This is a genomic window from Burkholderia aenigmatica (assembly GCF_902499175.1).
Classification (GTDB): Bacteria; Pseudomonadota; Gammaproteobacteria; order Burkholderiales; family Burkholderiaceae; genus Burkholderia; species Burkholderia aenigmatica.
On sequence record NZ_CABVQC010000046.1, the window covers coordinates 1 to 56,752 of the forward strand.

Sequence of the window (56,752 nt, forward strand, 5' to 3'; positions counted from 1 at the left end):
TCGCTTTCAATGCGTGCAACAATTACCCGGTGAAACTTATCTCGCAAAACGAGCCGCTTTTATCGCGGCGCGCTTCAACGTACTGACCGCGCCACCGGTGCCTGACTGGCCGGGCCCGCACGCGCCCTACCCGTTCCCGGACAGCATTCCGCATCGCACCGAATGAATGCGCGGGACGCCGCGCGCCGCCTCGCCCGCTCGCTCTCTCAGGCCATCAACGCCCGCACGAAGTCGAGAAACACGCGCACCTTCGCCGAAACGAGATTGGACGCGTGGTGATACGCGTAGAGCGGAAACGTCTCGTCCGCCCACGCCGGCAACAGCAGCACCAGCCGCCCGTCGGCAAGGATGTCGCGCGCATAGAGTTCCAGCAGCTGCGCGATCCCAGCGCCGCCCAGGCACGCGCCGAGCAGCATCCCCGTATCGTTGACCATCAGCCGGCCGGCCGCATCGAACGGCACCACCTCCTCGCCGCGATGGAATTCCCATTCGAACGGCCGCCCCGTCACCGGATCGCGGATCAGCACGCAACGATGCCCATCCGCGAGATCCCGCGGGTGCCGCGGCTCGCCATGACGCGCGACATAGGCCGCCGACGCGCAGGTGAGCACGCGCGTTTCCAGCAGCAACCGCGCACGGTATGAGGACGGTTCCGGAATGCCGAACCGCACCGCCACGTCGAACCCGTCGGCGACGAGGTCGCCCATCCGGTCGCGCACGCTGATCTCGACGGACAGGTCGGGAAAGCGGTCGAGAAACTCCGCCATCTTCGGCGCCAGCACGTAGTGGCCGAAAGTCGCGTCGACATTGACGCGCAACCGCCCCCTGACACGCGCCTTCGACTGGCCGGCGTCGATCGCCGCCTCCTCGATGCCGGCCAGCAGCGGCGCGACCGCCTCATAGAAGCGCCGCCCTTCGTCGGTCAGCGTGATCGCGCGCGCCGTGCGGTTGAAGATCCGGATGCCGACGCGCTCTTCCAGCCGGGCAACGGCGCGGCTCACCGCCGGCTGCGTCAACCCCATCGCCTCGCCGGCGCGCGCGAAGGTGCCGGCCTCGATCACCGCCGAGAGCACGCCGATGCCGCTCAAAAGTCTGCTGTCGAATGCCATGAGACATACTTTCAGTCATTCTTGATCTGATCATTATTCATTATTTTTATTGAACGAGGGCGCCTACATTAGTCCTGTCGCCGGATCGCACGGCACTCACGAACCAAGGAGCAGGACATGAGCACATCGGAACAGGTCGCCCTCGTCACGGGCTCGTCGCGCGGCATCGGTGCGGAAATCGCCCGTCGTCTCGCCCACGACGGTTTCAGGGTCGTCGTGAACTACGCCGGTGGCGCCGGCCCCGCGCAGGAAGTGGTCGACGCGATCGTCGCCGGTGGCGGCACGGCCGTCGCGGTGCAGGCGGACGTCGCCGATCCGGCGGCCGTGGCCGCCCTGTTCGACGCGGCCGAGCAGGCATTCGGCCGGATCGACGTGGTCGTCAACAGCGCGGGCGTGATGAAGCTCGCCCCCCTTGCCGAGTTCGACGACGCAGCGTTCGACCAGACCGTCGCGATCAACCTGAAGGGGGCGTTCAACGTCAGCCGAGAGGCGGCGAAGCGCGTGCGCGACGGCGGCCGCATCGTCAACCTGACATCGAGCGTGATCGGCATGCGCCTGCCGACCTACGGCGTGTACATCGCGACCAAGGCCGCCGTCGAGGGCATGACGCAGGTGCTCGCACAGGAGATGCGCGGCCGCTGCATCAGCGTGAACGCGGTCGCGCCGGGGCCGGTCGCGACCGAGTTGTTCCTGCACGGCAAGAGCGCCGAACTCGTCGACCGGATGGCGAAGATGAACCCGCTGGAGCGGCTCGGCCAGCCCGCAGACATCGCCAGCGTCGTCGCGTTCCTCGCCGGCCCCGACGGCGCATGGGTCAACGGCCAGATCCTGCGCGCGAACGGCGGCATGTGCTGACCGGCCGCCTGCCGCGCCTGCCTCTTACCGGAGATCGATCATGAACGAAGTCATCCTCGTCACGGGCGCGTCCAGCGGCTTCGGCCTGCTGACCGCCCAGGCACTCGCCCGCGCCGGCCATACCGTGTACGCGTCGATGCGCGAAAGCACCGGCCGCAACGCGCCACGCGTCGCCGCCGTCGCCGCCTACGCGCAGGAGCACGGCGTCGACCTGCGCACCGTCGAGCTCGATGTCGGTGACGACGCGTCCGTCGGTGCCGCCATCGATCGTGTGATCGCGGACACCAGCCGCCTCGACGTCATCGTCCACAATGCCGGCCACATGGTGTTCGGCCCGGCCGAAGCGTTCACGCCCGAGCAGATCGCCCAGCTCTACGACATCAACGTCGTGTCGACCCAGCGCGTCAACCGCGCGGCGCTGCCGCACCTGCGCCGCCAGGGCCGCGGCCTGCTCGTCTGGGTGTCGTCGTCGTCCGCGCGCGGCGGTACGCCGCCGTTCCTCGCCCCCTACTTCGCCGCGAAAGCCGCGATGGATTCGCTCGCGGTGTCCTATGCGGCCGAACTCGCCCGCTGGGGCATCGAGACGTCGATCGTCGTGCCGGGCGCCTTCACCCAGGGCACGAATCACTTCGCCCACGCAGGCAAGCCAGCCGACGCAGCCGTTCAGGCCGCCTACGTCGACGGCCCCTACGCGGGCGTCGCCGAGCAGGCACTGCAGGGCCTCGCCGCGCTCGAACCGACGGACGCCGATGCCGGCACCGTCGCAACCGCGATTGCCGACATCGTCGCCGCGCCAGCCGGCAAGCGCCCGTACCGCGTGTTCGTCGATCCGTCGCAGGATGGCGCGGAGGAAGTGTTCCGCGTCGGCGACCGCGTCCGCCGCGAGATGTTCAGGAGCATCGGCCTCGCCGACCTGCTCGCGGCCCGCGTCGCCGGCTGATCCGCTGCGCGCCGGACACGCCGGCGCGCATCAAGCTTGCTCGCAGAACCCGAGGATCGCGTCGGCGACCGCCGCCGGCGCCTCACGCTGCGGAAAGTGGCCGACGCCGTCCAGCACCTGCCGGGCGTAGCGCCCCGCAAAGCATCGCTCGCGTCCGGCCGAACTGTCCGGATGATTGCAGGTGTCCGCGCCGCCATGCAGCACGAGCGTCGGCACCGCCAGCACCGGCGCGGGATTCAGACGCGCATCGTCGTCGGCATAGGCCGGCGTGCCCGGTGCGAATCCCCAACGATGCCGGTACGAATGCAGGACGACGTCGATCCAGTCGGGCCCGTCGAATGCAGCGGCGGCCGCGTCGAAGTCGCTGTCGAGATACCAGCCCGGCGGCGACCAGGTGTCCCACATCAAGCGGGCAAACGCGCGGCGATCGTCGCGCAACGCCTGCTCGCCGCGCGGCGTCGCCATGAACCAGTGATACCAGTAGTTGCGCGCCTGCTGCAGCGACAGCGGCTGTCCCGGATCGTTGGTGCCGTACCCGACCGACAGCATCACGAGATGCGATGCGGCGGCGTCGCGCAGCCCGCACGCGTTCGCGGCCGCCCGCGCGCCCCAGTCGTGCCCGACCAGCACGGGCCGCTCGATGCCAAGCACATCGACGAAGTCGAGCAGGTCGCGTCCGAGCGCCGCGAGCTGGCCGCTGCGCGGTACGGATGCGTCGCGAAAGCGGGTCGGCGCAAAACCGCGCAGTGCGGGCGCGAGCACGCGATAGCCGCGCGCGGCGAGCGCCGCCGCCACCGCGTCCCAGCCGACCGGGCTGTCCGGCCAGCCATGCAGCAGCACGGCCACGCGCTCGCCGTGCGGGTTCCATTCGAGATAGGCAATGTCGAGCGACGCGGTCGTCGCATGCGCATAGGTCGTCATCGTGTACTCCGTTGGGTCGATCCGAGTGCACGATGGTAGGCAATTCTTTCATCACGATTCGCGGAGTATCATCGTTTATTCTTCGAGTATCACGTTGAATTGATCCATGGAGCCGCTGACTGATCCCGCGTCGACCTCGCTCGACATCACGCTGCTGCGCACCTTCCTCGAAGTCGTCGACAGCCGCGGCTTCGCGCCGGCCGCGGAACGGCTCGCGCTGACGCCGTCCGCCGTCAGCGGCCACATCAAGCGGCTCGAGCAGGCGGCCGGCACGGTGCTGCTCGCGCGCACGACCCGCCGCATCGCGCTCACACCGGCCGGCGACACGCTGTACGCATACGCGCGCAACATCGTCGACATGGAGCGCGAAGTGCGCGCGAGGCTGCGCGGCGCGCCGGCGCACGGGCCGCTGCGAGTCGGCGCGTCCGAAGATTTCGCGGGCGCGTGGCTGCCGCATGTGCTGCGCACGTTTCGCGACCGCCACCCGCGCACGTCGATCGAGCTGAAGGTCGGCATCACCGCATCGTTGCTGCGCGAGCAGACGCTTGGCCGGCTCGACGTCGTGTTCGGCAAGCAGTGCCGGCAGGTCGACACGCCGGGTGAACTGCTTTGGGAAGAACCCCTCGTGTGGGCGTTCGCGTCGGATTGCACGCTCGACGCAGGCGGCGACGTGCCGCTCGCACTGTTTCCGCAGCCGTGCGTCTATCGGGAAGCCGCCGTCGCGGCACTCGCCGCCGCGCTGCGGCCGTTCCGCGTGCTGTTCGAAAGCAGCAGCATGGCCGGCTGCGTGTCGGCCGCGCTCGCGGGCTTCGCGGTCACCGCGCTGGCGCGCAGCCAGCTGCGCGACGGCCTGCGTGAATGCGGGCCGCAGGACGGTCTGCCGGCACTACCGGCTGCGCGCTTCTACGCGTTCGCGGCGAAACCGGATGGCGCCGGCGCGGCATTGATCGACGTGGTGCGGGAAACCGGGCGCAGCCGGCAGTTCGCGGCGCCGCCCGGCTGAAACAGGTGCGACGGCGCGTGACGCTAACCGGCCGCGCCGGTCAGTCGCCCTCCCCGCCCTTCGTCAGCGCGCTCGCCATCAGTTCTCCGAACCACTCGATGAACGCATTGAGCCGCCTCGACCGGTGCCGGCGATGCGGATAGACGGCCGACACATCCATCGGCGCAGCGCGGTGGCCGGGCATCACGTCGACGAGTGCGCCGCTGTCGAGCAGATGCGCGACGTCGAAGCGCGGAATCTGGATCAGCCCCATCCCCGCGATGCAGCTGGCGATATAGGTTTCGGCGTTGTTGACGATCACGCGGCTCGGCAGCGCGAGTGTGTGCCGCTGGCCATCCGCGCAGTATTCCCAGTCGAGCTCGCGCCCGGTCGTCGGCGACGCATAACCGATCGCCCAGTGTCCGTGCGCGAGCGCATCCGGATGCTCGGGCACGCCGCATTCGCGCAGATAGTCGGGGCTCGCGCAGTTGATCAGCGTGAACTGTCCGAGCGGCCGCACGACGAGGCTGCTGTCCGCGAGCCGCCCGACGCGGATCGCGCAGTCGACGCCCTCCTGGACCAGATCGATTGAACGATCCGTCGAGCCGAGCGCCAGTTGCAGCTTCGGGTAGCGGCGAAACAGCGACGGCAGCGCGGGCGCCACCATGCGGCGCGCAATCCGGCTCGGCACGTCGACGTTCAGCCGGCCGATCACGTCGCGGTCGCGGCGGCGGAACAGGCGGTCGAGTTCGTCGGCCTCCGCGAGCAGGCGCCGGCCGCGTTCGAGCAGCAGCGCACCGTCGGCAGTCAGCTGCACCTGGCGCGTCGTGCGATGCAGGAGGCGCGTGCCGAGCCCCGTCTCGAGCTGCTGGACGGCCGCCGACACGGTCGCGCGCGGCACGTCGAGCGCATGCGCGGCCTTGATGAAGCTGCCCATCTCGGCAACCTGCAGGAAGATTCTGACCTGATCCAGCTTGTCCATCGGCGGGGAACGTAAGTTCGGACGATCGTCGCCGCCGGCCGTCGCACGTCGCGGCAAGGTCCGGCGGTACAGAAAAAACGGGCGCGCAGCCGCGAGGCCGCGCACCCGTCCATTGTCCACGCAAACGCGCCATTGCGGTGCGCTGCGCGGCCCGTTGCCGGGTCGGTTACTTGGTCGTATAGCCGCCGTTGATCAGGATCGTCTGACCCGTGATCCACCAGCCGTCGGTGACGAGATGGCGGATGAACGGCACGACGTCCTCGATGTCGGTGAGGCCCGTCTTGCTGAACGGCGACAGCGCGGCCGCCGTCTTGTGATACGCGACCGCATCGGCGCCCTCGGCCGGGTAGAAGAACGGCGTGTCCATCGGGCCCGGCCCGACGGCCGTCACCGAGATCCCGCGCGCCCCGTATTCCTTCGACGCCGCGCGCGTGAAATGCTCGACCGGCGCCTTCGACCCTTCGTACGCCGCATAGAACGGCGTGAATGCGCCGAGCAGCGACGTCACGAGCGTGACGAGCTTGCCGTGATCCTCGAGGTGCCGCCCCGCTTCCTTGATGAAGAAGAACGCCGACTTGCTGTTGACCGCGAACATCTCGTCGTACTCGGCCTCGCTGATCTCGGTGAACGGCTTCTTCAGCACCTTGCCGACCGTGTTGATCGCGATGTCGATCTTGCCGAAGCGCTGCTTCGCGTCGTCGAACAGCTTCTCGACCGCGGCGGCCGTCGTCAGGTCGCCCTGGAACGTGGCGGCTTCCGCGCCGGCCGCGCGCACCGCGGCGGCCGTCTCTTCGGCCTGCGCCTGCGATGCGGCGCTGTTGTAATGAATCGCCACCGCCTTCGCGCCGTGGCTCGCCAGATCCCGCGCGATCAAGCCACCGAGATTCTTTGCGCCGCCTGCGATCAGGACGACCTTGCCTGCGAGCGTATGAGTTGCCACGGTTGACTCCTTTTCTCGTTGAACGAAGCTTGGAGTGTAGGCACGCGCGACGCGCCGGTCAGCCGGCCGCGGCTGGATGGATTATCCAGAAAAGCGATCCAATCGCATCGACACAGTGCAGCCTGCCGCACCGACAACCGCGCCGGAATCCGGGCTCGATTCCGCGCAAGCCGGCCGGCTCAGCGCGCGTACAGCGCCGCGTCGATCTTGCCGAGCAGCCACTGCATGCCGGCCAGATGCTGCTGATCGTGGCTGCACAGGTAGTGGACGAGCCCGCGCACGGTCAGCGAACCGTAGCCGTCGAACTCCCCGGTGCGCGCGAGCTGTTCCGGCGTGAGGCGCGACACGAGGTCCAGCGTCTCGCGCCGTGCTTCGCGGATCGCCGCGAGCACGTCGGACGCATACGCGTCGTTGTAGCGGCGCTCGATCGCGAGCGCGTCGCCATCGATCGACACGAGCAGCGGCCGATCCTCGTCGAGCATCCGCCGCAGCCGCACGTGATAGCCGTCGATCTCGATGTCACGCACGTGGCAGAGCTGCCCGAGCGGCGAAAAGTGCTCGCTCGGGATCCCGGCCCAGTCGTCGGGCGTCCAGCGCGCATAGCCGTCGGGGACGGCCGCGAAATGGGCTTCGAGCAGACGGGGGAAATCGGCGAGTGCATCGAGCGTCGTCGGATTCATGCGGGACTCCCAGTCGGATAGAGGCGGCGGCAGCCCTGGCACGGGCCTGCGGCCGCCGTTGCGTCACTTCACGCTGAAGCCGTACGCGCCCTGCGTGCGGTGTCCGTCGGTCGCGACGGCCACCCATTTCACCGTATAGGTGCCGGTGCCGATCGCCGTGAGCGGCACCGTCATCCGCTTGCGGTTCGACGCGTCGATACGCGCACGGCCGTCCGACACCGTCTTGCCGTCGTCGGCGACGACGACGATCGAGCTGAACGCCGGCTCCAGCGGCTCGGTGAAGTCGATCGTGACGGCGGCCGGTGTGGCATCCACCGTCGCGCCCGCCGCCGGGTCGCTCTTCGCGAGGTGGGCGTGCGCGAACGCGGCCGACGAAACGGTCGCGGCGAGGATGAAGGCAGCAGCCTTGCGGCCGAACGGGTACGAAGCGAAAGGCATGGACTTTCCGTGAAGAATGAACGGGCGCCGCGCCCCGCGCGGCGTACCGGCAGCTTACCAGCGCATGCGCGTTCCTGCCGGTCGCGCGCCGCCGCTTGATAGAATGCGCGCGCTATGGATCTCGAAAGCATTCTCTACACTCAGGGCTTCGGCTCGCGCCGCCAGTGCCGCGGCCTGATCGAAGCGGGCCGCGTCACCGTGGCGGGCGCCAGCGCGACCGATCCCGACGCCGCGTTCGATACCGACGGCCTCGTGTTCTCGGTCGACGATACTGCGTGGCCGTTCCACGCGCACGCGTATCTCGCGCTCAACAAGCCGGCCGGCTACGAGTGTTCGCGCGATCCGCAACACCACGCGAGCGTGTTCAGCCTGCTGCCCGCGCCGCTCATCGCGCGCGGCGTGCAGTGCGTCGGACGCCTCGACCAGGACACGACGGGCCTGCTGCTGCTGTCCGACGACGGCCAGTTCGTGCACGCGTACACGTCGCCGAAGCGCAAGGTGCCGAAGACCTACGTGGCGACCGTGCGCCACCCGCTCGACGACACGCAGTTGAACACGCTGCGCACCGGTGTGCTGCTTCACGGCGAGCCGAAGCCGATCGCGGCGGTCGCAGCCGACGCGCGCGACACGCACGCACTCGCGCTGACCGTCCTCGAAGGCAAGTATCACCAGGTCAAGCGCATGGTCGCGGCGGCGAGCAATCGCGTCGAAGCGCTGCATCGCGAAAGCATCGGCGGTTTCGCGCTGCCGGACGATCTCGCACCGGGTGCGTGGCGCTGGCTCAATGACGCCGACCTTTCAGCATTACGCAATCCGGTCAAAACCCTGTAAGGGAAAATCCGCACGACCGTTCGACGCCCGGCCGCATCTCGGCCGCATGTTCCCCCGCTATACTGAAATCACAAGCTGTAAGAGAACAGCGATGCAGGGGGAGACATCATGAACAGCCATAGTTTCGAACTGTCGTATGTGATGATCGCGTTCGCGGTCGTCGGTGTCATCGTGATCGGCGGGCTGCTGGCCGCGATGCGCATGAAGCACAAATATCATCCGAACCTGATTGGCGCGCTGATCGGCGCGCTGCTGTGCTTCCTGCTGATCGAGGCGTTACCGGCGCTCACCTGACGCGCTGCCCGGCGCAAGCGTTTGAAGGAAATCGTCTACGGTCGGATAGCGCAACGTCACGCACAATTCGGCCTTGAGCCGTGCGTTGGACAGGCGCCGCGACTCGCGCATGAACGACAGCAGCGTCGGTTCGAGCTGACGCTCGGCATCCGCGCGGCTGACGCGTGGCGGCTTCGGCAAGCCGAGCACCTGCGCGACCCGGTCGAAATACTCCCCCATCCGCAGTTCGCTGTCGTCCGACGCATGCACGGCGCGCGCCGGCTTGCCGCGTTCGGCCGCACGGCGCAGGATCGCCGCGAGATCGTCCGCGTGGATGTGGTTCGTGTAGACGTCGTCGGCCGGCTCGAGCGCCGGCGTGCCGCGCTCGAGCCGCGCGACCGGCAGACGGTTCGCCGCGTAGATGCCCGGAATGCGCACGATGCGCGCGGACAGCACGCCGCGCACCGTCGCCGCGCGCAGTTGCCGCTCGGCCGACACGCGCCGGAATGCCCGCGGATTCGCGGGGCGCAGCGGATGCGTTTCGTCGATGCGTGCGCCGCCGCAGTCGCCGTAAACGCCCGTCGTACTGGCGTAGACGAGCCTCGGCGCACGAAGACCGTCGGGTACAATACGCGCTGCCCGAACGGGCGCACCGGCCTGTCGGGCAGCGGTGCGCAGCGTTCGGAGCCGGCCGACCGCCGATGCCGACGGCACCGGTGGCCGTCGCGCAGGCACGGTCGTTGCGGCGATCAGCGCACGTGTGCGCCGATCGTCGCGGCCGTCGGACTGCGGCGGCGCGAGATGCAGGATCGTGCGGGCCAGACCCGCGAGGCGGCCGAGCGTCGCGCGGCGATCGAGGTCGCCGACGATCGGCGTCGCGCCCGCAGCGCGCAGTTCGTCGCGGCGGGCCGGGTGGCTCGTCAGCGCGAAGATCCGCAGGTTGCGGTGCGTGTCGCGCCATTGCGCGACGCAGCGCATGCCGACGTCGCCGCAGCCGACGATCAGTGCGCGCGGCCGGCGCAGGATTCGAGTCGCGATCATGTTGGTTGCGAAATCAGTAGCCACCGTTGCGCGACGCGCAACGGGCTTGCATTGTAGCTGCCGTGCGCGATATGCACGGTCCCCACATTTTGTTCTAGTTTGGTTCTATGGCATTCAACGTCACTCTCAAGCAAAGCGGCCGGCAATTCCAGGTCGAGTCGGATGAAACCGTGCTGGCGGCTGCGCTGCGCCAGAACGTCCATCTGCCGTACGGCTGCAAGAACGGCGCGTGCGGCTCCTGCAAGGGCCAGATCGTGTCGGGCCAGATCGAACAGGGCCCGCACGCCGCGTCGGCACTGTCCAACGACGAGCGCACGCGCGGTCTCGCGCTGCTGTGCTGCTCGAAGGCGCAGTGCGATCTCGAGATCGACGTGCGCGAAATCGCCGGCGTCGACGGCGTGCAGGTCAAGAAGCTGCCGTGCCGGATCGCCGCGCTCGAACGCAAGGCCGACGACGTGATGGTCGTGAAGCTGCAGTTGCCCGCCAACGAACGCCTGCAGTATCTCGCCGGCCAGTACGTCGAGTTCATCCTGAAGGACGGCTCGCGCCGCAGCTACTCGATGGCGAACGCACCGCACGAGGAAGGCCCGATCGAGCTGCACATCCGTCACATGCCGGGCGGCAAGTTCACCGACCACGTGTTCGGCGCAATGAAGGAGCGCGACATCCTGCGCTTCGAAGGCCCGCTCGGCACGTTCTTCCTGCGTGAAGATTCCGACAAGCCGATCGTGCTGCTCGCATCGGGCACGGGCTTCGCGCCGATCAAGGCGATCATCGAGCACGTGAAGCACACGGGCATCACGCGCCCGATGACGCTCTACTGGGGCGCGCGCCGCAAGAAGGACATCTATCTCGACGAGCTGGCCGAGCAGTGGGCACGCGAAATCCCGAACTTCAAGTACGTGCCGGTGCTCTCCGAGCCGGACGCCGGCGATCAGTGGACGGGCCGCACGGGCTTCGTCCATCGCGCGGTGATCGAGGACCTGCCCGATCTGTCGGCCCACCAGGTGTACGCGTGCGGCGCGCCGGTGATGGTCGAATCCGCGCAGCGCGACTTCACGCAGCACCACGCGCTGCCGGCCGACGAGTTCTATGCGGACTCGTTCACGAGCGCCGCCGATCTCGCGCATCCGGTCTAAGACCCGCGCACCCGCTTACGGCACTGCGCGCCGCGATGTCACATCCGTGGCATCGCGGCGGTTTACAGTGAGGCGCGGGATGCCTTATGCTTGCGCACATGAACTGCTTCCTGTCCGCCCTTCGACGTCGCCGCTCGCCGCTCCGCCCGGATGCCGCAGGCTCGTCACGGACTCGCGCGTAACCCCCGCACTGCTTCACCGGTTACGCACAAGCTGTTCGACCCACCAGCCACGGCCTTCCGTGGCTTTTTTATTGCCTGTTTCCCTTTCAACGTCCGCTGGAGTCTGCTGCCATGCCCCTGAACGATTATCCGATCGACTCGCTGATGTACATCACGAACCGCCCCGACATCGTGTTTACGCACGGCAAGGGTTCGTGGCTCTACGATCACACCGGCAAGCGCTATCTGGACTTCATCCAGGGCTGGGCCGTCAACAGCCTCGGCCACTGCAACGACGGCATCGTCGAAGCACTCAAGACGCAGGCGGAAAAGCTGCTGAACCCGTCGCCCGCGTTCTACAACGAACCGATGGCGAAGCTCGCGGGCCTGCTCACGCAGCACAGCGTGTTCGACAAGGTGTTCTTCACGAACAGCGGCGCGGAAGCGAACGAAGGCGCGATCAAGCTCGCACGCAAGTGGGGCCGCAAGTTCAAGAACGGCGCGTACGAGATCATCACGTTCGACCACAGCTTCCACGGCCGCACGCTCGCGACGATGTCGGCCAGCGGCAAGCCGGGCTGGGACACGATCTACGCGCCGCAGGTGCCGGGCTTCCCGAAGGCCGAACTGAACGACATCAACTCGGTCGAGAAGCTGATCACCGACAAGACCGTCGCGGTGATGCTCGAGCCGATCCAGGGCGAAGGCGGCGTGATTCCGGCGACGCGTGAATTCATGCAGGCGCTGCGCGCACTGACGAAGCAGCACAACCTGCTGCTGATCGTCGACGAAGTGCAAAGCGGCTGCGGCCGTGCAGGCACGCTGTTCGCGTACGAACTGTCCGGCATCGAGCCGGATGTCATGACGCTCGCGAAAGGCATCGGCGGCGGCGCTCCGCTCGGCGCGCTGCTGTCGAAGGCCGAGTTTGCGGTGTTCGAGGCCGGCGACCAGGGCGGCACGTACAACGGCAACCCGCTGATGACGGCGGTCGGCTACTCGGTGATCTCGCAGCTCGTCGCGCCGGGCTTCCTCGAAGGCGTGCGTGAGCGCAGCGAATACCTGAAGCGCAAGCTGCTCGAGCTGTCGGAAGAGCGCGGCTTCGAAGGCGAACGCGGCGAAGGCCTGCTGCGCGCGCTGCTGCTCGGCAAGGACATCGGCCCGCAGATCGTCGAGAAGGCGCGCGACATGCAGCCCGACGGCCTGCTGTTGAACGCCGCGCGGCCGAACCTGCTGCGCTTCATGCCCGCACTGAACGTGACGACCGACGAAATCGACCAGATGATGGCGATGCTGCGGTCGATTCTCGACACGCTCTAAGGAGACCGCCGCGATGGATGCCGCCGCCGATGCTGTCGCAATCCGCCCGTTCGAACGCGCCGACACCGATGCCGTGCTCGCGGTATGGCGCGACGCGTTCCCGCAGTACGAAGACGCGGACGCGCCGCCGCACCGCGATCCGCTGCGATCGATCGCGCTGAAGCTCGCGACGCAGCCGGAACTGTTCTTCGTCGCGACCTGCGGCGCGCGCGTGGTCGGCACGCTGATGGCAGGTTTCGACGGACATCGCGGCTGGCTCTACTCGTTCGGCGTATCGAACGACGCGCGGCGGCTCGGCATCGGCCGCGCACTGATCGCGCATGCGGAACGCGCGCTCGCCGCGCGCGGCTGCCTGAAGATCAACCTGCAGGTGCTGCCCGGCAACGACGACGCGTGCCGCTTCTATGCGGCACTCGGCTATCGCGTCGAGGAACGCATCTCGTTCGGCAAGACGCTGCCGGCCGCATGAAGCCAAGGCCGGCAGCCGGCCCGCTCAGCGCGTGATCGGCCCCGCGCCCGGCAGCGGATTGCCGAGCGCGTCGGTCGGCACGGCCTGCTGCTCGAACGCGGCGAAATACGCGGCCCACTGCGTGTCGCTCACGCGCACGATCAGCGCACCGTCCTGCCAGATGTCGTTGTGGTCGTTGTGGTCGTCGCCCGCACGGTGCAGGTAGTTCGAGCCGGTCGAACCCTGGTTCATGTGCGTGTCGTGAATACCGTTGCCTTCCGAATACGAGCGGCCGAACACGACGACGTCGAGCCCCTGCGACTGCGCTGCGTTCACGAGCCGCAGCAGCGACGGAATCGGCTCCTGATTCTCGGTACCGTCCATCACGGCGCTCGGGCGCCACGCCCCCGTTTCGTTCAGGATGTCGCTGCGCATGTAGTCGAGCGCGGGCAACGCGGCCTGCCCCGTCAGGTCCGTATAGCCTTCGGCCGCGGCTGCGAGCGTCTGCGTGATCGGGTGGTGGAAATCGTAGACGAGCTTGTAGTTCAGCAGGTCGTCCGCGTCGCTGGTGCCGACGTTGATCGCGACGTCCCAGTTGCCGCCCGGCAACGCGAGCGTCAGGTGGATGTGATACTGGATCTCGCTGCCGTGCGGAGAGCCCTTCAGCTTCGCCACCGATGTCACCTTCGCCTTTACGAAACCGTAGTCCAGACTCATGCGTGCTCTCCGTGTCCCGATGGGCCGTCGATGCTACCCGGCCCGTGTGTCGGTTTGCGGGCGACCGGCTGCCGGCGGCCACCCCATCGTTCCCGCGCCGCGGGTGCGGCGCAACAGTCGAATGGAGTCGCGTCCGCCCGCACAAGTTCGACCCGAATCGCGTGACACGAAAAAAAAGGCTGTCACGGCATTCCGTGACAGCCTTTCGAAAGCCCGTGTGAGACGCGCCCGGCATCTGCCGTCACGCGCCACCGGGCCCGCTCATTCACTCACTCATTCACCCAGGTACGCGGCACGCACCTTCGGATCGTCGAGCATCTGCTTCGCGTCGCCTTCCATCGTGACCGTGCCCGAATCCATCACATAGCCGCGGTCGGCTGCCTGCAGCGCGAGGCGTGCGTTCTGCTCGACCAGCAGCACCGTGATGCCCTCCTTCGAGATTTCGCGCACCACTTCGAAGATCTTCTCGACCATGATCGGCGACAGGCCCATCGACGGCTCGTCGAGCAGCAGCAGCTTCGGCTTCGACAGGATCGCGCGCGACATCGCCAGCATCTGCTGCTCGCCGCCCGACAGCGTGCCCGCGAGCTGCGTTGCACGCTCCTTCAGGCGCGGGAAGAAGCCGAACATCCGGTCGACGTCCTTCTTGATCTGCTCGGTGTCGTTGCGCAGGTATGCGCCCATCTGCATGTTCTCGACGATCGACATCCGCGCGAAGATCCCGCGGCCTTCCGGCACCATCGCGAGGCCGCGCTTGAGCAACTCGTGCGTCGGAATGCCCTTGATCGACTTGCCGTCGTACTCGATGTCGCCCGCCGAATACGCCTTGAGACCCGTGATCGCCTTCATCGTCGTGGTCTTGCCGGCACCGTTCGCGCCGATCAGCGTCACGAGCTCGCCCTGACGGACTTCCATGTCAACGCCCTTGACGGCCTGGATGCCGCCGTAGTTGACCTGCAAGCCCTTGATTTTCAACATTGCCGCTGCCATCAGTGCACCCCTGCGCCGAGATATGCCTCAATCACCTTCGGATTCTTCTGCACGTCCTGCGGCAGACCCTCGGCGATCACCTTGCCGTAATCGAGCACCGTCATCCGGTTGCACAGCCCCATCACGAGCTTCACGTCGTGCTCGATCAGGAGAATCGTGCGGCCGTCCGAGCGGATCTTGTCGAGCAGGCGCGTGAGTTCGACCTTCTCGGTCGCGTTCATCCCGGCCGCCGGCTCGTCGAGCGCGAGCAGCTTCGGGTCGGTGGCCAGTGCGCGCGCGATCTCGAGACGGCGCTGGTGGCCGTACGACAGGTTGCGCGACGTGTAGTCGGCGTACTGCAGCACGCCGACGTATTCGAGCAGCTCGATCGCGCGTTCCTTGATCTCGCGCTCTTCCTGGCGTTCGGCCGGCGTCTGGAACACCGCGCCCAGCAGCCCGTGCTTGGTGCGCACGTGGCGGCCCACCATCACGTTCTCGAGGGCCGTCATCCCGCCGAACAGGCGGATGTTCTGGAACGTACGTGCGATGCCCGTCTTCGCGACCTGATGCACCGCGGTCGGCTTGTATTCCGTGCCGTCGAGCTTGAACTCGCCGGAGTCCGGCGTGTAAAGGCCCGTGATCACGTTGAAGAACGTCGTCTTGCCGGCGCCGTTCGGGCCGATCAGCCCGTAGATCTCGCCTTCCTTGATCTGGAGGCCGACGTCGGACAGTGCCTGCAGGCCACCGAAGCGCTTGTTCACGCCTTTGACGGACAGTCGGATTTGTTTGTCGCTCATGTGTGTATCCCCAGTGTCCGTAGGTTAAGCGCGCACCGGCTTCTTGCTGGCGCGCTTCGCCAGTTTCGCGATTTTGTCCTCATGCTTCGGCGCGGGCCACAGGCCTTCCGAGCGATACAGCATGATGACCACCATCGCGAGGCCGTACAGCGCCTGGCGGATCACTTCCGTATCGACGATGTCATGACCGAACAGCGCGTGCTGCAGCGGGCTCATCGTCGAGCGCAGGAATTCCGGGAAGATCGCGAGCAGCACCGCGCCCAGGATCACGCCCGGGATGTGGCCCATGCCGCCGAGCACCACGCAGGCGAGCACGACGATCGATTCCCAGAACGTGAACGATTCCGGCGACACGAAGCCTTGGAACGAACCGAACATCGCACCCGACAGGCCGCCGAACGACGCGCCCATCGCGAATGCGAGCAGCTTCACGTTGCGGGTGTTGATGCCCATCGCCTTCGCCGCGATTTCGTCTTCGCGGATCGCCGCCCATGCACGGCCGATACGCGAGTGCTGCAGGCGCGTACACACCCAGATCACCAGCAGCGAGCACAGCACGAACAGGTAGTAGTACATGTAGACCGACGGCAGCTGGATCCCGAACAGCGAGTGCGTCTGCGCGAGGCTGAAGTCGCCGACGTGCACCGGGTCGATCCCCGTGATCCCCTTCGGGCCGTTGGTGATGTTCACCGGACGGTCGAGGTTGTTCATGAAGATCCGGACGATTTCACCGAAGCCGAGCGTCACGATCGCCAGGTAGTCGCCGCGCAGGCGCAGCGTCGGCGCGCCGAGCAGGATCCCGAAGGTCGCCGCGAGCGCCATCGCGATCGGCACGATGATGAAGAACGGAATGTGCAATCCGTTCGGTGCCAGCGCCGCGATCCACTCGAACTGCGAGGTCAGGTGCGGCGAGCTCAACAAGGCCGCGGTGTACGCGCCCACCGCGTAGAACGCGATATAGCCCAGGTCGAGCAGGCCGGCAAAGCCGACCACCACGTTCAGACCCAGCGCGAGCATCACGTACAGCATCGCGAAGTCGAGCACGCGGACCCAGTAGTTGCCGCCGGCCGAGCCGATGATGATCGGCGCGGCGATCACGAAGACCGCGGTCAGGATGCCGATGATGACGGTCTTGGCGGTGTTGCGCTCTTCGACGAGCGACGTCGAGGATTCGATCGGTTGAATGGATGTCATGTTGTTTGCTCCCTTCCGTTACGCGCGATCCGCGACACGTTCGCCCAGCAGGCCGGACGGACGGAACACCAGTACGATGATCAGCACGATGAAGGCGAACACGTCCTGGTAGTTACTGCCGAATACGCCACCCGTGAGGTTGCCGATGTAACCGGCCCCGAGCTGCTCGATCAGGCCGAGCAGCACGCCGCCGACCATCGCGCCGCCGAGGTTGCCGATCCCGCCCAGCACCGCGGCCGTGAATGCCTTCATGCCGGGGATGAAGCCCATGTAGAAGTGCACGTTGCCGTACTCGGACGCGATCATCACGCCGGCCAGCGCGGCGAGCGCGGAGCCGATCATGAACGTCGCGGAGATCACGAAGTTCGGGTTCACGCCCATCAGGCTCGCGGTGTTCGGGCTTTCGGCGATCGCGCGCATCGCGCGGCCGAGCTTGGTCTTGTGCACGAGCAGCAGCAGGCCACCCATCACGATGAACGCCACCGCGATGATCACGATTTCAGTGACCGAGATCACGGCGCCGGGCGTCGTGTCAGTCGCCTTGATCACGTTGATCGGATCGGTCGGCAGCAATTGCGGGAACGGCAGCGGGTTGCGCGACCAGATGATCATCGCGGCGGTCTGCAGCAGGATCGACACGCCGATCGCGGTGATCAGCGGGGCGAGGCGCGGTGCGCGACGCAGCGGCCGGTATGCGACCCGTTCGATCGTGAAGCCGACGAACGCACAGACGACTGCGGCGATACCCAGGCCGATCGTCAGCGTCGCAACGTTGCCGAGTCCGGGGAAGTGGTTCTGCAGCACGGTGATGGCCGACAGGGCGACCATCGCGCCGATCATCAGCACGTCGCCATGCGCGAAGTTGATGATGCCGAGAATGCCGTACACCATCGTGTAGCCCAACGCGATGATGGCGTAGACACTGCCGAGCACCAGCCCGTTGAGAACCTGCTGGACGAAAATATCCATTTAAAGCTCCTTGGCCCGTGCTGCCGGAGGACGTTGCGCCCCGCGGGTAAGCGAGGAATCGCGCCTTCTCGGCGACACTGCGGGTACTAGTCGATACCGGTAAGGGTGGATCGTCCCGGCGCGCGCCGCCCGGCCTGTACGGCCGGACCTGCCGCCGGAGCGGATACAAAAACGGCACCGCACTGTTCCGGTGCCGTCATGAGTCCCGTCGCTAAATCGTCACGACATCGAGGACGGTGTTCGTGGCCTCCTTGAAGTCGTAGGGCAGCATGCCGAGACGGCCATCGTCCGGTTGCCCGGCATCCGTGCCTTTTTCCGTCCGGTGCGAGGCAAGCCCCGCACCCGGGCAGATCGGATTCCGTGCCGCGCCGCCTCGCAAGGCACCGCGAACGCCGTGCCCGACATTCGTCAGGACTGCGTCGGAATCCATCGTACGAACCAGACCGCGCGTCGCGACATCATTGCTCGCGGCAACGCGCTGTTTCGTCGAATCGAATTGAAAGGGGACCGGCGACATCGGCACGCTGCCCGCATTGCCGGGCACCATGGCCGGCCTGCGTCGATCGGCGCGCACGGTCGCTGTCACGCCACGACCGGCGGCTTGCGGTGTTGCAACCTGCGTGCCCGCTGCCTGGCCGTTCGCCAGGCCAAGCGCGTTGATTTCCTCGATCGCCAAACGTGCCCCGTTTTCCTTGTCCTTGCCCAATTGCGCGCTGCGGCACGCGAACGATGCCGCACGACCGGTTCCGGCGACGCGCACGCCGCAGGCCGGCGGTGCCGCGAACACCGCAGCCTCCCTGCCCGCCCCGTCGTCGCTCTTTTTGCTGCAGCCGGCAAGCATTGCAACCGGTGCGGCGACGGACACGGCGTAAGCCAACTTCACGTGCATTGAATGGTCTCCCGCGCCTTGCCAAAACCCGATTTCAAAGCCATTCAGGCCTGAAAACGGGCGCATTGTAACTCCATTTATAGGACGCCAATAATCCTGATTCGATGGGGTTTTCCTGCATTGCAACCAAATTTGAGAGACGCTTGGAAGCGCGAAGAGCAACCTAGTTGCACCATTAGTCCGAATAATGGTTGCGATTGGAATTTCGACAGGCAAAAAAAAGCGCGCCGGGAGGCGCGCTTCGGTGTTCCGCAGATGCGATGCGGCAATCAGGCGGCGGGCGGCAGGTTCAACCCGCGCGGCAGCGGAAACGACACGTTTTCCTCAATGCCGTCGAGCGCGCGAACGTTGCGCACGCCGAGTTCGCGCAGCCGCGCGATCACGGCCTGGGCGAGCACTTCGGGCGCCGACGCGCCGGCCGTCACGCCGATGCGGCGCTTGCCTGCGACCCATGCCGGATCGATCTGGTCGGGCGCATCGACCATGTATGCATCCACACCGCGCTTCTCGGCCACTTCGCGCAGACGGCTCGAATTCGAACTGTTCGGGCTGCCGACGACGATCACGACATCGCACTGCGGCGCCATGAACTTCACCGCATCCTGGCGGTTCTGCGTCGCGTAGCAGATGTCCTGCTTCTTCGGCTCGCGGATCTTCGGATACTTGGCCTTCAGCGCCCCGATGATCTCGGCTGCGTCGTCGACCGACAGCGTCGTCTGCGTGACGAGCGCGATGCGCTCGGGATCGGCGAGTTCGAGCTTCTGCACGTCCTCGACGCTCTCGACGAGATGCATGCCGCGCTCGACCTGCCCCATCGTGCCCTCGACTTCCGGATGCCCCTTGTGCCCGATCATGACGATGTCGACGCCGTCCTGGCGCATCTTCGCCACCTCGACGTGCACCTTCGTGACGAGCGGGCAGGTTGCGTCGTAAATGCGCAACCCGCGCACGTCCGCCTCGTCGCGCACGGCCTTCGATACACCGTGCGCGCTGAAGATCACGGTATTGCCGGCCGGCACTTCCTCGAGTTCCTCGACGAAGATCGCGCCTTTCTTCTTCAGATCCTCGACCACGTATTTGTTGTGGACGATCTCGTGACGAACGTAGATCGGCGCACCGTGCATCGCGATGGCGCGTTCGACGATCTCGATCGCGCGATCGACACCCGCGCAGAAACCGCGCGGCTGGGCCAGCAGGATTTCGGCATCGGCTGCGACGGTCTGCCCGGACAGCGTATCGGTGGTGCTCATGATTACAGGATTCCGATGATTTTCACTTCGAACGTGAGCGCTTGGCCCGCGAGCGGATGATTGAAGTCGAACAGTGCCGAGGTCTCGCTGACTTCCTTCAGCACCCCCGCATAGCGGCCGCCGTCCGGCGCGTTGAACTCGATCAGTTCGCCCGGCGTGAAATCGTCGCCGACCATCCCGTTCTCGCGCAGCGTCGACAGCGTGACGCGCTGGAGCATGTCGGGATTGCGGGGACCGAACCCCTGTTCGGGCGTTAGCTGAAAAGTCGAGTGGTCGCCGACCCTGAGCCCGATCAGAATCTGTTCAAGCGACGGCGCCAGTTGCCCCGCGCCGAGCAGCAGCGTGGCCGGCTTGTCGGTGAAGGTGTTGACGATGTCGGCGCCGTCGGCCAGTGCCAGCCGGTAATGCAACGTGACGTGGGAACCGGGCTTCACTTCGGATAGATCGATGAGGCTCATGAATTACTCGTTCAGTCGGCGCCCGCTACGGCCGAAAGGCCCGGCGCAAAGCCAATATTGTAAGTCACCTGAGCGCGCAAGGCGGAAAGTGCGACGACGTCGCGCACACTGCCCGCCGCCAATGGAGTTTCAAGCATGCTGTCACCCTGCCCAGCCCTGCCTTTGCCCCTGCCGCCCGTCGAATGCCGCGACACCGCCGATCTGCCCGCCGCGCCACCCGGCCGCGCGCTGCCGATCCGCCGGCGCAAGCGCCGCCCGGGCAACTGGCGGCCCGAGCGGCCGCGCGAGCGACTGCTGGAGCGCGGGCCGGCCGCGCTGACCAACGACGAACTGATCGCACTGCTGCTCGGCACGGGCAAGCCCGGGCACGATGTATTCGCGACCGCCCGCGCACTGATCGCGCAGTTCAAGACGTTGCGCGGGCTGCTCGAGGCAACCGCCGACGATTTCGAGGCGCACCCCGGCATCGGCCCTGCGCGCTCCGCCCGGCTGGTTGCGGTCATCGAGATCGCGCGGCGCGTGCTGAAGGAGAAAGCGCACGAGAAGAAGCAGATCGATTCGCCCGGCGCGGTCGAGGATTATCTGCGGCTGAAGATCGGCGCGCGTCCGCACGAAGTGTTCGCCGCGGTCTTCCTCGACGCGCGCCACGGTCTGATCGAAACGGAGGAAATCACGCGCGGCTCGCTGACGCGCATGGCCGTCTACCCGCGCGAAATCGTGCGCCGCGCGATGGTGCACAACGCCGCGGCGCTGATCGTCGCGCACAACCATCCGTCGGGCGCGGTGCAGCCGAGCGCGGAAGATCGCCGCCTGACACGCGTGCTGCACGACGCGCTCGCGCTCGTCGACGTGAAGCTGCTCGATCACGTCGTCATCGGCACCAGCGATACTTTTTCGTTCGCAAGGGCCGGTTGGCTGTAGACTGTGCGGTTGCGGCCCGCCCAACGGCGCCGCAACGGCGATGCGAAATTAGGTTTGATTTTTCTGAACTTTTTCTGCTAGAATCGCCGTCTGTCTTTTTTCCAACCAGTTCTAGCCATCGAAGGGCCTTGTCTGTAAGGGCTTCGGCGTTCTGAGTGCAGCCATGGATCACGTGGCGGTGCGATGGAACCTTCATCGGCGATCGAACCCCGAATTTAGCGTATTAGGAGTGCTCTCATGGCACGCGTATGCCAAGTAACTGGGAAAGCGCCGATGAGCGGCAACAACGTTTCCCACGCCAACAACAAGACCAAGCGTCGTTTCCTGCCGAACCTGCAAAACCGCCGGTTCTGGGTAGAGAGCGAAAACCGCTGGGTGCGCCTGCGCGTCTCGAACGCCGGCCTGCGCCTGATCGACAAGAACGGCATCGATTCCGTGCTCGCTGACCTGCGCGCACGCGGCGAAGCCTAAGCCCAAGGAGCACAATCATGGCAAAAGGCGCACGCGACAAGATCAAGCTCGAGTCGACCGCTGGTACGGGTCACTTCTACACGACCACGAAGAACAAGCGCAACATGCCGGAAAAGATGGCGATCAAGAAGTTCGATCCCGTCGTCCGCAAGCACGTTGAGTACAAAGAAACCAAGATCAAGTAATCTCCGGTTTCTGCCAGCCTGACGGCGACCGAAAAGCCCCGCACCTGCGGGGCTTTTTGTTTTGCGCGCACGCTCTGGCGCGACGCGGTATGCTCTCCTCTTTCCGCGGCCACGGCCGCCGGAATGCACAAGATCAAAAGCGTAACGATGGAGATGCAGCATGAAATTCGACGTGGCGATCGTCGGCAGCGGCCTGGCAGGGCTGTCGGTCGCACTCAATCTGGCCAGCACGCGACGTGTCGCGCTGATCGCGAAGCGGTCGATGATGGAGGGCGCGAGCGATAACGCGCAAGGCGGCATCGCGGCTGTCCTCGATTCGGCGGACAGCATCGAGAACCACGTCGACGACACGCTGGTCGCCGGCGGCGGCCTGTGCGACGAAGGCGCGACGCGCTACATCGTCGAGCACGGCCGCGAAGCGATCGAATGGCTGATCTCGCAGGGCGTGCCGTTCACGAAGGACGATGCAGCCGAACTCGGTTTCCACCTGACGCGCGAAGGCGGCCACAGTCACCGCCGCATTATCCACGCGGCCGACGCGACCGGCCATGCCGTGCTCGCGACATTGTCCGACCGCGCGCGCCAGCATCCGAACATCACCTTCTTCGAAAACCACCACGCGATCGACCTGATCACGTCGGACCGGCTCGGCCTGCCCGGCCGCCGCTGTCACGGCCTGTATGTGCTCGACGTCGACAACGACCGCACGATCACGATCGAAGCGCCGCATACGGTGCTCGCAACGGGTGGCGCCGGCAAGGTCTACCTGTACACGACAAACCCCGACACCGCGACCGGCGACGGCATCGCGATGGCATGGCGTGCGGGTTGCCGCGTGTCGAACATGGAATTCATCCAGTTCCACCCGACCTGCCTGTTCCATCCGTATGCGAAGTCGTTCCTGATTTCGGAAGCCGTGCGCGGCGAAGGCGGCCTGTTGAAGCTGCCCGACGGCACACGCTTCATGCCCGCACACGATCCGCGCGCCGAGCTTGCGCCGCGCGACATCGTCGCGCGCGCGATCGACTTCGAGATCAAGAAGCGCGGCATCGATTGCGTGTATCTCGACATCAGCCACCAGCCGGAAGCGTTCCTGCGCGAACACTTCCCGACAATCCACGCGCGCTGCCTCGAATTCGGCATCGACATCGCAAAAGAGCCGATTCCCGTCGTGCCGGCCGCGCACTACACGTGCGGCGGCGTCGTCACCGACCTCGCCGGGCGCACCGATCTCACCGGCCTGTATGCGGTCGGCGAAACGTCGTACACGGGGCTCCACGGCGCGAACCGGCTCGCGAGCAACTCACTGCTCGAATGTCTCGTGATCGGCCGCGCGGCGGCCGAGGCGATCGAAGCGGCCGGCTTCGACGCCGAAACGCCGGCCACGCTGCCCGCGTGGGACGAAAGCCGCGTATCGGATGCGGACGAGGAAGTCGTCGTGGCACACAACTGGGACGAGCTGCGCCGCCTGATGTGGAACTACGTCGGCATCGTGCGCACCGACAAGCGCCTCGAACGCGCGAAGCACCGGTTGTCGCTGCTGCGCGACGAGATCCAGGAGTACTACGCGAACTTCCGCGTGACGCGCGACCTGCTCGAACTGCGCAACCTCGTCGACGTGGCGACCCTGATCGTGAAGAGCGCGCACTCGCGCCGCGAAAGCCGCGGGCTGCACTACAGCCGCGACTGGCCGAACACGCTGCCGAAGGCACTGCCGAGCGTGCTTACGCCGCGCGCGCGTCGCTGAGCGGCCCTCCCCGGCTGCAGCCGGGGGTGCACAAGAAAAAAGCCGTTGGCGTTTGCGCGCCAACGGCTTTTTTGTCTGACTGGACGAGGTTCGGTCAGTCGACGATCCGCATCGAATAGTCGGTCGCGCGCACGTCCTTCGTCAGCGCGCCGATCGAGATGCGATCGACGCCCGTTTCCGCGAACGCGCGCACTGTGTCGAAATTGACGCCGCCGGACACTTCGAGCACGGCCTTGCCGTTCGCCACGCGCACCGCTTCGCGCATCATGTCGAGCGTGAAGTTGTCGAGCAGCACCGACTGCGCGCGATGCGCGAGCGCCGTGTCGAGCTGCGCGAGCGTCTCGACTTCGACCTGCACGGGCACGCCCGACTCCAGCGCGAACGCCGCATCGAGCGCTTCGCCGACACCACCTGCCGCCGCAATGTGGTTCTCCTTGATCAGGATGCCGTCGTACAGCGCGAGACGCTGGTTCTCGCCACCGCCGACGCGTACCGCATACTTCTGCGCGAGCCGCAGGCCCGGCAGCGTCTTGCGCGTATCGAGGATCTTCGTGCGCGTGCCTTCGACGCGATCGACGTAGCGGCGCGTCGCGGTCGCGACGCCCGACAGCAACTGCAGGAAATTCAGCCCGTTGCGCTCGGCCGTCAGCAGCGCGCGCGCCGGCCCGTCGAGTTCGCAGACGGTCGAATCGGGCGTCATGCGGTCACCTTCGCGATAGCGCCATTGCACGGTGATCGACGGATCGATCCGCGCGATCACGGCCTCGAACCACGGCACACCGCACAGCACGGCTTCCTCGCGCACGATGATGCGTGCACGGCGACGCCCGCCGGCCGGCACGAGCCGCCCGGTCTGGTCGCCGGTACCGACGTCTTCCGCGATCGCATCGGTCACGTTGCGCGCGATCGCATCGTCGAATGCCGCGCCGTATTGCTCGCGGACGATGTCGAACAGCGGGGATACAGCCTGACTCATGCAGCCCCCACGTTCGCAAACAGTTGCTGGTCGTGCTGCAGATCGCCGCTCGCCTGCACGCGCTTCTTGTGCGCCGCTGCGAAGTCGAGCATCCGGTCGATCGGCAGGCGTGCGCGCTCACCGATCGCGGGATCGACGAAGATCTCGTTGTGGCCGCGTTCGAGCACGTCGGCGAGGTTCGCGAGGCCGTTCATCGCCATCCACGGGCAGTGCGCGCAGCTCTTGCAAGTTGCGCTATTACCGGCCGTCGGCGCCGCGATGAAGGTCTTGCCGGGCGCGGCCAGCTGCATCTTGTGCAGGATGCCGAGATCGGTCGCGACGATGAAGTGTGTTGCGTCGAGCTTGACGGCCGCGTCGATCAGTTGCGTGGTCGACCCGACCACATCGGCCTGCGCGACGACGTTTTCCGGCGATTCGGGGTGGACGAGTACCTTCGCGTCCGGATACTCGGCGCGCAGCAGGTCGAGTTCGATACCCTTGAACTCGTCGTGAACGAGGCACGAGCCTTGCCACAGCAGCATGTCCGCGCCAGTTTTCTTCTGGATGTAGCTGCCGAGATGGCGATCCGGCGCCCAGATGATCTTCTCGCCGCGTGCGTGCAGGTCGGCCACGATCTCGAGGCCGATCGACGACGTGACCATCCAGTCCGCGCGCGCCTTCACGGCCGCACTGGTATTCGCGTAGACGACGACGGTGCGGTCGGGATGCGCGTCGCAGAATGCCGAGAATTCGTCGACCGGGCAGCCGAGATCGAGCGAGCAGGTCGCGTCGAGGTCGGGCATCAGGATCCGCTTGTTCGGGCTCAGGATCTTCGCGGTTTCGCCCATGAAGCGCACGCCGGCGACGACCAGCGTCTGCGCGTCGTGATCGCGGCCGAAGCGGGCCATTTCGAGTGAATCGGCGACGCAACCGCCGGTTTCGTCGGCGAGTTCCTGCAACTCGGCATCGACGTAGTAATGCGCGACCAGCACGGCCCTTTCACGCACGAGCAATGCCTTGATGCGCTCCTTCAGCGCGACCCGCTCTTCGGCGGACGGTGCGTCGGGCACTTTGGCCCACGCCTGTCCCACGCCGCACACGGTCCCGGCTGCAACGGGCCGATCGTATTCGACGGGTTTGATCGTCGACTGCATCTCCATATCTCCTGTCGGTGGGAGTTAGTGCTTTAGCACTTACTCCCACCCCATGCTTCGCGGTCGATCGGAATTAGCGCTTCAACACTTACTCCGATCCCATCCCCTGCGTTCGCCCCGGAACAACGCTTCCACGCTGCCCCAAGCCTCATACGAATCCGGCCCTGCCGATCACCGTTCAAAAACCGGCGGACCAAATAAAAAACCCCGCCAACGCGGGGTTTTTGACGTCCTTAGATTCTAATCGATTTCGAATCAGGCGTAGCGGCGCAGGCGCGTCGCGAATTCCTGCAGCGCCTTGATGCCGCTTTGTTCTGCGCGATGGCACCAATCCTGCAATTGCGCGAGCAGCTGTTCGCGCGATGCGGTCGAGCGATCCCAGATCGCGGCGAGATCCTGGCGCAGCTGGAAGTACGTTTGCAGCTTCTGGCTGTTCGCGAAGATTTCCGGCAGCAGCTTCTTCTGCGGCTCGTCGAGGCCGTCGGCATCCTTGTGGAACCACTTGCGCGCGCCGCGCATCATCTGGTACTTCTCGCCGCCGATTTCCTTCAGGTGCGCGAGCTCCTGACGGTACGCACGCTTCACGGCCTTGCCGTAGCGCGCCATCACTTCGTAGCGGTTCGACAGCACGGCCTGCAGCGTTTCCTGGTCGAGCACCGTCTTCGGCTTGTTCAGGCGCGGCGTCGGCGCAACCTTCTTCACCTTCGCGAGACCGAACGCCGACATGATGCGGATGTACATCCAGCCGATGTCGAACTCGTACCACTTGTTCGACAGCTTCGCCGACGTCGCGAACGTGTGGTGGTTGTTGTGCAGTTCTTCGCCGCCGATCACGATGCCCCACGGGAACAGGTTCGTGCTCGCGTCGGCCGAGTTGAAGTTGCGATAACCCCAGAAGTGACCGAAGCCGTTGACGACGCCAGCCGCCCAGAACGGAATCCAGACCATCTGCACGGCCCACACGGTCAGGCCGATCACGCCGAACAGCGCGACGTCGATCACCATCATCAGGCTGATGCCGAGAATCGGGTACTTCGAATAGACATTGCGCTCGACCCAGTCGTTCGGCGTGCCGTGGCCGAACTTGCGCATCGTCTCTTCATTCTTCGCTTCCGCGCGATACAGCTCGGCGCCCTCAAGGAACACCTTCCAGATGCCGCGCGTCTGCGGGCTGTGCGGATCTTCCTCGGTCTCGCACTTCGCATGGTGCTTGCGGTGAATCGCGGCCCACTGGCCGGTCAGCATGCCGGTCGTCATCCACAGCCAGAGGCGGAAGAAGTGGCTCGCGATCGGATGCAGCTCAAGCGCGCGGTGCGCCTGGCAACGGTGCAGGTAGACCGTCACGCCGATGATCGTGACGTGCGTGACGGCGAGCGCGAACAGCGCGACCTGCCACCACGAAAAATGCAGGAGCCCGTGGGAAAGAAAATCGAGCAGGGAATTCAACAAGGCAGTTACCTGTGATGAGAGCGACGCCGGCCCGCGCCAAGCGTCAGAAAAATGAAAGCATACCGCGTGTAGACCAGAATTTTACTTCAACCGTTCCAAGTCTTTGTAAAAAATGAACATTTTCTTGCCCTGACGCAACAAGCGCAGTCCATGGGCGGACTTGGAAAGGCCCGCGATCCGGTTCCGACCGCAGGGTCGATACGATTGACGGCCAGCGTGCGCTACGCAGCCGGTGCGCGCCCGTCCACCGCGCCGTTGCCGGGCGCCGGATCGAGCCCGGCCGCGGCAGGAAAACCGTCAGGCAACCCGACGACACGCACTTCGCGCTGCGGGAACGGAATCGAAATCCCGTGCTCGCTGAACAGGCGCCAGATGTTGCGGTTCACGCTCGAACGCACACCGGACGTGCCTTTCGCCGAATCTTCGATCCAGAAACCGAGCTCCAGGTCGATCCCGTCCGCCCCGAAACTCACCAGATACGGGGTCGGAGCGGGCTCCGCCAGCACGCGCGGCACGCCCTTCGCAGCATCGGCGAGCAGCGTGAGCGCATGCTCGACGTCGCTCGTGTACGCGACCTGCACCGCGACCTTCGCGTAGCCGCGCGTCAGGTACGACGACTGGTTCTGCACGACGTCGGTGATCAGCTTCTCGTTCGGGATCAGCGTCTCGTTGCCGTCGAGGCCGCGCACGACCGTATAGCGCGTGCGGATCTGCGTGACGATGCCCTGCAGCCCGCCGACGCTGATCGCGTCGCCGAGCCGCAGCGAGCGGTCGAGCAGGATGATGAAGCCCGACACGTAGTTGCTGGCGATCTTCTGCAGCCCGAAGCCGAGGCCGACACCCACCGCGCCGCCGAATACGCCGAGCACCGTCACGTCGATGCCGACCAGCGACAGCCCGATCAGGATCGCCGCGAACACGAGCAACGCGCGGCCGACCCGCGACAGCACGACCTTCAGGTTCGCATCGAGCGTGCTCGCGCGCGTGAGGCGATCCTCGAGCACCGAACCGAGCCACATCGCGACCATCAGCGTCACGCAGACCCACAGCGCGCCCGAGATCACCGACAGCAGCGTGAGATGCGCATTGGCGACACGGAACTGCACGCTGTCGAGCCAGCCAAGCACGTCGCGCTGGATGCCGAGCACGGTCAGCACCATCGCGGCCCACACGACGGTCGACACGATCTTCTCGACGATCGACAGCCACGCATGCGTGTGGCCGTCGCGCGCGAACACGCGCCGCGCGAAGAAGAACAGCACGTAGATCGACCCGATGCCGAACAGCGGCACGAGCGCGAGCGACAGCAGCGACGTCGACATGAACGGGTCGAACGCGAGCTGCGCGGCGCCGACGAACACGCTGCCGAACAGCGGGAACAACGCGCGCTTCAGGCTATGCGCGCCCGCGCCGGGCGCGCGGCCAGCCGCGCGGCGACGCGCATCGATGCGGCCGTGCACGAAGCGCGCGGTCACCCATGCGAAGCACAGCGCGCCGACGAGAATCGCCGCCTGCCAGATCATCACCGGCTGGTGGAAGTCACGAATGACCGACGCCAGCCGGTGCGACAGCAGGCGGCTCTGCAGATTTTCCATCGTCCGTCCGGGCAGTCGTTACTGCGCGGCGCGCCGTTCGAGCACCGCGGCGAAGAAGCCGTCGGTCGCGTGACGATGCGGCCACAGCGACAGGTAGTCGCCCGTCTCCAGCTCGATGCGCTGGTCGGCCAGCACCTGCTGCGCCGGCACCAGCACGAAATCGGGATGATCGGCCAGGAACTGTTCGACGATGCGTTCGTTCTCGGCGTCGAGCACGCTGCAGGTCGCGTAGACGAGCCGGCCGCCCTTCTTCACGAGACGCGCGGCGCTCGCGAGGATCGACGCCTGCTTCGGCGTCAGCTCGTCGATCGCCGAGCGCGTCTGGCGCCACTTCAGGTCCGGGTTGCGGCGCAGCGTGCCGAGGCCGCTGCACGGTGCATCGACCAGCACGCGGTCGATCTTGCCGGCGAGCCGCTTGATCTTCGCGTCGTGCTCACTGTCGATCAGCACGGGGTTCACGTTCGACAGCCCGCTGCGCGCGAGGCGCGGCTTCAGCTTCGCCAGGCGCTTTTCCGACACGTCGAACGCATAGAGACGCCCGGTCGAGCGCATCATCGCGCCCAGCGCGAGCGTCTTGCCGCCCGCACCCGCGCAGAAATCGACAACCATCTCGCCGCGGCGCGGCGCGACCAGCGAGCACAGCAACTGGCTGCCTTCGTCCTGCACCTCGATCGCGCCTTCCTCGAACAGCCTCAGGCGCGTCAGCGCCGGCTTGCCGACCACGCGCACGCCGAACGGTGAAAACGGCGTCGCGCCCGCATCGATGCCTTCCGCGCGCAACCCGTCGATTACCTGATCACGGCTGGCCTTCTGCGCGTTGGCACGCAGGTCGAGCGGCGCCGGGTAGTTCAGCGCGGCGGCGAGCTGTGCAAGCTCCTCGCCATCGAAACGGGCCGACAGTGCCTGGTGGATCCAGTCGGGCAGGTTCGAGCGAATGCGCACCGGCAGGCTCGCCGGATCGATCTTCGACACGTGCTCGAGCCATGCGGACTCGGTGTCGGACAGGAACGGCCTCAGCGCATTGCGGCCGACCGTCTGCATCAGGCCGAGCAGCGTGAGGCGCCGCGCGGGCGTACCCGTGCCGCTCTCGGCGAGATGCGAAAACTCCATCTTCCGGCGCAGCACCGCGAACACTGCTTCGGCGATCACGCCGCGCTCGGCATGCCCGAGCTTCGGGTGCGCGCGGAAGAACCGGCTCGTCGTCGCGTCGGCGGGGCCGGCGAACTTCAGCACCTCGGCCAGCAAAGTTTCGGTCTGGCCAATCAGGAATCCGTGCAGCTTCATACGCCCTCACTCGTTTCGGTATGCGGTTGATCCGCGAAAATCCAGCGCGCCTCTTCCGGCGCCACCACTGCACGGCCGTTCTCGAGGCGCAGACGCCCCTCGACGAACCAGCGCACCGCGCGCGGATACAGCACATGCTCGACCGTCAGCACGCGCTGCGCGAGCGCGGCCGCGTCGTCGCCCGCGCGCACGGGCACCGCGCCCTGCGCGACGATCGCGCCGCTGTCGAGCTCGGGAATCACGAAATGCACGCTCGCGCCGTGCAGCGCGACACCCGCGTCGAGCGCCTGCTGGTGCGTGTGGATGCCCTTGAAGCTCGGCAGCAGCGACGGATGGATGTTCAGCAGCCGGCCTTCGTATCGTCTGACGAATGCGGGCGTGAGGATGCGCATGAAGCCGGCGAGGACCACGAGATCGGGCGCGAATCGGTCGATCTCGGCGGCCAGCGCCGCGTCGAAGCTGTCGCGGCCATCGAACGACCGGTGGTCGACCACCGCCGTCGCCACCCCGTGCGACGCGGCAAATGCCAGGCCGGCCGCGTCGGGCCGGTTGGCGATCACGGCGGCAACCTCGGCCGGCCAGCGTTCCTGCGCGCACGCGCGGACGATGGCCTCCATGTTGCTGCCGCGACCGGAAATCAGGATCACGAGTTTTTTCATTCGCGAATTTTACCATTCGCCCCCGCGTTTCCCCCCTTCTCGGCCGCCGGCCCGCCCGAACGTTTATAATCTTCTGCTTTGCGGCATCCCACCGCCCATTCCCCGACGCTGCATCCGCTATCGTGAAAGTCTTCCGCGGCCTGCCCAACGCCGAGAGCCGCGCCCCGTGCGCGCTGACGATCGGCAACTTCGACGGTGTCCATCGCGGCCACCAGGCCCTGCTCGCGCGCGTGCGCGCGGCAGCGGACGCGCGCGGCCTGCCCGTGTGCGTGATGACGTTCGAGCCGCACCCGCGCGAATTCTTCAACCCGGCCGGCGCGCCGCCGCGCATCGCGATGCTGCGCGACAAGCTCGAGGCGCTGCGCGATCACGGCGTCGACCGCGTGGTCGTCGAGCACTTCAATCACACGTTCGCGAGCCAGTCGCCGCAAACGTTCGTCGAACGCACGCTGGTGAACGGGCTGCACACGCGCTGGATGATGGTCGGCGACGATTTCTGCTACGGTGCGAAACGCGCGGGCACCTTCGACACGCTGAAGGCAGCCGGCGCGCAGTACGGTTTCGAGGTCGAGCAGATGGGTACGGTGGCCGGCAGCGACGGCACGCGCATCTCGAGTTCGGGCGTGCGCGCCGCGCTCGCGGCCGGCGATCTCGACGCGGCCGCGCAAGCGCTCGGCCACGGCTATGCGATCAGCGGCCACGTCGCGCACGGGCTGAAGCTCGGCCGCGACCTCGGCTTCCCGACGCTGAACATACCGATCGCCCACAAGCGGCCGGCGCTCGCGGGTATCTTCGTCGTGCAGGTGCACGGCCTCGGCCCGGCCCCGCTGCCGGGCGTCGCGAGCCTCGGCCTGCGCCCGACCGTCGACGATTCGGGCCGCGTGCTGCTCGAAGTCCACCTGCTCGACTGGCACGGCGATGCGTACGGCAAGCTCATCCGCGTCGAATTCCTGAAGAAGCTGCGCGACGAGGCGAAATTCGACGATCTCGAGGCGCTGTCGCGCGCGATTGCGCTGGACGTCGCGAATGCGCGCGCGTACTTCATCGAGCGCGACCGTGCGCCGGGCAGCCGCGCCACGGGCTTCTCGACGTCGGCCACCGACCGAATTAGCTGATCCGGACGGCGGCGCCCCGCGCCGCACCCTCGCGCCGCTCACTCGCGCGCACTCCCGATTCACGACGCTCGCGCGTCCCCCGAGATTTAGATAGCGATCCCATCATGAGCAACAAGAAAGCCGATTCGAAACCGCAGGCCAAGTATCCGGTCAACCTGCTCGACACGCCGTTCCCGATGCGCGGCGACCTGCCCAAGCGCGAGCCGCAGTGGGTCAAGGAATGGGAAGAGCGCGGCCTCTACGAGAAGATCCGCGCGGCCAGCGCCGGCCGACCGAAGTTCATCCTGCACGACGGCCCGCCGTATGCGAACGGCGACATCCACCTCGGTCACGCCGTCAACAAGATCCTGAAGGACATCGTCGTCAAGTCGCGCAACATGGCCGGCTTCGATGCGCCGTACGTGCCGGGCTGGGACTGCCACGGGATGCCGATCGAGATCCAGATCGAGAAGCAGTTCGGCAAGTCGCTGCCGGCGGCCGAAGTGATGAGCAAGGCGCGCGCGTACGCGACCGAGCAGATCGAAAAGCAGAAGGTCGGCTTCAAGCGCCTGGGCGTGCTCGGCGACTGGGCCAATCCGTACAAGACGATGAACTTCCTCAACGAGGCGGAAGAGATCCGCGCGCTCGGCAAGATCATCGAGAAGGGTTATGTGTATCGCGGGCTGAAGCCGGTGAACTGGTGCTTCGACTGCGGCTCGGCGCTTGCCGAAGCGGAAGTCGAGTACAAGGACCGCACCGATCCGACGATCGACGTGATGTTCGCGTTCGCGGAACCGGAAAAGACCGCTCAGGCGTTCGGCCTGCCGGCCCTGCCGCGCGCCGAAGGCGGCATCGTGATCTGGACCACCACGCCGTGGACGATCCCGGCGAACCAGGCGCTGAACCTCCATCCGGAAATCGTCTACGCGCTGGTCGACACCGAGCGCGGGCTGCTGATCATCGCGGAAGAGCGCGTCGAAGCATGCATGACCGACTTCAAGCTGACCGGCCGCGTCATCGCGACGACGCCGGGCGTGAAGCTCGCGAACCTGCGCTTCCACCACCCGCTCGCGTCGGCCCACCCCGGCTACAAGCGCACCTCGCCCGCCTACCTCGGCGACTACGTGACGACCGACACGGGTACCGGCGTCGTGCACTCGTCGCCCGCGTACGGCATCGAGGACTTCGTGTCCTGCAAGGCGCACGGGATGACCGATGCGGACTTCATCAACCCGGTGATGGGCGACGGCCGCTATATCGAATCGCTGCCGCTGTTCGGCGGCCTGTCGATCTGGGACGCGAACCCGAAGATCATCGAGGCGTTGAATGCGGCCGGCTCGCTGCTGCGCAGCGAGAAGTACACGCACAGCTACATGCACTGCTGGCGCCACAAGACGCCGATCATCTACCGCGCGACGTCGCAGTGGTTCGCCGGCATGGACGTGACGCCGCGCGACGGCGGCAAGACGCTGCGCGAAACGGCGCTCGAAGGCGTCGACGCGACCGCGTTCTACCCGTCGTGGGGCAAGCAGCGTCTGTTCAGCATGATCGCGAACCGTCCCGACTGGACGCTGTCGCGCCAGCGCCAATGGGGCGTGCCGATGGCGTTCTTCGTGCACAAGGAAACCGGCGAGCTGCACCCGCGCACGCTCGAGCTGCTCGAGGAAGTCGCGAAGCGCGTCGAGCAGTCGGGCATCGAGGCGTGGCAGACGCTCGACCCGCGCGAGCTGATCGGCGACGACGCGAACCTGTACGAAAAGAACCGCGACACGCTCGACGTGTGGTTCGACTCGGGCACGACGCACTGGCACGTGCTGCGCGGCTCGCACAAGGATCAGCTGCAGTTCCCGGCCGATCTCTACCTCGAAGGCTCGGACCAGCACCGCGGCTGGTTCCACTCGTCGCTGCTCACGGCGTCGATGATCGACGGCCGTGCGCCGTACAAGGGCCTGCTCACGCACGGCTTCACGGTCGACGGCGAAGGCCGCAAGATGAGCAAGTCGCTCGGCAACGGCATCGACCCGCATGAAGTCGCGAACCGCCTCGGTGCGGAAATCATCCGCCTGTGGATCGCGTCGACCGACTATTCGGGCGAGCTCGCGATCTCCGAGGAAATCCTGAAGCGCGTGACCGAAGGCTATCGCCGCATCCGCAACACGCTGCGCTTCCTGCTCGCGAACCTGTCGGACTTCGACTTCGCACAGCACGCGGTACCGGTCGAGGAATGGCTGGAAATCGACCGCTATGCGGTCGCGTTCTCGCAGCAACTGCAGACGGAGCTGCTCGGCCACTACGAGAAGTACGAATTCCACCCGGTCGTCGCGAAGCTGCAGACGTACTGCTCGGAAGATCTCGGTGGCTTCTACCTCGACGTGCTGAAGGACCGCCTGTACACGAGCGCGGCCGATTCGCGCGCCCGCCGCTCCGCGCAAACGGCGCTGTACCACCTGACGCACGGCCTGCTGCGCGTGCTTGCACCGTTCCTGTCGTTCACGGCGGAAGAAGCGTGGAAGGTGTTCCAGCCGGCCAGCGACACGATCTTCACGGAAACCTACTACGCGTATCCGGAAGTCGCCGGCTCCGCCGCGCTGATCGAGAAGTGGGCGCTGCTGCGCGATGTGCGCGGCAACGTGACGAAGGCGCTCGAGGAAGCGCGCACCGCGAACCGCATCGGTTCGTCGCTGCAGGCCGAAGTTGCGGTGCACGCGAGCGGCGCACGCTACGACGCGCTCACGAGCCTCGGCGACGATCTCAAGTTCGTGCTGATCACGTCGGCTGCGACGGTCGTCAAGGTCGACGACGAAGCGCAGGAAAGCGTCGACGTGGCCGCGTCGAAGTACCAGAAGTGCGAGCGCTGCTGGCACTACCGCGAAGATGTCGGCGCGCACGCCGATCATCCGACACTGTGCGGCCGCTGCTTCTCCAACCTGTTTGAAAACGGCGAAATCCGGAGCGCTGCTTAACTATGGCGAAAACCCTGTCGAAACCGGCCAGCGGCGCGCTTGCGCCCTGGCTCGGCATTTCGCTGATCGTGATCCTGTTCGACCAGCTGTCGAAGATCTCGATCCTGAAAACGTTCGCGTACGGCGCGCAGCACGAACTGACGTCGTTCTTCAACCTCGTGCTGGTGTACAACCGCGGCGCCGCGTTCGGCTTCCTGTCGACCGCGGGCGGCTGGCAGCGCTGGGCGTTCACCGCGCTCGGCATCGCCGCGACGCTCGTGATCTGCTTCCTGTTGAAGCGTCACGGCCAGCAGCGTATGTTCAGCCTGTCGCTCGCCCTGATCCTCGGCGGCGCACTCGGCAACGTGATCGACCGGCTCGTCTACGGCCACGTGATCGACTTCCTCGATTTCCATCTCGGCGCCTGGCACTTCCCGGCGTTCAACCTCGCCGATTCCGCGATTACGATCGGCGCGGTGCTGCTGATCTACGACGAACTGCGTCGCGTGCGCGGCTCACGCTAAGCGCGCATACTCGGCGTCGACGGCCGGCTTCGCGCCGGCCGTTCCGTTCGACCCTTGGAGGCCTGAGTTGGCACACGCAGAACTCGCTGGAAAACACCTTGTTCTCGGCCTGACGGGCGGCATCGCCTGCTACAAGATCGCCGAGCTCACCCGGCTGCTCACGAAGGCCGGCGCGACCGTCCAGGTCGCGATGACCGAAGCCGCGACCCAGTTCATCACGCCCGTCACGATGCAGGCGCTATCGGGCCGGCCCGTCTACACGAGCCAGTGGGACGCGCGCATCGACAACAACATGGCGCACATCGACCTGTCGCGCGAAGCCGACGCGATCGTGATCGCACCCGCGTCGACGGATTTCCTCGCGAAGCTCGCGCACGGGTTCGCGGACGATCTGCTGTCCACGCTGTGCGTCGCGCGCGACTGTCCGTTGCTCGTTGTCCCCGCAATGAACCGCCAGATGTGGCAGAACCCGGCCACGCAGCGCAACGCCGCGCAACTGCGCGCGGATGGCGTGTCGGTGCTCGGCCCGGATTCGGGTGCGCAGGCGTGCGGCGAAGTCGGTGACGGCCGTATGCTCGAGCCCGAGGCGATCTATGAAGCGATCGTCGCGCACTTCGCGCCGAAGGTGCTCGCACACCGGCGCGTGCTGATCACGGCCGGCCCGACGTTCGAGCCGCTCGACCCGGTGCGCGGCCTCACGAACCGCTCGAGCGGCAAGATGGGCTTCGCGCTCGCGCGCGCCGCGCAGCAGGCTGGCGCCGAAGTGCATCTCGTCGCGGGGCCGGTGGCGCTCGACACGCCGTGGGGCGTCTACCGCCAGGACGTGCAGACGGCCCAGCAGATGTACGACGCGGTCATGCATGCCGTCGCCGATGCCGACATCTTCATCGCGGTGGCCGCGGTCGCCGACTGGCGCGTTGCGCAGCCGGCCGAGCACAAGATGAAGAAGACGGCCGACCACAAGGTGCCCGCGCTCGCGTTCGTCGAGAACCCCGACATCCTCGCGTCGGTCGCGGCGCTGCCCGATCCGCCGTTCTGCGTCGGGTTCGCGGCGGAAAGCGGCGACCTCGACGTGCACGGCGACGAGAAGCGCAAGCGCAAGAACGTGCCGCTGCTCGTCGGCAACCTCGGCCCGCTGACGTTCGGCCGCGACGACAACGAAGTCGTGCTGTTCGAGGCCGCCGGCCTCACGCGCCTGCCGCGCGCACCGAAGGACGAACTCGCGCACACGCTCGTCGCGGAAATCGCGAAGCGCCTGCCCGACAACCGCCTGATCTGATCTCCCGCGCGGCGGCCGTCGCTGCCGCGCCCTTCCCGACCCATCCGACGACCGCATGAAACTCGACCTGAAGATTCTCGACGCGCGCATGCGCGACTACCTGCCCGCCTACGCGACCACCGGCAGCGCGGGCCTCGACCTGCGTGCGTGCCTCGACGCACCGCTGACGCTGAAGCCGGGCGAAACGGCGCTCGTGCCGACCGGCCTCGCGATCCATCTCGCCGATCCAGGCTATGCGGCGCTGATCCTGCCGCGCTCGGGCCTCGGCCACAAGCACGGCATCGTGCTCGGCAACCTCGTCGGCCTGATCGATTCCGACTACCAGGGCCAGCTGATGATCTCGACGTGGAACCGCGGCCAGACCGAGTTCGTGCTGAACCCGTTCGAGCGCCTCGCGCAGCTCGTGATCGTGCCGGTCGTGCAGGCGCAGTTCAACATCGTCGACGACTTCGCCGAAAGCGATCGTGGCGAGGGCGGCTTCGGCAGCACCGGCCGTCACTGAACGACGCAACGAAAAAGGGGCCTCCTAGAAGGCCCCTTTTTCTTTTCCTTCGCCGTCATTCCTCGACGGGTTGTGCGATCCGCACGGGCGTCAGGTCACGCTGCCGCGCCTGGGCCACGATCGCGTAGATCACCAGCGCGACCAGCACCCCAAGCAGCACGGCCGATGAACCGATCGTGCCGAGCGCGAGACCGCCCTTCGCCACCGGCTTCGTCAGCAGGTCGCCGACCGTCGCGCCGAACGGGCGCGTGAGCACGAACGCGGCCCAGAACAGCAGCACACCCGAGATCCGCGTGAAGTAGTGGGCGAGCACGATCAGCGCGAGCAGCCCGCCGATCAGCAGCGCGCCGCCGCCGAAGCCGAGCCCCGAGCTGTCCGCGAGGAAGTCGCCGAGCGCGGTGCCGAGCGTATTCGAGAACAGGATCGCGATCCAGTACAGCAGCTCGACCTTGCGCGTGCGGATCAGGTCGACCGACAGCGATTCGCCGCTGAGTCGCCACACCGCGAAGATGGCCAGCAGGATCGCGACCAGGATCGACGAGCCGGCTGCATAGCCGAGGCCGAGCGTGCGGTCCATGAAGTCCGACATCGTCGTGCCGGCCGTGCTCGTCGCGACGATCACGGCCCAGTAGATCGCCGGGCGATAGCGTGTCGTTTTGAGCTGCGCGCCCAGCGTCACGAGAAAGAAACCGAACAGCAGGATGGAGCTCACCGCGTAGCCGACGTTCAGCGTCATCGACAGCAGGTCGCCGCCGGTTTCGCCAAGCGTCGTCGCGCAGATCTTCATGATCCAGAACGCGAGCGTGATTTCGGGAAGTTTGTTCATTCGAACCCCTTTATGCAGGAAAGCGGCGGGCCGGCGCGAGCCGCCCCGCCTTGCAGACAGGATCGAATGTAGTCGCCGCGGGCTTAACGGCACCTTAACGAACGGGGAGTCGACGCAGACCGCAGCGCCATGACCATCAACGTGCGTGTTGGTGCCGGTAATGCAGCGCGTACGCGAGCGTGAGCAGCACGACGAACACGACGCCGACCACCATCGTCATCCGGAATTCGCGCGTGAACGCGGTCGTGAACAGGATCGCCGCGACGAGCCCCGCACCGAGCAGGCTGCCGAACGGGTGCCCCCACATCCGGAACGCGAGCGCGGGGCCGCGATACCGTGCACGGAAGCGCAGGTGCGTGACGAAGATCATCAGCCACGTGAACAGCGCGCCGAACATCGCGATCGCCATCATCACGGTGAACGCGGTGTCGGGTGCCAGCGCGACCAGCACGGCCGCCACCGCGACGCCGCTCGTCGAGATCCACAGCGCCGCGCGCGGCACGCCGTTCGTGCCGAGCCGGCCGAACACCGCCGGCGCGAGTCGCGCGCGCGACAGGCTGAACATCATCCGCGTTGTCACGTAAAGCTGGCTGTTCATCGCCGACAGCGCCGCGATCAGCAGCACGAAGTTGATCACGCCTGCCGCGTACGGCACGTGGGTCGCGGCCATCACTTTCACGAACGGGCTTTCGTCGGTACCGGCCTGCGTCCACGGCACGATCGCGAGCATCAGCGACAGCGTCAGCAGGTAGAACAGCACGAGCCGGAACACGGTCGAGCGGAACGCGCGCGTGACCGCGTGCTGCGGATCACGGGCCTCGCCGGCCGCGATCGCGACGGCTTCGATGCTCATGTAGCTGAAGATCGCGACGATCACCGCGACCCAGGTACCCCACGGCCCCTTCGGCATGAAGCCGCCGTGCGCGGTGTAGTTCGCGAAACCGATGCCCGATGCGGCCGGCGCCGACCACACGAGATACGCGCCGAGCACGATGAACACGACGATCGCCGCGATCTTCAGCAGCGAGAACGCATATTCGACCGTGCCGTACAGCGTGACGCTCGCGAGATTCACGGCGATCAGCAGCGCGGAGAAGCCGATTACCCAGTACCAGCCGGGCACGGCCGGGAACCAGTACTTCATGAACACGGCGATCGCGCTGATCTCGGTGCCGATCGCGAACACGACCGCGAACCAGTACGCATAGCGCACCAGGAAGCCCGCCAGCGGGCCGACGTAGTGCTCGGCATACGCGCCGAACGAACCGGCCGTCGGGTGCGCGACCGTCATTTCCGCGAGCGCGCCCATCAGCAGCAGCGCGATCAGCGCACCGATCGCATACGAGACCAGCACGCTCGGGCCGGCGAGCCCGATCGCGAACCCGCTGCCGAGGAACAGCCCCGTGCCGATCGCGCCGCCGATCGCGATCATCGCCATCTGCCCTGACGTCAGCGCATGGCGCAAACCCTGTTCGCGTGCGACGATGTCGTCGAACGTCCGTTGTTGTTGTGTCACTGCGTTGCCACTCCCCTGCACCACCAACGCGCCGCCGGCGCCAGATAAAACGAAACGGCGCGGAAGACATCCCGCGCCGTTCGCATGAACTACCCGATTATCGCTTACTCGACTTCGACCGCCTCTTCGTTCGGCTTGTGCGGCGGATTCGCCAGCTTGTCGAACGACAGCTGCACCTTGTCGTTTTCGTCGACGTCGACCGTCACGTGGCCGCCGTTGACGAGCTTGCCGAACAGCAACTCGTCGGCCAGCGCGCGCCGGATCGTGTCCTGGATCAGCCGCTGCATCGGCCGCGCACCCATCAGCGGGTCGAAGCCGTGCTTCGCGAGGTGCTTGCGCAACGCGTCGGTGAAGAGCGCGTCGACCTTCTTCTCGTGCAGCTGTTCCTCGAGCTGGATCAGGAACTTGTCGACCACGCGCATGATGATTTCCTCATCGAGCGAGCGGAAGCTGATGATCGAATCCAGGCGGTTGCGGAACTCCGGCGTGAACAAGCGCTTGATGTCGGTCATCTCGTCGCCCGTCTCGCGGCGCGTCGTGAAGCCGATCGTCGCCTTCTGCATCGACTCGGCGCCCGCGTTCGTCGTCATGATGATGATGACGTTGCGGAAATCCGCCTTGCGGCCGTTGTTGTCCGTCAGCGTGCCATGGTCCATCACCTGCAGCAGCACGTTGAAGATGTCCGGATGCGCCTTCTCGATTTCGTCGAGCAGCAACACGCAGTGCGGCTTCTTCGTGACGGCTTCGGTCAGCAGGCCGCCCTGGTCGAACCCGACGTAGCCCGGCGGCGCGCCGATCAGGCGGCTCACCGCGTGACGCTCCATGTATTCCGACATGTCGAAGCGGATCAGCTCGATGCCGAGCGTGAACGCGAGCTGGCGCGCCACTTCGGTCTTGCCGACGCCCGTCGGGCCGGAGAACAGGAACGCGCCGATCGGCTTGTCCATCTTGCCGAGGCCCGCGCGCGCCATCTTGATCGACGCAGCCAGTGCGTCGATCGCCGGATCCTGGCCGAACACGACGCTCTTCAGGTCGCGGTCGAGCGTCTGCAGCTTGCTGCGGTCGTCCTGCGACACGCTCTGCGGCGGCACACGGGCGATCTTCGAGATGATTTCCTCGATTTCGCTCTTGCCGATCGTCTTCTTCTGCTTCGACTTCGGCAGGATGCGCTGAGCGGCACCCGCTTCGTCGATCACGTCGATCGCCTTGTCCGGCAGGTGACGGTCGGTGATGAAGCGTGCCGACAGTTCGGCCGCGGCCGACAGCGCACCCGACGAATACTTGACGCCGTGATGCTCCTCGAAGCGCGACTTCAGCCCGCGCAGGATCGCGACCGTCTGCTCGACGGTCGGCTCCGTCACGTCGACCTTCTGGAAGCGCCGCGACAGCGCCGCATCCTTCTCGAAGATGCCGCGATACTCGGTGAAGGTGGTCGCGCCGATGCACTTGAGCGTGCCCGACGACAGCGCCGGCTTCAGCAGGTTCGACGCATCGAGCGTGCCGCCCGACGCGGCACCCGCGCCGATCAGCGTATGGATTTCGTCGATGAACAGGATCGCGTGCGGACGCTCCTTCAGCTCTTTCAGCACCGTCTTCAGGCGTTGCTCGAAATCGCCGCGGTACTTGGTGCCCGCGAGCAGCGCGCCCATGTCGAGCGAGTAGACCTGCGCGTTCGCGAGGATGTCCGGCACCTCGCCGCGCGTGATGCGATACGCGAGCCCTTCCGCGATCGCGGTCTTGCCGACACCGGCCTCGCCGACGAGTAGCGGATTATTCTTGCGGCGACGGCACAGCACCTGGACCACGCGCTCGACCTCGGGCTCGCGACCGATCAGCGGATCGATGCGGCCGTCCTTCGCCATCTGGTTCAGGTTCTGCGTGAATTGCGCGAGCGGCGTTTCCTTCTGCGCATTCGCGTCTTCGCTTTCCGCGTTCGCATCGGCCGACTTTGCGGCTTCGCCGTTGTTCGTCTTCGCGATGCCGTGCGAAATGAAGTTCACGACGTCGAGGCGCGTGACGCCCTGCTGCTGCAGGTAGTACACCGCGTGCGAATCCTTCTCGCCGAAGATCGCGACCAGCACGTTCGCGCCGGTGACTTCCTTCTTGCCGTTCGACGTCGACTGGACGTGCATGATCGCGCGCTGGATCACGCGCTGGAAACCGAGCGTCGGCTGGGTATCGACATCGTCGGTGCCCGGGACGGTAGGTGTGTTGTCGTGGATGAAATTGCGCAGGTTCTGACGCAAGTCCTCGATGTTTGCCGCGCACGCGCGCAACACCTCGGCTGCCGTCGGATTATCCAGCAGGGCCAGCAGCAAATGCTCGACCGTAATGAACTCATGGCGCGCCTGGCGTGCTTCCATGAACGCCATGTGCAGGCTGACTTCCAATTCCTGGGCAATCATGCTTCCTCCATCACGCACTGCAGCGGATGCCCGGCCTGCCGCGCATGGGTAACGACTTGCTCAACCTTGGTCGACGCGATGTCCCGCGTATAGACCCCACAAACCCCTCGCCCTTCGCGATGGACCTTCAGCATGATCTGCGTGGCCGTCTCGCGATCCTTCTTGAAATACTCCTGGACCACCATCACGACGAACTCCATCGGCGTGAAGTCGTCGTTCAGCAGCACCACCTTGTACATCGAAGGCGGCTTGAGCTTCTGCTGCTTGCGTTCCAGGACGGTGCTGTCCTGCTTGTCCGGGATAATCGCCATACACCCATTCTAAACAACTCGGACAGGCCCGCAATCCTGCCATTACCCGACCGACCGGCCGGCGCCCTCCCCGGAATCCCGGAACACGCGATCTTCTTCGTGCCATACGAAAGCCGGCTGCGGTGCCGGCTTTCACGCGTGGCGCGGAACACGAACCGTCAGGGGGAACCGCACACGGAACGTCGTGTCCGCATCCAGTATCCCACAAGCCGGGACGACTCGAACGCGTGTCACTCGAGCCTGGTATATGAGCCGATTATGCGGCTTTTCAAGACCTCGCGCTTGGCCGCGTGCTGCCAAGCAAAGCCGGAAAAACCCTGAAAATGGGTTCTTTACAACGACCCTCTAAACGTCTAAAAATTCCACTTGACACTCCAATAAAGAGCGCCAACAATCAAGCTGGCACTTTTTTCAATTTGCCGGTTGGCAAAATGAAAGAGGCCGAAGGTGAGCTTGTGAGGGGGGAACGGCTGTATTTTCCGGTCGTTTAGCTTTTCGAGCGTGCTCGTGGTAAGTAGCAGCGACTGTGTGACAGGGGAAGTAGGAAATGGCAACTGGTATCGTTAAGTGGTTCAACGACGCGAAGGGCTTCGGTTTCATCACTCCCGATGAGGGCGGTGAGGATCTGTTTGCGCACTTCTCGGCTATCACCATGAATGGCTTCAAGACGCTGAAGGAAGGCCAGAAGGTGAGCTTTGACGTCGTTCAAGGACCGAAGGGCAAGCAAGCGTCGAACATCCAGGCCGCATAAGGCACCGGATATCAGACGAAGAAACCCGGCGCATGTATTGCGCCGGGTTTCTTTATTTGAGGCCGGCCAATCGATAATCGATTGGCCGGCCTTTTCGTTCAATCCCGATAATTGAACACGTATTGTCTTGTCTCGCGCGCGAATCGGATACTCGTCCGGCACGTGAAACATAATCACCACTTCGTTACACGACCTTCAGCGTGCCCATCATGCCGAGATCCTCGTGTTCGAGAATGTGGCAATGAAACATGCGCTCGCCGGGCATGTCTTGCGTGACGAGAATCGTCACGGTTTCACCGCTGCGCACGTTCACGGTATCGCGCCATGCACGGAACGGTTCGCTCGTGCGCGAACCGCCCGACGCACGCTCGATCACCTGGAACTGCGTGCCGTGCAGGTGGAACGGGTGATCCATGTCGGTGCCATTGCGGATCGTCCAGCGCTCGATGTCGCCACGGCGGCTCGTGAGCGTCGCGCGGTGCGGCGCGTAGGTGTCGCCGTTGATCGTGAAGCGCATGCCCGCCGGGCGGCCGTGCGCCCCGCCCTTCATCATCGCGTCCATGTCCATCTCTTCGCCGAACGCGACCTCCTTGTGCGCGACCGGCTCTCCCATCGGCGGCACCGCGCGCAGCGTCGCCGGCAGCACACGTGCGGCGGCCGGCGCGAACGAGACGTCGGCCAGGGCCAGCGCCGGATCGGGCGGCAGGCTGCCGTGCCCGTCATCGTGCGACATCGACATCTTGCGGCGGTCGTATTCAGCCGCCTGCAGCACCGCGCGCGACGGGCGATCGCCGGCACGCACCAGCAGCTCCGCCCGTTCGCCCGGCGCGATCAGCAGCGACGTGACGCGGCGCGGTGCGTCGAACAGCCCGCCGTCGGTGCCCGCGTGCTCGAACGCGCGGCCGTCGTCGAACGCAACGCGCAGGTAGCGCGCGCTGCACGCGTTCCACACGCGCCAGCGCTCGTCGCCCGCGACGTCGATCCGCGGCCGGCGCGCGCCGTTGACCAGCACGAACTGGCCCTCGCGGCCGTTCATCCAGTCCATCATGTCGTTCGGTGCAATCGTGCCGTCGCGCGCAAGCTTCAGGTCCGACACGAACAGGTTGCGCTCGGGCCAGCCCGCCAGCGGATCGTCCGCGGCGCGCACGATGAACGGGCCGGCCAGCCCGCGGAAGACCTGCTCGGCCGTCATCATGTGCGGATGCGGGTGGTACCAGTAGGTGCCGGCACTCCCCTTCGGCAGCGTGAAGCGGTACACGCGCGACGCGCCGGGCGCGACCGGATCGGACGGATTGCCGTCCTGGTCGGGCGGCACGGACAGGCCGTGCCAGTGGATCGTCGACGGCTGCGGCAGCTGGTTCACGAACTTGATCTCGACCGTGTCGCCCTCGCGCACGTCGATCAGCGGACCGACGACGGGGCCCTGCGTGCCCGCGCCGAACTGCCAGAACGTGGTCGGCCGTGCACCGTGCAGCATCGGGCGCGCTACCGGCTGCGCCACCAGCGTGGCCCGGAACGTGCCGGGCTCGCGGCTTTCGTTCGCGAGCGTGCGCAGCGCCGCAAGCGGCGCGCCGGCCGGCAGCGCGTCGGCGGCCGCGAGCGCGGCCGGTGCGGACTTGCCGTGCTGCCCGTGACCCGCCATCCCCGACATGCCGGACATACCGGGCATGTCGTCCATCGAGTCCATACCGGCCATGCCTGCGTGACCGGCATGCTGCGCCCACGCGGCGCGCGCGAACAGCGACGCGGCCGCGACACCGATGGCGCGCGACAGGAAGGTTCTCCGTATCATCAATCGTTCCTCGTTATCCATGCTGCGTCGCGCGGCCGCCGCAACGCCCGCGCCGGCGGGCTGTCGCTCGATGCGCGACGCGAATCCTGATGCCCGCGTCATCATAACCGCAGGCCCATATTGAAAAGCGCCGCCGCCGGCCGGGCGGCGATACGCCGCAGCGTTCAACAACGCCTTACCCGATTCATACACGTCGACCGACATCGCCGACCGGCGCTGCACGGCGCGTCATTCGCGACCGCAACCCCACTCAACCCAGCCGCTTGCGGCTTCCAGGCGGTCGCCCGGCGCCTGTCGTTCGGCCTCGCCCTGGCGCTTGTCGCACCATCGGCCTGCCAACCCGCCAATTTTTCACGATGCGGAACAAGTCTCTGCGTTGTAAAAATTCGTGGTGCAGGGCACAAATTTCCCGTTTCGCGATGCCAAAAAACGTTCCACAATACAAAACGATGAGAATAATTATTTGTTTTTAAAAGAGAATTTTTGTTTAGTGAAGCCGTTCTACATGCACCATCCGATCGGGTCCCGGACGTAGACTTTGTCCCATGCACTGACGCTTCGCCACGACGTTCGATACGGAACCCGGTGCAAGCAGCCAGTCGGGCCATCAGGTGGCACAACAGAATCGCTTGTGATCAGAAAGGGAGAACGGAAATGAAGGGATTTCGCTTTGGTTCAGCGCTCGGGTCGTTCTACATCCTGCCGGGTAACGGCGGCTGGGAAGCGACGTTCGGCAACGCCCTGCTCGGCGCGTTCTCGTGCCCCGAAGTGGCAGCCGACCACATCTCCCGCGGCGACTGCGAGCAACTGTCCGAACTGGACACGGCCACGCTCGAAGTGCCGCACGAAATCGCCGAATGGGAAATCGTTCACGTCTGAATGGCAAGCCTGCAACGAAAAACGCCCCGGGCGTCCGGGGCGTTTTCCTTTTGTAACGGGCGGCAGGCGGCAATGCCCGCCGCGCCGGTACACGCATCGACTCGCGCGATCGCGCGGCCCGCGTCAGGCGACCGCGTCGACGATGCCGTTCAGCGTCGCGCTCGGGCGCATCGCCTGGCTCGTCAGGTCGACGCTCGGACGGTAGTAACCGCCGATGGCCTGCGCGTTGCCCTGCGCAGCCGCCAGTTCTTCCAGGATGCGCGCTTCGTTGTCGGACAGCGCCTTCGCCACGCCTTCGAACTGCGCCTTCAGCGCCGCGTCGTCGGACTGCTCGGCCAGCGCCTGCGCCCAGTACAGGCACAGGTAGAAGTGGCTGCCGCGGTTGTCGAGGCCGCCGACCTTGCGCGCCGGCGACTTGTTCTCGTCCAGGAACTTGCCGGTCGCCTGGTCGAGCGTCTTCGCGAGCACAACCGCCTTCGGGTTCTGATAGGCATTGCCGAGGTGCTCGAGCGACGCGGCCAGCGCGAGGAATTCGCCGAGCGAATCCCAGCGCAGGAAGCCTTCCTCGACGAACTGCTGCACGTGCTTCGGCGCGGAGCCGCCCGCACCCGTTTCGAACATCCCGCCGCCGGCCATCAGCGGCACGATCGACAGCATCTTCGCGCTGGTGCCGAGTTCCATGATCGGGAACAGGTCGGTCAGGTAGTCGCGCAGCACGTTGCCGGTGACCGAGATCGTGTCCTTGCCCGCGCGGATGCGATCGAGCGAGAAACGCGTCGCGTCGACCGGCGTCATCACGCGGATGTCGAGGCCGTTCGTGTCGTGATCATTCAGGTAACGCTCGACCTTCGCGATGATCTGCGCGTCGTGTGCGCGAGCCGGATCGAGCCAGAACACGGCCGGTGCGCCGGTCGCGCGCGCGCGGTTCACCGCGAGCTTGACCCAGTCCTGCACCGGTGCGTCCTTCGTCTGGCACATGCGCCAGATGTCGCCCGCTTCCACCGCATGCTCGAGCAGCACGTTGCCCGCTTCGTCGGTGACGCGCACGACGCCGTCCGCCGGGATCTGGAACGTCTTGTCGTGCGAACCGTATTCTTCAGCCGCCTGCGCCATCAGGCCGACGTTCGGCACGCTGCCCATCGTGACCGGATCGAACGCGCCGTGCTGCTTGCAATCCTCGATCACGGCCTGGTAGACACCGGCGTAGCAACGATCCGGAATCACGGCCTTCGCGTCGTACAGTTGGCCGTCCGGACCCCACATGCCGCCCGAATCGCGGATCATCGCCGGCATCGACGCGTCGACGATCACGTCGCTCGGCACGTGCAGGTTCGTGATGCCCTTGTCGGAGTTGACCATTGCGAGGCGCGGACGCACGGCGTATTCGGCCTTGATGTCGGCTTCGATCGCTTCGCGCGTGTCGGACGGCAGGTCCTTCAGGCGCGCGTACAGGTCGCCGATGCCGTTGTTCGGGTTGAAGCCGGCCTGCGCCAGCACGTCAGCGTGCTTCGCGAGCGCGTCGCGGTAGAACACCGACACGAAATGGCCGAACAGGACCGGATCGGAGACCTTCATCATGGTCGCCTTCAGGTGCACCGAGAACAGCACGTCCTGCGCCTTCGCATCGGCGATCTGCGCTTCGATGAAGCTGCGCAGCGCGTTGCGGCTCATCACCGATGCGTCGATCACTTCACCGGCCTTCACGGCCGTCTTTTCCTTCAGCACCTTCTTCGCGCCGTCGGCCGTCGTGAGTTCGATCTTCACGCTGCCGGCATCGGCGATCAGCGCCGACTTCTCGCTGCCGTAGAAGTCGCCTTCGCTCATGTGCGCGACGTGCGCCTTCGACGTGGCCTTCCATGCGCCCATCTTGTGCGGATGCTTGCGTGCGTAGTTCTTGACCGACAGCGGCGCGCGGCGGTCCGAGTTGCCTTCGCGCAGCACCGGGTTCACCGCGCTGCCCTTGATCTTGTCGTAGCGGGCCTTGACCGCCTTCTCTTCGTCCGTCGACGGATCTTCCGGATAGGCCGGCAGCTTGTAGCCCTGCGCCTGCAGTTCGGCGATCGCGGCCTTGAGCTGCGGCACCGATGCGCTGATGTTCGGCAGCTTGATGATGTTCGCTTCCGGCTTCAGCGTGAGCTGGCCCAGTTCGGCCAGATCGTCGGCACCCTTCTGCTCGGGCGGCAGGACGTCTGCGAATGCCGCGATGATGCGGCCGGCAAGCGAGATGTCGCGCGTTTCGACGGCGACGCCGGACGAGCGCGTGAAGGCCTTGACGATCGGCAGCAGCGAATAGGTCGCGAGCGCGGGCGCTTCGTCAGTGAGGGTGTAGATGATCTTGGGCGAAGTGGACATGGTCGATGCGTTGCTACTTGAAAATTTGGACTGGGAGCGCCGGCGGGTAACCGGCGGGGAGCGACCGGGTCGGTCGCGAAAGGGGCGCGCCGGCTCAGCCGGGCGGTGGTGTTGCGAGGGCCGTCATGTTCTACCTTGCAGGGGCTCCGGGCCGCATCGCGGCGCCGCGGCCCGCATGCCGGACCGCCCTGCCAACAAACCTGCCATCCACGAAACGCTCCGGCGCCGGCAGTAGGCGCCGGGGCGGCCGGACACGCGCCGGCCCACCCCGGAAGGGGACTTACATGTTCTCGATCAGCACTTCACCGAAGCCCGAGCACGACACCTGCGTCGCACCTTCCATCAGGCGCGCGAAGTCGTACGTGACGCGCTTCTGCAGGATCGACTTCTCCATCGCGGCGATGATCGTGTCGGCTGCTTCCGTCCAGCCGAGGTGGCGCAGCATCATTTCCGCCGACAGGATCTCGGAACCGGGGTTCACGTAATCCTTGCCCGCGTACTTCGGCGCGGTGCCGTGGGTCGCTTCGAACATCGCGACCGAATCCGACAGGTTCGCACCCGGCGCGATCCCGATGCCGCCGACCTGCGCGGCCAGCGCGTCGGAGATGTAGTCGCCGTTCAGGTTCAGCGTGGCGATCACGTCGTATTCCGCCGGGCGCAGCAGGATCTGCTGCAGGAACGCATCGGCGATCGAATCCTTGATCACGATCTCGTTGCCCGTCTTCGGGTTCTTCACACGCATCCACGGGCCGCCGTCGATCAGCTCGCCGCCGAATTCCTTCTGCGCGAGTGCGTAGCCAGCATCACGGAACAGGCCTTCCGTGAACTTCATGATGTTGCCCTTGTGCACCAGCGTGACCGACTTGCGATCGTTGTCGATCGCGTACTGGATCGCCTTGCGCACGAGACGCTCGGTGCCTTCGGTCGACACGGGCTTGACGCCGATCCCCGAGGTTTCCGGGAAGCGGATCTTCTTCACGCCCATCTCGTCCTGCAGGAACTTGATCACCTTCTTCGCCTGCTCGGAGCCCGCGGCCCATTCGATGCCCGCGTAGATGTCTTCCGAGTTCTCGCGGAAGATCACCATGTCGATCTTTTGCGGCTCGCGCACCGGCGACGGCACGCCCTTGAAGTACTGCACCGGCCGCAGGCACACGTACAGGTCGAGTTCCTGGCGCAGCGCGACGTTCAGCGAACGGATACCGCCGCCGACCGGGGTCGTGAGCGGCCCCTTGATCGACACCACGTATTCCTTGAGCACCTGCAGCGTTTCGTCCGGGAGCCACACGTCCGGGCCGTACACCTTCGTCGCCTTCTCGCCCGCGAAGATCTCCATCCAGTGGATCTTGCGCTTGCCCTTGTAGGCATGCGCGACCGCCGCGTCGACGACCTTGATCATGACCGGCGTGATATCGAAGCCCGTACCGTCGCCTTCGATATAGGGAATGATCGGCTGATCGGAAACGTTGAGAGAGAAGTCCTTGTTGACGGTGATCTTGTCACCGCCTTCCGGAACCTTGATGTGCTGATACGGCATGATCGACTCCAGTGACGTGGCTGAGCAGGTGATGCTGGTCGAAGCTGCGCGCGCGGCGGGGGCGCGGCATGGCCACCCCGTGACGGCAACAGCGAGCCGCTATTCTAGCGCCCCAACCGGGCACTTCGGCATGAAGCGCGGCACTGCGTATCAAGACCCCACTTATGTCTTATATAAGACAGAGGACTTGCCGTTCCGTATTATGCATTAAGATTCCGCCATTTGCCATAGACCGCCCGCCCCCGCTTCCCGCGGCCCGCCGGGCGGACGCCCCGCCATGAACCTGATCGCCCTCAACAAGCCGTTCGGCACGATTTGCCAGTTTTCCGCGCACGAGACGCGCCCGTCGCTCGGCGACTGGGTAAAAACGCCCGGCGTCTACGCGGCCGGCCGGCTGGACGCGGACAGCGAGGGCTTGCTGCTGCTCACCGACGACGGCGCGCTGCAGGCGCGCATCGCCGAACCGCGCCACAAGCTCGTCAAGCGCTACTGGGCGCAGGTCGAGGGCTCGCCCGGCCCCGCCGACCTGAAGGCGCTCGCGCGCGGCGTCGACCTCGGCGACTACGTGACGCGCCCATGCCGCGCCGAATTCATCGAACCGCCCGACACGCTGTGGCCGCGCAACCCGCCGATCCGCTACCGCGCCGCGATCCCGACGACGTGGATCGAGCTGGCGATCACCGAAGGCAAGAACCGGCAGGTGCGCCGGATGACGGCGGCCGTCGGCTTCCCGACGTTGCGCCTGGTGCGCGTCGGCGTCGGAGCGCTGGATATATTTGCGCTCGGCATTGCACCGGGAGAAACAATCGCGCTGCCGCCGCGCGCGCCGTGGGACGGTTTCGCGCCCGCCGGATGACGAATTCGCGACGGGCGAATTTTTCGTCATCTTTTTCGTCAACCGCCTGCAAAGATCGCGCGTTAAACCACGCAGATGCCAACCTTAGCTATCCGGCATTGGCAGCCGAACCCGTGTTTGCGTCACGAAAGCGACGTTTTAATCGAATACGATTCGGCGCCCGCAGCGCAATGAGAAATTTCTCGAAGCGTCTGTCAACCGAAAGGTGGATGGCACCGTTAGACGACATGACTCCTATTGCCGGGTCATTTGGTTAATTAACTAAAGCTGAGGAACACAACATGAACAAACTGATCGCCGCTCTGGTCGCTGGCCTCTTCGCAACGGCTGCTTTCGCACAAGCATCGGCTCCGGAAGCTGCTCCGGCAGCTGCTGAAGCTGCTTCGGCACCGGCTAAGCACGCTGCTAAGAAGCACCACGCAGCTAAGAAGCACCACAAGGCATCGAAGAAGGCTGCAGCAAGCGACGCAGCAGCACCGGCAGCTGCTTCGAACTAAGTAAGCTTGCTGTAATAACGCAGTCAAGAACACGCAGTCTTGCCGTTCTTACGGCGTTGAAAGGCAGATCACCGCAAGGCGATCTGCCTTTTTCTTTTGTGTGCCCGCCGGTGCGCATCGCGTACCATGCGGGTCTCGTTTTCCAGATAGGAGCCTTGCTGTGCAATTCTCCCTGCGCTCGTCGCTCGGCCGCCTTGCGCGCGCCGCCGTGTTTCCCGCCGCGCTCGCCGTCCTCGCGCTCGGCATGCAGGCCGCCAGCGCGCAAGTGCCCCCTGGCGCCAAGCAGCCGAGCGAATTCCCGCGCGTGAAGCTGCGCGCCGGCATGTACGTGATCGACGCGGCCGTCGCCGCGAACGACCCCGACCGCGAACAGGGGCTGATGTACCGTTCGCAGCTCGCGCCGAACGAAGGCATGCTGTTCGTGTTCAACGAGAACGCCGTGCACTGCTTCTGGATGAAGAACACGCTGATCCCGCTGTCGATCGCGTTCATCCGCGCGGACGGCACGATCACCGACATCGACGAGATGAAGGCCGAGACGACCGACAACCACTGCCCGCGCAACAACGGCGTCTACGCGCTCGAAATGAGCAAGGGCTGGTTCGCGGCGAAGGGCATCAAGCCCGGCATGAAGCTCGAAGGGCTGCCGAAGGCCCAGTAACGGCCATTGCCGCGGCGCCGCGCCGCGCATCGACCGAAGCCGGCCGCCCGTTGCGCGCCGGCTTTTTTTTCGCCCGCCGGCAGTGGCACCCGGCTTGATTCCGCCAGTGCCGGCCGCATCTGCAAAAGCCACGCGCAAGCGCTATGCTTTAAGTCTCGCTAGTCCAGCCCGGGCCGGCCCCGCCGGCCCGCTTACGATCCGAACCTAAGGAGGTTCACGTGCCCCGCAAAACCCCCATCGAGCGCTATCGCAATATCGGGATCAGCGCTCACATCGATGCCGGCAAAACCACGACGACCGAGCGCATCCTGTTTTACACCGGCGTGAGCCACAAGATCGGTGAAGTGCACGACGGCGCGGCCACGATGGACTGGATGGAGCAGGAGCAGGAACGCGGCATCACGATCACGTCGGCCGCGACCACGGCCTTCTGGAAGGGCATGGCCGGCAATTATCCGGAGCACCGGATCAACATCATCGACACGCCCGGGCACGTCGACTTCACGATCGAAGTCGAGCGCTCGATGCGCGTGCTCGACGGCGCGTGCATGGTCTACGACTCGGTCGGCGGCGTGCAGCCGCAGTCTGAAACCGTCTGGCGCCAGGCCAACAAGTACAAGGTGCCGCGCATCGCGTTCGTCAACAAGATGGACCGCATCGGCGCCGATTTCTTCCGCGTGCAGCGGCAGATCGGCGAGCGCCTGAAAGGCGTCGCCGTGCCGATCCAGATTCCGATCGGTGCGGAAGATCATTTCCAGGGCGTCGTCGATCTCGTGAAGATGAAGGCTATCGTGTGGGACGACGAAAGCCAGGGCGTGAAGTTCGCGTACGAGGACATCCCCGCGAACCTGGTCGAGCTTGCGCACGAATGGCGCGAGAAGATGGTCGAGGCCGCGGCGGAAGCGAGCGAGGAACTGCTCGAGAAGTACCTGCACGATCATGAATCGCTGACCGAGGACGAGATCAAGGCCGCGCTGCGCAAGCGCACGATCGCGAACGAGATCGTGCCGATGCTGTGCGGCAGCGCGTTCAAGAACAAGGGCGTGCAGGCGATGCTCGACGCGGTGATCGACTACCTGCCGTCGCCGGTCGACGTGCCCGCAATCCTCGGCCACGACTTCGCCGATCCGGAAAAGCCCGCGGAACGCCATCCGAGCGATGACGAGCCGTTCTCGTCGCTCGCGTTCAAGATCATGACCGACCCGTTCGTCGGGCAGCTGATCTTCTTCCGCGTGTATTCGGGTGTCGTCGAATCGGGCGACACGGTGCTCAACGCGACCAAGGACAAGAAGGAACGGCTCGGCCGGATCCTGCAGATGCACGCGAACGAGCGCAAGGAGATCAAGGAAGTGCGCGCGGGCGACATCGCGGCGGCCGTCGGCCTGAAGGAAGCGACCACCGGCGACACGCTGTGCGATCCGGCCAAGCCGATCATCCTCGAGAAGATGGAGTTCCCGGAGCCGGTGATCTCGCAGGCGGTCGAGCCGAAGACGAAGGCCGACCAGGAAAAGATGGGCCTCGCGCTGAACCGTCTCGCGCAGGAAGATCCGTCGTTCCGCGTGCAGACCGACGAAGAATCCGGCCAGACGATCATTTCAGGGATGGGCGAGCTCCACCTCGAAATCCTGGTCGACCGGATGAAACGCGAATTCGGCGTCGAAGCGACGGTCGGCAAGCCGCAGGTCGCGTATCGCGAGACGGTGCGCACCACGGCGTCCGACGTCGAAGGCAAGTTCGTCAAGCAGTCGGGTGGCCGCGGCCAGTACGGCCATGCGGTGATCACGCTCGAACCGAACCCGGGCAAAGGCTACGAGTTCCTCGACGAGATCAAGGGCGGCGTGATTCCGCGCGAATTCATCCCGGCCGTCGACAAGGGCATCACCGAGACGCTGAAGAGCGGCGTGCTCGCGGGCTACCCGGTCGTCGACGTGAAGGTGCACCTGACGTTCGGCTCGTACCACGACGTCGACTCGAACGAAAACGCGTTCCGGATGGCCGGCTCGATGGCGTTCAAGGAAGCGATGCGCAAGGCGAAGCCCGTGCTGCTCGAGCCGATGATGGCCGTCGAGGTCGAGACGCCCGAGGAATTCATGGGCAACGTGATGGGCGACCTGTCGAGCCGGCGCGGCATCGTGCAGGGAATGGAAGACATCGCCGGTGGCGGCGGCAAGCTCGTGCGCGCCGAAGTGCCGCTTGCGGAAATGTTCGGCTATTCGACGTCGCTGCGCTCGGCCACGCAGGGCCGCGCGACCTACACGATGGAGTTCAAGCAGTACGCAGAAACGCCGGCCAACGTATCGGAAGGCGTGATCAGCGCGAGAGTGAAGTAAGCGCAGCGCGCTCGCGCGCTGTCGCCTGCAGGCAAGGCCCGTCCGGTTCCGGACGGGCTTTTTTTCGTCCACTGCGCACGGTGCACGGCTTTTTGATCGGCACGCCCGGCAATTTTTTCGCGTGACACAATGCATCGCGATTCGTCAGATGGAACCGTCCCGATGCCGTCCACCCCTGCCCTGCGCCGCCTGCTGATCCTCTATGCCGGCCTGATCGCCGCGAATGCCGCTGTCTGGCTGTGGGCGCTCGCGGTGCTGCGCGATCATCCGCTACTGCTCGGCACTGCCGCGATCGCGTACGGGCTCGGCTTGCGCCATGCGGTCGATGCCGACCATATCGCGGCGATCGACGTCGCGACGCGCAAGCTGATGCAGGACGGGCAGCGCCCGGTGAGCGTCGGGCTGTTCTTCTCGCTCGGCCATTCGACGATCGTCATCGCCGCGACGCTCGGCATCGCGCTGACCGCGTTCGCGCTGCGCGACCGGTTCGATGCGTTCCGCGAGATCGGCGGCACGATCGGCACGGCGGTGTCAGCCACCTTCCTGCTCGTGCTCGCGTGCGTGAACCTGGTGATCCTGCGCGATCTGTGGCGGCGCTATCGCGGCACGCACGGGCACACGCACGATGCCGCGCATGTGCACCGTCCTGCCGGGCTCGTGTCCCGGCTGCTGCGCCCGCTGTTCCGGTTCGTGTCGACGAGCTGGCACATGTATCCGGTCGGCGTGCTGTTCGGGCTGGGTTTCGATACTGCAACCGAAATCGGCCTGCTCGCGATCGCAGCCGCGCAGGCGAGCCAGGGGCTGCCGGTCTATACGGTGATGCTGTTTCCCGCGCTGTTCACGGCCGGCATGACGCTGATCGACTCAACCGACAACGTGCTGATGATTCATGCGTACGGGTGGGCGATGGACGATCCGCAGCGCAAGCTGCTCTACAACGCGAGCATCACGTTCGTGTCGGCGGCCGTCGCGATCGCGATCGGCGGGATCGAGGCCGCCGGCCTGCTCGCGGACAAGCTGTCGCTGACGGGCCCGGTGCGCGATGCGCTCGACGCGGCCGGCGACCGCTTCGGCACGATCGGCTATGGCATCGTCGCACTGTTTCTCGTCTGCTGGATCGCGTCGATCCTGTTCCACCGCTGGCAGCGCGCAGCCGACGCGCCGGCGCGCTGAACTTAGCTCAGACGTTTCATTCCGGAAACAAAATTCCCCCCAAAAACGTTGCATGCGCCGTCGCGCGCCTGCGTGCGCCTTGTGCGACGGGCGTAAGCGGCCGGTGGCACGAATCTCGCAGATAGGGATTCTGCACGGCGGGCCCGCATGCCGTTCCGCGATCTCGGCTGGCGTCCAGCGCCCGCCCGAAAGCGATCGGCTGCCGACAGGACTACGAACCTTTACTGGCCCCCTGCACCACACGTAGATCGCCGCGCGGCGACGAGGCATCGCGCGCATGGGGAGGCCATGATGCTCAAGACGAAACAACCGTTCCGTACGCCGGGACGGCGCTATCGCGCAACCTTGTTCGCCGCAGCCGCGTTCGCGTGTTGCTGCTCGTATGCCGTCGCACAGGATGCGACACCGGACTCCGCGGCCGATGCAGTTGCCAACGCGGACGCCATCATGACGTTGGTCGACGACGCTTCGCCTTGCGCAGCCAATCCGGCTGCGTGCGCGGTGCACGTCTTCGCCGGCGGTCGCGCCGGCGGCAATGGCGCAGGCGCGAGCGGCAATGGCAGCGGCGGCAGCCCCGGTAGCGGAAATGGCAATGGCAACGGCAGTGGCAACAACGGGAACGGTACCGTCGGGCCTGCTGGCGTCGGTGGAACGACGAGCGGAACATCCGGTGGTACGAGTGGTTCGGGTGGCTCGGGCCGCGGAGGGAATGCGTCTGGCACCGGGGGTTCGGGTGGTGGTTCTTCGGGTGGTGGTTCTTCGGGTGGTGGTTCTTCGGGTGGTGGTTCTTCGGGTGGTGGTTCTTCGGGTGGTGGTTCCTCCGGAGGCGGCACTTCGGGTGGCGGCACTTCCGGTGGCGGCACTTCCGGCGGTGGCACTTCGGGTGGCGGCACTTCCGGTGGCGGCTCTTCCGGCGGAGGCACTTCCGGTGGCGGCTCTTCCGGCGGAGGCACTTCCGGCGGAGGCACTTCCGGTGGCGGCACTTCCGGTGGCGGCACTTCGGGTGGCGGCACTTCCGGTGGCGGCACTTCCGGTGGCGGCACTTCCGGCGGTGGCACTTCCGGTGGCAGCACTTCGGGTGGCGGCACTTCGGGTGGCGGCACTTCCGGCGGTGGCACTTCCGGTGGCGGCACTTCCGGTGGCGGCACTTCCGGTGGTGGAGGTCATGGCGGACACGGTGGCCATGGCGGTGGTGGTGGGGACGGTGACGGCGGTGGTCACGGCAACGGCGGCCATGGCGACGGTGATGGCGGCGGTCACGGCAACGGCGGCCACGGCGACGGTGATGGCGGCGGTCACGGCAGTGGTGGCCACGGCGATGGTGACGGCGGCGGTCACGGCAGTGGTGGCCACGGCGATGGCGACGGCGGCGGTCACGGCAATGGTGGGCATGGCGGCGGTCACGGCGATGGTGACGGCGGTGGTCACGGCAATGGTGGGCATGGCGACGGTGACGGCGGTGGTCACGGCAACGGCGGCCATGGCGACGGTGACGGCGGCGGTCACGGCAATGGCGGTGGCCATGGCGACGGCAACGGCGGCAGTCACGGCAATGGTGGCCATGGCGATGGTGACGGCGGCGGTCACGGCAATGGTGGCCATGGCGACGGCAACGGCGGCGGTCACGGCAATGGTGGCCATGGCGACGGCAACGGCGGCGGTCACGGCAATGGTGGCCACGGCGACGGCAACGGCGGCGGTCACGGCAATGGTGGCCACGGCGACGGCAGCGGCGGCAGTCACGGCAGTGGTGGCCATGGCGACGGCAACGGCGGCAGTCACGGCAATGGTGGCCATGGCCATGG

General features: G+C 66.0%; 52 protein-coding genes. 24 read left to right on the plus strand and 28 right to left on the minus strand.

Features of this window, described 5'->3' with window-relative positions:
* Positions 1-206 precede the first annotated feature (206 nt).
* The gene (locus BDO18943_RS27820; RefSeq protein ID WP_043189899.1) at positions 207-1,109 is read right to left on the minus strand and encodes a LysR family transcriptional regulator; all 903 of its coding nucleotides are present in this window, start codon (positions 1,107-1,109) and stop codon (positions 207-209) included.
* Between the two features lie 117 nt (positions 1,110-1,226).
* Between BDO18943_RS27820 and BDO18943_RS27825 the strand changes: the two genes are divergently transcribed.
* Positions 1,227-1,964, plus strand: a complete 738-nt coding sequence (locus BDO18943_RS27825; protein WP_175024817.1) for an SDR family oxidoreductase — start codon at positions 1,227-1,229, stop codon at positions 1,962-1,964.
* Between the two features lie 40 nt (positions 1,965-2,004).
* Positions 2,005-2,904 carry an SDR family oxidoreductase gene (locus tag BDO18943_RS27830; RefSeq protein ID WP_175024818.1) on the plus strand — a complete coding sequence of 300 codons (900 nt, stop codon included), beginning with the start codon at positions 2,005-2,007 and terminating at the stop codon, positions 2,902-2,904.
* A 30-nt stretch (positions 2,905-2,934) separates the two neighbouring features.
* On the opposite strand, the gene BDO18943_RS27835 is transcribed toward BDO18943_RS27830, so the two are convergent.
* A complete protein-coding gene (locus BDO18943_RS27835; protein ID WP_175024819.1) occupies positions 2,935-3,825 on the minus strand; it encodes an alpha/beta fold hydrolase in 891 nt (296 codons plus the stop codon).
* Positions 3,826-3,931: 106 nt separating this feature from the next.
* Between BDO18943_RS27835 and BDO18943_RS27840 the strand changes: the two genes are divergently transcribed.
* Positions 3,932-4,828: a LysR family transcriptional regulator gene (locus BDO18943_RS27840; protein WP_175024820.1), complete on the plus strand. Its 897-nt coding sequence runs from the start codon at positions 3,932-3,934 to the stop codon at positions 4,826-4,828.
* Between the two features lie 40 nt (positions 4,829-4,868).
* On the opposite strand, the gene BDO18943_RS27845 is transcribed toward BDO18943_RS27840, so the two are convergent.
* The 4 genes from BDO18943_RS27845 to copC form a co-directional block, all read right to left on the minus strand.
* Complete coding sequence (locus tag BDO18943_RS27845) at positions 4,869-5,789, minus strand: LysR family transcriptional regulator (protein WP_175024821.1); 921 nt, start codon at positions 5,787-5,789, stop codon at positions 4,869-4,871.
* Between the two features lie 166 nt (positions 5,790-5,955).
* Complete coding sequence (locus tag BDO18943_RS27850) at positions 5,956-6,729, minus strand: SDR family oxidoreductase (protein WP_175024822.1); 774 nt, start codon at positions 6,727-6,729, stop codon at positions 5,956-5,958.
* Between the two features lie 179 nt (positions 6,730-6,908).
* Complete coding sequence (locus BDO18943_RS27855; protein WP_175024823.1) at positions 6,909-7,409, minus strand: DinB family protein; 501 nt, start codon at positions 7,407-7,409, stop codon at positions 6,909-6,911.
* A 63-nt stretch (positions 7,410-7,472) separates the two neighbouring features.
* Positions 7,473-7,847, minus strand: coding sequence for a copper homeostasis periplasmic binding protein CopC (gene copC, locus BDO18943_RS27860; RefSeq protein ID WP_175024824.1), 375 nt, complete (start codon positions 7,845-7,847; stop codon positions 7,473-7,475).
* Positions 7,848-7,961: 114 nt separating this feature from the next.
* Between copC and BDO18943_RS27865 the strand changes: the two genes are divergently transcribed.
* Complete coding sequence (locus BDO18943_RS27865) at positions 7,962-8,678, plus strand: pseudouridine synthase (RefSeq protein WP_175024825.1); 717 nt, start codon at positions 7,962-7,964, stop codon at positions 8,676-8,678.
* A gap of 108 nt (positions 8,679-8,786) precedes the next feature.
* Positions 8,787-8,972 carry a hypothetical protein gene (locus BDO18943_RS27870; RefSeq protein WP_175024826.1) on the plus strand — a complete coding sequence of 62 codons (186 nt, stop codon included), beginning with the start codon at positions 8,787-8,789 and terminating at the stop codon, positions 8,970-8,972.
* Here BDO18943_RS27870 and BDO18943_RS27875 read toward each other — a convergent pair.
* Positions 8,955-9,992, minus strand: coding sequence for an NAD-dependent epimerase/dehydratase family protein (locus tag BDO18943_RS27875; RefSeq protein ID WP_175024827.1), 1,038 nt, complete (start codon positions 9,990-9,992; stop codon positions 8,955-8,957). The two genes, BDO18943_RS27870 and BDO18943_RS27875, sit on opposite strands and share 18 nt — an antisense overlap.
* Before the next feature lie 107 nt (positions 9,993-10,099).
* Here BDO18943_RS27875 and BDO18943_RS27880 point away from each other — a divergent pair, with 107 nt between their 5' ends.
* The 3 genes from BDO18943_RS27880 to BDO18943_RS27890 all read left to right on the plus strand — a co-directional run bounded on the left by BDO18943_RS27880 (position 10,100) and on the right by BDO18943_RS27890 (position 13,078).
* The gene (locus BDO18943_RS27880; RefSeq protein ID WP_043189932.1) at positions 10,100-11,131 is read left to right on the plus strand and encodes a CDP-6-deoxy-delta-3,4-glucoseen reductase; all 1,032 of its coding nucleotides are present in this window, start codon (positions 10,100-10,102) and stop codon (positions 11,129-11,131) included.
* A gap of 293 nt (positions 11,132-11,424) precedes the next feature.
* Positions 11,425-12,609: an acetylornithine transaminase gene (locus tag BDO18943_RS27885; RefSeq protein WP_043189935.1), complete on the plus strand. Its 1,185-nt coding sequence runs from the start codon at positions 11,425-11,427 to the stop codon at positions 12,607-12,609.
* Positions 12,610-12,622: 13 nt separating this feature from the next.
* Positions 12,623-13,078 (plus strand): GNAT family acetyltransferase, encoded by a 456-nt coding sequence (locus BDO18943_RS27890; protein WP_043189939.1) that lies wholly within the window; start codon positions 12,623-12,625, stop codon positions 13,076-13,078.
* A 24-nt stretch (positions 13,079-13,102) separates the two neighbouring features.
* On the opposite strand, the gene BDO18943_RS27895 is transcribed toward BDO18943_RS27890, so the two are convergent.
* The 8 genes from BDO18943_RS27895 to BDO18943_RS27930 form a co-directional block, all read right to left on the minus strand.
* On the minus strand, positions 13,103-13,774 hold the full coding sequence (locus BDO18943_RS27895) for a DUF2278 family protein (RefSeq protein WP_175024828.1): 672 nt from the start codon (positions 13,772-13,774) through the stop codon (positions 13,103-13,105).
* A gap of 273 nt (positions 13,775-14,047) precedes the next feature.
* On the minus strand, positions 14,048-14,764 hold the full coding sequence (locus BDO18943_RS27900; RefSeq protein ID WP_043189946.1) for an ABC transporter ATP-binding protein: 717 nt from the start codon (positions 14,762-14,764) through the stop codon (positions 14,048-14,050).
* Positions 14,764-15,540: an ABC transporter ATP-binding protein gene (locus BDO18943_RS27905; RefSeq protein ID WP_043187587.1), complete on the minus strand. Its 777-nt coding sequence runs from the start codon at positions 15,538-15,540 to the stop codon at positions 14,764-14,766. The genes BDO18943_RS27900 and BDO18943_RS27905 overlap by 1 nt, the downstream gene beginning before the upstream one ends.
* Before the next feature lie 24 nt (positions 15,541-15,564).
* Positions 15,565-16,734 carry an ABC transporter permease subunit gene (locus BDO18943_RS27910; RefSeq protein ID WP_175024829.1) on the minus strand — a complete coding sequence of 390 codons (1,170 nt, stop codon included), beginning with the start codon at positions 16,732-16,734 and terminating at the stop codon, positions 15,565-15,567.
* Between the two features lie 18 nt (positions 16,735-16,752).
* Positions 16,753-17,703 (minus strand): branched-chain amino acid ABC transporter permease, encoded by a 951-nt coding sequence (locus tag BDO18943_RS27915; protein WP_006488946.1) that lies wholly within the window; start codon positions 17,701-17,703, stop codon positions 16,753-16,755.
* 211 nt (positions 17,704-17,914) lie between these two features.
* A complete protein-coding gene (locus BDO18943_RS27920; protein WP_235996208.1) occupies positions 17,915-18,592 on the minus strand; it encodes an amino acid-binding protein in 678 nt (225 codons plus the stop codon).
* 269 nt (positions 18,593-18,861) lie between these two features.
* The gene (gene ispH / locus BDO18943_RS27925) at positions 18,862-19,842 is read right to left on the minus strand and encodes a 4-hydroxy-3-methylbut-2-enyl diphosphate reductase (protein ID WP_011352949.1); all 981 of its coding nucleotides are present in this window, start codon (positions 19,840-19,842) and stop codon (positions 18,862-18,864) included.
* A 2-nt stretch (positions 19,843-19,844) separates the two neighbouring features.
* Entirely contained in the window at positions 19,845-20,300 is a 456-nt protein-coding gene (locus BDO18943_RS27930; RefSeq protein WP_027786673.1) for an FKBP-type peptidyl-prolyl cis-trans isomerase, read from the minus strand.
* A 135-nt stretch (positions 20,301-20,435) separates the two neighbouring features.
* On the opposite strand from BDO18943_RS27930, the gene radC reads away from it, so the two are divergent.
* The 4 genes from radC to nadB all read left to right on the plus strand — a co-directional run bounded on the left by radC (position 20,436) and on the right by nadB (position 23,624).
* Positions 20,436-21,221 carry a RadC family protein gene (gene radC, locus BDO18943_RS27935; protein WP_175024831.1) on the plus strand — a complete coding sequence of 262 codons (786 nt, stop codon included), beginning with the start codon at positions 20,436-20,438 and terminating at the stop codon, positions 21,219-21,221.
* A gap of 237 nt (positions 21,222-21,458) precedes the next feature.
* Positions 21,459-21,692 carry a 50S ribosomal protein L28 gene (gene rpmB, locus BDO18943_RS27940; RefSeq protein WP_004186391.1) on the plus strand — a complete coding sequence of 78 codons (234 nt, stop codon included), beginning with the start codon at positions 21,459-21,461 and terminating at the stop codon, positions 21,690-21,692.
* Positions 21,693-21,709: 17 nt separating this feature from the next.
* Positions 21,710-21,877: a 50S ribosomal protein L33 gene (gene rpmG / locus BDO18943_RS27945; protein WP_006478046.1), complete on the plus strand. Its 168-nt coding sequence runs from the start codon at positions 21,710-21,712 to the stop codon at positions 21,875-21,877.
* A 160-nt stretch (positions 21,878-22,037) separates the two neighbouring features.
* Positions 22,038-23,624, plus strand: coding sequence for an L-aspartate oxidase (gene nadB, locus BDO18943_RS27950; protein WP_089451146.1), 1,587 nt, complete (start codon positions 22,038-22,040; stop codon positions 23,622-23,624).
* Positions 23,625-23,718: 94 nt separating this feature from the next.
* Here the strand turns inward: nadB and nadC are convergent, their stop codons facing one another.
* The 6 genes from nadC to purN all read right to left on the minus strand — a co-directional run bounded on the left by nadC (position 23,719) and on the right by purN (position 30,720).
* A complete protein-coding gene (gene nadC / locus BDO18943_RS27955) occupies positions 23,719-24,600 on the minus strand; it encodes a carboxylating nicotinate-nucleotide diphosphorylase (protein ID WP_175024832.1) in 882 nt (293 codons plus the stop codon).
* Positions 24,597-25,733, minus strand: a complete 1,137-nt coding sequence (gene nadA / locus BDO18943_RS27960) for a quinolinate synthase NadA (protein ID WP_175024833.1) — start codon at positions 25,731-25,733, stop codon at positions 24,597-24,599. The genes nadC and nadA overlap by 4 nt, the downstream gene beginning before the upstream one ends.
* A gap of 255 nt (positions 25,734-25,988) precedes the next feature.
* Positions 25,989-27,182, minus strand: a complete 1,194-nt coding sequence (locus BDO18943_RS27965; RefSeq protein WP_039368179.1) for a DesA family fatty acid desaturase — start codon at positions 27,180-27,182, stop codon at positions 25,989-25,991.
* A 221-nt stretch (positions 27,183-27,403) separates the two neighbouring features.
* On the minus strand, positions 27,404-28,777 hold the full coding sequence (locus tag BDO18943_RS27970) for a mechanosensitive ion channel family protein (protein ID WP_175024834.1): 1,374 nt from the start codon (positions 28,775-28,777) through the stop codon (positions 27,404-27,406).
* Positions 28,778-28,795: 18 nt separating this feature from the next.
* The gene (locus BDO18943_RS27975) at positions 28,796-30,061 is read right to left on the minus strand and encodes an RsmB/NOP family class I SAM-dependent RNA methyltransferase (RefSeq protein ID WP_175024835.1); all 1,266 of its coding nucleotides are present in this window, start codon (positions 30,059-30,061) and stop codon (positions 28,796-28,798) included.
* Positions 30,058-30,720 carry a phosphoribosylglycinamide formyltransferase gene (gene purN / locus BDO18943_RS27980; protein ID WP_043189977.1) on the minus strand — a complete coding sequence of 221 codons (663 nt, stop codon included), beginning with the start codon at positions 30,718-30,720 and terminating at the stop codon, positions 30,058-30,060. The genes BDO18943_RS27975 and purN overlap by 4 nt, the downstream gene beginning before the upstream one ends.
* 122 nt (positions 30,721-30,842) lie before the next feature.
* Between purN and BDO18943_RS27985 the strand changes: the two genes are divergently transcribed.
* From BDO18943_RS27985 to dut, 5 genes are all read left to right on the plus strand, one after another.
* On the plus strand, positions 30,843-31,835 hold the full coding sequence (locus tag BDO18943_RS27985) for a bifunctional riboflavin kinase/FAD synthetase (RefSeq protein WP_089451150.1): 993 nt from the start codon (positions 30,843-30,845) through the stop codon (positions 31,833-31,835).
* Between the two features lie 104 nt (positions 31,836-31,939).
* Positions 31,940-34,777, plus strand: a complete 2,838-nt coding sequence (gene ileS / locus BDO18943_RS27990; protein WP_089451151.1) for an isoleucine--tRNA ligase — start codon at positions 31,940-31,942, stop codon at positions 34,775-34,777.
* 2 nt (positions 34,778-34,779) lie between these two features.
* Complete coding sequence (lspA, locus tag BDO18943_RS27995; RefSeq protein WP_175024836.1) at positions 34,780-35,280, plus strand: signal peptidase II; 501 nt, start codon at positions 34,780-34,782, stop codon at positions 35,278-35,280.
* 67 nt (positions 35,281-35,347) lie between these two features.
* On the plus strand, positions 35,348-36,559 hold the full coding sequence (gene coaBC / locus BDO18943_RS28000; RefSeq protein ID WP_175024837.1) for a bifunctional phosphopantothenoylcysteine decarboxylase/phosphopantothenate--cysteine ligase CoaBC: 1,212 nt from the start codon (positions 35,348-35,350) through the stop codon (positions 36,557-36,559).
* Positions 36,560-36,614: 55 nt separating this feature from the next.
* Positions 36,615-37,061 (plus strand): dUTP diphosphatase, encoded by a 447-nt coding sequence (dut, locus tag BDO18943_RS28005; protein WP_089451154.1) that lies wholly within the window; start codon positions 36,615-36,617, stop codon positions 37,059-37,061.
* A gap of 55 nt (positions 37,062-37,116) precedes the next feature.
* On the opposite strand, the gene BDO18943_RS28010 is transcribed toward dut, so the two are convergent.
* The 4 genes from BDO18943_RS28010 to clpS form a co-directional block, all read right to left on the minus strand.
* A complete protein-coding gene (locus BDO18943_RS28010) occupies positions 37,117-37,887 on the minus strand; it encodes a COG4705 family protein (protein ID WP_175024838.1) in 771 nt (256 codons plus the stop codon).
* 136 nt (positions 37,888-38,023) lie between these two features.
* Complete coding sequence (locus BDO18943_RS28015; protein WP_175024839.1) at positions 38,024-39,403, minus strand: amino acid permease; 1,380 nt, start codon at positions 39,401-39,403, stop codon at positions 38,024-38,026.
* A gap of 104 nt (positions 39,404-39,507) precedes the next feature.
* Entirely contained in the window at positions 39,508-41,808 is a 2,301-nt protein-coding gene (clpA, locus tag BDO18943_RS28020; RefSeq protein ID WP_043190014.1) for an ATP-dependent Clp protease ATP-binding subunit ClpA, read from the minus strand.
* Positions 41,805-42,119, minus strand: coding sequence for an ATP-dependent Clp protease adapter ClpS (gene clpS / locus BDO18943_RS28025; protein WP_006398529.1), 315 nt, complete (start codon positions 42,117-42,119; stop codon positions 41,805-41,807). Before clpS ends, clpA begins: the two co-directional genes overlap by 4 nt.
* Positions 42,120-42,666: 547 nt before the next feature.
* On the opposite strand from clpS, the gene BDO18943_RS28030 reads away from it, so the two are divergent.
* Positions 42,667-42,870: a cold-shock protein gene (locus BDO18943_RS28030; protein ID WP_006478030.1), complete on the plus strand. Its 204-nt coding sequence runs from the start codon at positions 42,667-42,669 to the stop codon at positions 42,868-42,870.
* Positions 42,871-43,054: 184 nt separating this feature from the next.
* Here BDO18943_RS28030 and BDO18943_RS28035 read toward each other — a convergent pair whose 3' ends face one another.
* Entirely contained in the window at positions 43,055-44,662 is a 1,608-nt protein-coding gene (locus BDO18943_RS28035; RefSeq protein WP_175024840.1) for a multicopper oxidase family protein, read from the minus strand.
* A 654-nt stretch (positions 44,663-45,316) separates the two neighbouring features.
* Between BDO18943_RS28035 and BDO18943_RS28040 the strand changes: the two genes are divergently transcribed.
* Positions 45,317-45,541, plus strand: a complete 225-nt coding sequence (locus BDO18943_RS28040) for a hypothetical protein (protein ID WP_006490888.1) — start codon at positions 45,317-45,319, stop codon at positions 45,539-45,541.
* A gap of 123 nt (positions 45,542-45,664) precedes the next feature.
* Here BDO18943_RS28040 and BDO18943_RS28045 read toward each other — a convergent pair whose 3' ends face one another.
* The gene (locus tag BDO18943_RS28045; RefSeq protein ID WP_175024841.1) at positions 45,665-47,893 is read right to left on the minus strand and encodes an NADP-dependent isocitrate dehydrogenase; all 2,229 of its coding nucleotides are present in this window, start codon (positions 47,891-47,893) and stop codon (positions 45,665-45,667) included.
* A gap of 280 nt (positions 47,894-48,173) precedes the next feature.
* The gene (icd, locus tag BDO18943_RS28050; protein ID WP_006478026.1) at positions 48,174-49,430 is read right to left on the minus strand and encodes an NADP-dependent isocitrate dehydrogenase; all 1,257 of its coding nucleotides are present in this window, start codon (positions 49,428-49,430) and stop codon (positions 48,174-48,176) included.
* Between the two features lie 277 nt (positions 49,431-49,707).
* Here icd and BDO18943_RS28055 point away from each other — a divergent pair, with 277 nt between their 5' ends.
* The 5 genes from BDO18943_RS28055 (at position 49,708) to BDO18943_RS28075 (ending at position 54,947) form a co-directional block, all read left to right on the plus strand.
* Positions 49,708-50,286, plus strand: coding sequence for a pseudouridine synthase (locus tag BDO18943_RS28055; RefSeq protein ID WP_175024842.1), 579 nt, complete (start codon positions 49,708-49,710; stop codon positions 50,284-50,286).
* A gap of 281 nt (positions 50,287-50,567) precedes the next feature.
* A complete protein-coding gene (locus BDO18943_RS28060; protein ID WP_011352970.1) occupies positions 50,568-50,783 on the plus strand; it encodes a hypothetical protein in 216 nt (71 codons plus the stop codon).
* A 160-nt stretch (positions 50,784-50,943) separates the two neighbouring features.
* Entirely contained in the window at positions 50,944-51,444 is a 501-nt protein-coding gene (locus BDO18943_RS28065) for a DUF192 domain-containing protein (protein WP_089451158.1), read from the plus strand.
* 218 nt (positions 51,445-51,662) lie between these two features.
* Positions 51,663-53,774, plus strand: coding sequence for an elongation factor G (gene fusA, locus BDO18943_RS28070; protein ID WP_043190027.1), 2,112 nt, complete (start codon positions 51,663-51,665; stop codon positions 53,772-53,774).
* Between the two features lie 162 nt (positions 53,775-53,936).
* Positions 53,937-54,947, plus strand: coding sequence for a HoxN/HupN/NixA family nickel/cobalt transporter (locus BDO18943_RS28075; RefSeq protein ID WP_175024843.1), 1,011 nt, complete (start codon positions 53,937-53,939; stop codon positions 54,945-54,947).
* Positions 54,948-56,752 lie beyond the last annotated feature (1,805 nt).

Excerpts from the sequence above, each read along its gene's own strand:
- BDO18943_RS27820 (WP_043189899.1), bottom strand. The coding sequence starts at position 1,109 with ATGGCATTCGACAGCAGACTTTTGAGCGGCATCGGCGTGCTCTCGGCG.
- BDO18943_RS27825 (WP_175024817.1), top strand. The coding sequence starts at position 1,227 with ATGAGCACATCGGAACAGGTCGCCCTCGTCACGGGCTCGTCGCGCGGC.
- BDO18943_RS27830 (WP_175024818.1), top strand. The coding sequence starts at position 2,005 with ATGAACGAAGTCATCCTCGTCACGGGCGCGTCCAGCGGCTTCGGCCTG.
- BDO18943_RS27835 (WP_175024819.1), bottom strand. The coding sequence starts at position 3,825 with ATGACGACCTATGCGCATGCGACGACCGCGTCGCTCGACATTGCCTAT.
- BDO18943_RS27840 (WP_175024820.1), top strand. The coding sequence starts at position 3,932 with ATGGAGCCGCTGACTGATCCCGCGTCGACCTCGCTCGACATCACGCTG.
- BDO18943_RS27845 (WP_175024821.1), bottom strand. The coding sequence starts at position 5,789 with ATGGACAAGCTGGATCAGGTCAGAATCTTCCTGCAGGTTGCCGAGATG.
- BDO18943_RS27855 (WP_175024823.1), bottom strand. The coding sequence starts at position 7,409 with ATGAATCCGACGACGCTCGATGCACTCGCCGATTTCCCCCGTCTGCTC.
- copC (WP_175024824.1), bottom strand. The coding sequence starts at position 7,847 with ATGCCTTTCGCTTCGTACCCGTTCGGCCGCAAGGCTGCTGCCTTCATC.
- BDO18943_RS27865 (WP_175024825.1), top strand. The coding sequence starts at position 7,962 with ATGGATCTCGAAAGCATTCTCTACACTCAGGGCTTCGGCTCGCGCCGC.
- BDO18943_RS27870 (WP_175024826.1), top strand. The coding sequence starts at position 8,787 with ATGAACAGCCATAGTTTCGAACTGTCGTATGTGATGATCGCGTTCGCG.
- BDO18943_RS27875 (WP_175024827.1), bottom strand. The coding sequence starts at position 9,992 with ATGATCGCGACTCGAATCCTGCGCCGGCCGCGCGCACTGATCGTCGGC.
- BDO18943_RS27880 (WP_043189932.1), top strand. The coding sequence starts at position 10,100 with ATGGCATTCAACGTCACTCTCAAGCAAAGCGGCCGGCAATTCCAGGTC.
- BDO18943_RS27885 (WP_043189935.1), top strand. The coding sequence starts at position 11,425 with ATGCCCCTGAACGATTATCCGATCGACTCGCTGATGTACATCACGAAC.
- BDO18943_RS27890 (WP_043189939.1), top strand. The coding sequence starts at position 12,623 with ATGGATGCCGCCGCCGATGCTGTCGCAATCCGCCCGTTCGAACGCGCC.
- BDO18943_RS27895 (WP_175024828.1), bottom strand. The coding sequence starts at position 13,774 with ATGAGTCTGGACTACGGTTTCGTAAAGGCGAAGGTGACATCGGTGGCG.
- BDO18943_RS27900 (WP_043189946.1), bottom strand. The coding sequence starts at position 14,764 with ATGGCAGCGGCAATGTTGAAAATCAAGGGCTTGCAGGTCAACTACGGC.
- BDO18943_RS27905 (WP_043187587.1), bottom strand. The coding sequence starts at position 15,540 with ATGAGCGACAAACAAATCCGACTGTCCGTCAAAGGCGTGAACAAGCGC.
- BDO18943_RS27910 (WP_175024829.1), bottom strand. The coding sequence starts at position 16,734 with ATGACATCCATTCAACCGATCGAATCCTCGACGTCGCTCGTCGAAGAG.
- BDO18943_RS27915 (WP_006488946.1), bottom strand. The coding sequence starts at position 17,703 with ATGGATATTTTCGTCCAGCAGGTTCTCAACGGGCTGGTGCTCGGCAGT.
- BDO18943_RS27920 (WP_235996208.1), bottom strand. The coding sequence starts at position 18,592 with ATGCACGTGAAGTTGGCTTACGCCGTGTCCGTCGCCGCACCGGTTGCA.
- ispH (WP_011352949.1), bottom strand. The coding sequence starts at position 19,842 with ATGAGCACCACCGATACGCTGTCCGGGCAGACCGTCGCAGCCGATGCC.
- BDO18943_RS27930 (WP_027786673.1), bottom strand. The coding sequence starts at position 20,300 with ATGAGCCTCATCGATCTATCCGAAGTGAAGCCCGGTTCCCACGTCACG.
- radC (WP_175024831.1), top strand. The coding sequence starts at position 20,436 with ATGCTGTCACCCTGCCCAGCCCTGCCTTTGCCCCTGCCGCCCGTCGAA.
- rpmB (WP_004186391.1), top strand. The coding sequence starts at position 21,459 with ATGGCACGCGTATGCCAAGTAACTGGGAAAGCGCCGATGAGCGGCAAC.
- rpmG (WP_006478046.1), top strand. The coding sequence starts at position 21,710 with ATGGCAAAAGGCGCACGCGACAAGATCAAGCTCGAGTCGACCGCTGGT.
- nadB (WP_089451146.1), top strand. The coding sequence starts at position 22,038 with ATGAAATTCGACGTGGCGATCGTCGGCAGCGGCCTGGCAGGGCTGTCG.
- nadC (WP_175024832.1), bottom strand. The coding sequence starts at position 24,600 with ATGAGTCAGGCTGTATCCCCGCTGTTCGACATCGTCCGCGAGCAATAC.
- nadA (WP_175024833.1), bottom strand. The coding sequence starts at position 25,733 with ATGCAGTCGACGATCAAACCCGTCGAATACGATCGGCCCGTTGCAGCC.
- BDO18943_RS27970 (WP_175024834.1), bottom strand. The coding sequence starts at position 28,777 with ATGGAAAATCTGCAGAGCCGCCTGCTGTCGCACCGGCTGGCGTCGGTC.
- BDO18943_RS27975 (WP_175024835.1), bottom strand. The coding sequence starts at position 30,061 with ATGAAGCTGCACGGATTCCTGATTGGCCAGACCGAAACTTTGCTGGCC.
- purN (WP_043189977.1), bottom strand. The coding sequence starts at position 30,720 with ATGAAAAAACTCGTGATCCTGATTTCCGGTCGCGGCAGCAACATGGAG.
- ileS (WP_089451151.1), top strand. The coding sequence starts at position 31,940 with ATGAGCAACAAGAAAGCCGATTCGAAACCGCAGGCCAAGTATCCGGTC.
- lspA (WP_175024836.1), top strand. The coding sequence starts at position 34,780 with ATGGCGAAAACCCTGTCGAAACCGGCCAGCGGCGCGCTTGCGCCCTGG.
- dut (WP_089451154.1), top strand. The coding sequence starts at position 36,615 with ATGAAACTCGACCTGAAGATTCTCGACGCGCGCATGCGCGACTACCTG.
- BDO18943_RS28010 (WP_175024838.1), bottom strand. The coding sequence starts at position 37,887 with ATGAACAAACTTCCCGAAATCACGCTCGCGTTCTGGATCATGAAGATC.
- clpA (WP_043190014.1), bottom strand. The coding sequence starts at position 41,808 with ATGATTGCCCAGGAATTGGAAGTCAGCCTGCACATGGCGTTCATGGAA.
- clpS (WP_006398529.1), bottom strand. The coding sequence starts at position 42,119 with ATGGCGATTATCCCGGACAAGCAGGACAGCACCGTCCTGGAACGCAAG.
- BDO18943_RS28030 (WP_006478030.1), top strand. The coding sequence starts at position 42,667 with ATGGCAACTGGTATCGTTAAGTGGTTCAACGACGCGAAGGGCTTCGGT.
- BDO18943_RS28035 (WP_175024840.1), bottom strand. The coding sequence starts at position 44,662 with ATGATACGGAGAACCTTCCTGTCGCGCGCCATCGGTGTCGCGGCCGCG.
- BDO18943_RS28040 (WP_006490888.1), top strand. The coding sequence starts at position 45,317 with ATGAAGGGATTTCGCTTTGGTTCAGCGCTCGGGTCGTTCTACATCCTG.
- BDO18943_RS28045 (WP_175024841.1), bottom strand. The coding sequence starts at position 47,893 with ATGTCCACTTCGCCCAAGATCATCTACACCCTCACTGACGAAGCGCCC.
- icd (WP_006478026.1), bottom strand. The coding sequence starts at position 49,430 with ATGCCGTATCAGCACATCAAGGTTCCGGAAGGCGGTGACAAGATCACC.
- BDO18943_RS28055 (WP_175024842.1), top strand. The coding sequence starts at position 49,708 with ATGAACCTGATCGCCCTCAACAAGCCGTTCGGCACGATTTGCCAGTTT.
- BDO18943_RS28060 (WP_011352970.1), top strand. The coding sequence starts at position 50,568 with ATGAACAAACTGATCGCCGCTCTGGTCGCTGGCCTCTTCGCAACGGCT.
- BDO18943_RS28075 (WP_175024843.1), top strand. The coding sequence starts at position 53,937 with ATGCCGTCCACCCCTGCCCTGCGCCGCCTGCTGATCCTCTATGCCGGC.